We start from the raw sequence: 56,132 nt of genomic DNA on the forward strand, positions 1-56,132 counted from the left end.
CCTGCACACCAGAATCATCAACGACAACACACGACCACACCCGACCGCCACGCCGATTTATTCAGCGGACTCATATCGCATTTGAAAGTGGCCTATCGGTCCGGAGCGCTGAGCGAAGCTGTGGCATCCGATCATTGTGTTGATGTTGGTCGTCGTACTGGCTGACATACACATCGGATATCTTCTGCAGCGATGCATCGAGGGGCTCTTGCCAAGCCTGCCAACGGCCGCCTTTTCGGACATCGCGCCCAACACGACCAAACCTTCGCTCACCAACGAGCGGATTACCGCTAGCGTTTCGTTTTGTACTTCCTGGCGTGATGTGGACGGATTGTGTTGCCTCACATTCCAATCGACGGGATAAAGGTGAATGTAATCGGCAAGACCATCCAAGAGGATTCTTCGCGAACTTTCGCGCGTTGCCGCAATGTTCATCTGGTCGATCGCCTCCCAATAATTCCGCCAGTACTCTCGCCGCCGTCCTGATCATCAGATGGGATTCGGTGGCGATATCGCCTTCCGACATCGCCTAAAGGTCGGCAGCGCTGCGCGGAGTGGTCGGTGACCCGCCTGCCCTCTCCGGTAAACAGCGCATTCTTAGCTGGGGTTTGCGTCCCTTGCTTCCCTTAGTCTTTCGTCCACCTCTTGTGCGAGCTGTTTGCCCCTTTCCGTCGACAGTACGAGGCGCTCACCTTTGTCTGTTTCGTTGAGCCAGCAACACCAAACCCATCCGGGCCTGTTGTTGAAGTGTGTGACGTAGGCGTCGTATAGCTTCTGCATCGACACCTCGAGTGGCTCCTCCCAGGCCGCAAAACATCCGTTCTCGCCGGCGCGATCACCCAATTCGAATAATCCCTCAGTGACGATAGATCTGATCATCTCCAGCGTTTCAGCTTGCACATCGGAGACTGTTGCGGATGGATGTTGCCGCATGACATGGCGATGAACTTGGTTGAAGCTGACAAAGTCTACGAAGCCGTCGAGGAGTATTTCTTCGCGTGCGTTGTCCCGTGCGATCGTCATGCGATTGATCACCTCGTCTTGAGTAGTTGCCATGGCTTACTTTCTGAGGGTGACGGCGTCATTCTGGGTTGAATTCCGGTAGGTCGGCGAGTTCGTCCTTACCTAGTACTGGTGGTCCATGGTGGCTGTGCGGTGCGTGGACAGGGTGTGGGATGGACTCCGGGGGCGGTACCGTCCCGCCGATGGGGAACGGCGGTCGGAGAGTTGGAAGTGGCGCCGTCCGTGCCGGGGGCGGCTTAATGTCTGGAGTTACCGGCGCACCAGCCGGGGGTTCTGGTGCAATTGCTCGCGGAGCCACGGGCCCACCGGCCTGTCCTGGGATATTCAACTCGCCGCCCCGCTTCGCATTGAAATGCAACTTGACGTCCTCGCCGTTCGGAAGGGTGATATCCATTGTCGTTCCCCACTTCTTGCTTTCGCCAATGCGCACGCGAGTGCCGTCGGGCAGCTGACGCTCCGCTCCCAGCCCATCTCGGTAGGGATTTTGCGAAGTGTATTCCTGTCCGTTTTTGCTCAGCCATTCCCAGAGACTGCGGAGCTGATCTTCTGTGCGGACCTCCCTGATATCTGGCCTACTGCCTTGCGGCAGGTTCTTAATCGCTTCCCGAATGTCTTGCGCCGTCGGGCCGGGTGTCGGCTCAGGAGATTGCTTCCAATCGACGAGCTGGATGCCCCAGTGCCGAGTCGGCGTTGTTGCTCCTAGAGCCGGCACCTCGTCGAAGGTGATACTGCCGATCCCGGCTAATGCCATGCTGATTTTGTCAGCGACTTGCCGATCCAATCCGATCAGTTGCGCCGCGCGCTGGCGGATGTCACTCGAGTACGTTTCGGCTTGAACTTGCCGCGGCGCTCGTTGAAAGGTGGTACCGCCGGTAGAGCGATCGATGACCGAAAGGTCTTCTGCCACAACAAATCCAGCGGCATGTGCGTCTTCGACGACGTATTGGAGGCGTGATCGGGCAGCGTGCAGGTTGGATGCGCCGATGCGCGCAACTTTCGCCGCATGCTGCAACTGATCGTCTAGACCGCTGACCTTCAGTCTGTCGGCGCGCGTCCGGGCCCGCAATTGCTCGGCGGCCACTCCCTCCCAGTCGACTGAGGCCGAGTCTTGCCAGACGCCATCGAACGTCTCGTACCATCGCTTGCCTGTAGCTGCCCAAGAGCCGGCCGCGTCGATGAGATGCTCGGTGGGCCAGTCGAGCAGGTCCATGAGTGTCGGAAGAATGGTTATACCTGCTTCACGTGGTCGAGCGTGCCCACCGAGCCGCGTTCATTGCCGACAAATCCCGTATTGGCCGCCGCGACTCGCGTAGCGCCGGTGCGCAGGCGTGCGCTGAGTGCCCCAGCGGCGGCCGCAATGTCGGCATTGCCTGCGGTCACCGCGGCTGCGCTCGCCTGACAGGGCAGTCCGACGTCACAAGCCGCCGAAACGGTCAGTTCGCCAGCCACGGCCTCCCAACGACCGGCCATCGCACGCAAATCATCCGCACCGACCCGCAGCAACATGTGGCGCAGCCTAGGCGCGCAGCCGAAGCGCGCAACTCACCCGGACCAGGCCGTCTTACTAGACCAGCGCAAGCCCGATACGCTGGGGGAATGACTGTGCAAGCACCGACGCTTCCCGACCTGCGTCAACAGGTGCACGACGCCGCGCGCCGCGCGCGGATAGCCGCCCGCCAGCTGGCCACGTTGCCTACCACCGTCAAGGACCGCGCGCTGCACGCCGCCGCCGACGAACTACTGGCCCACGCCGACCAAATCCTGTCCGCCAACACTGAAGACCTCAACGCGGCCAAAGCGGCCGACACACCCTCGGCGATGCTCGATCGACTCGCGCTCAACCCCCAGCGCATCGATGGCATCGCCGCGGGCCTGCGCCAAGTCGCGGGGCTACCCGATCCGGTCGGTGCGGTGCTGCGCGGCTACACCCTGCCCAACGGCCTTCAGCTCCGCCAGCAGCGAGTCCCGCTCGGCGTGGTCGGCATGATCTATGAGGGCCGTCCCAACGTCACCGTCGACGCTTTCGGACTCACCCTGAAGTCCGGAAACGCCGCACTCCTACGTGGCAGCTCTTCGGCCGCACACTCCAACCAAGCGCTCGTCACTGTGTTGCGCGATGCGCTGACCAGCCAGGACCTGCCAGCCGACGCGGTGCAGCTACTCTCGGCGGCCGACCGGTCCACCGTCACCCACCTGATCCAGGCCCGCGGGCTGGTCGATGTGGTGATTCCGCGCGGGGGCGCCGGCCTGATCAATGCCGTAGTGCGGGACGCACAAGTGCCCACCATCGAGACCGGCGTGGGCAACTGCCACGTATTCGTTCACGAAGCCGCCGATCTAGACGTGGCCGAACGCATTCTGCTGAACTCCAAGACCCGACGGCCCAGCGTCTGCAATGCCGCCGAGACGCTGCTGGTCGATGCCAAGATCGCCGAACACGCGATGCCGCGGTTACTGAACGCCCTGCAGGGCGCCGGCGTCACCCTGCACCTGGACCCGGATGAGGACGATCTGCGCCGGGAATACCTGGCGTTGGATATCGCGGTGGCGGTGGTCGACGGCGTGGACGGCGCCATCGCGCACATCAACGAGTACGGCACCGGCCACACCGAGGCCATCGTGACCACTAATTTAGCTGCGGCCCAACGGTTTACCCAACAGGTCGATGCGGCCGCGGTGATGGTCAACGCCTCCACGGCGTTCACCGACGGCGAGCAGTTCGGCTTCGGTGCCGAGATCGGCATCTCCACCCAGAAGCTGCATGCCCGCGGCCCGATGGGACTGCCCGAATTGACCTCAACCAAGTGGATCGTGTGGGGAGACGGTCACATCCGCCCGGCCTGACTTTCCCTTTAAAGGAGTAATTCCTCATGAGTGTGCCCGCACGGCCCGTGCCGCTGTTCGCCGATATTCCGGATGTCTCGCGAAAGCTCGCTGAAACCGGCTACCTACCCGACACCGCCACCGCGACCGCCGTCTTCCTGGCCGACCGGTTGGGCAAGCCACTGCTCGTCGAAGGCCCGGCAGGCGTCGGCAAGACCGAGCTTGCCCGCGCCGTCGCCCAGGCCACCGGCTCCGGCCTGGTCCGGCTGCAGTGCTACGAGGGCGTCGACGAGGCGCGAGCGCTCTACGAGTGGAACCACGCCAAACAGATCCTGCGCATCCAGGCCGGCTCCGGAGACTGGGATGCCACCAAGGACGACGTATTCAGCGAGGAGTTCCTGCTAGAACGCCCGTTACTCACCGCGATCCGGCGCGACGAGCCGACGGTGCTGCTTATCGACGAGACCGATAAGGCAGACATCGAGATCGAGGGTCTGTTGCTGGAGGTGCTCTCCGACTTCGCGGTGACCGTCCCCGAACTGGGCACCCTGACCGCGACCCGGGCTCCGTTCGTCGTGCTCACCTCCAATGCCACCCGCGAGCTGTCCGAGGCACTCAAGCGACGCTGCCTGTTCCTGCATATCGACTTCCCCACCCCCGAGCTGGAGCGCCGAATCCTGTTGTCGCGAGTGCCCGAACTGCCCGAGCACCTGGCCGAGGAGCTGGTCCGCATCATCGGCGTGCTGCGCGGGATGCAACTCAAGAAGGTGCCGTCGATCGCCGAAACCATCGACTGGGGACGCACGCTGCTCGCGCTGGGCCTGGACACCATTGACGACGCGGTGGTTGCCGCGACCCTCGGCGTGGTTCTCAAACACCAATCCGATCAGCAGCGCGCGACCGGCGAACTGAGACTGAATTAAATGGCCACCCGCCGCATCCGACCCACCCGGCCGCTCGCTCCGCACGGGCTGCCCGGCCACTTGGTGGGATTCGTGGAAGCCCTTCGCGGCAGCGGGATTTCGGTGGGCCCATCGGAGACGGTGGACGCCGGACGGGTGATGGCCACGTTGGGCCTGGATGACCGGGAGATTCTGCGCGAGGGTATCGCGTGTGCGGTGTTGCGCCGGCCCGAACACCGCGAAACCTACGACGCCATGTTCGACCTGTGGTTTCCCGCGGCGCTAGGCGCCAGGGCGGTGGTCTCAGAAGGAGAGGCCGACGCCGATTCCGCCGCATTGCCGCCCGACGATGTCGAGGCAATGCGGCAGATGCTGCTCGATCTGCTGACCGACAACCCGGATCTGGCCGACCTGGATGAGCGGCTGGTGGCCATGATCGCCCGGATCGTAGAGGCGTACGGCAAATACAATTCCAGCCGCGGCCCGTCGTTCTCGTCGTATCAGGCGCTCAAGGCGATGGCGCTCGACGAACTGGAAGGCAAGCTGCTGGCCGGCCTGCTCGCTCCCTACGGCGACGAGCCCACTCCGACCCAAGAGCAAATCGCCAAAGCGCTTGCTGCACAGCGAATTACGCAAATCCGCAAGATGGTCGATGCCGAGACCAAACGGCGCACCGCCGAGCAACTCGGTCGTGAGCACGTCCAGATGTACGGCATCCCACAGCTTTCCGAGAACGTGGAGTTCTTGCGCGCCTCCGGAGAACAGCTGCGCCAGATGCGGCGGGTGGTCGCCCCGCTGGCGCGAACGCTGGCCACCCGGCTGGCGGCTCGCCGGCGCCGCGCCCGCGCCGGGTCGATCGACTTGCGCAAGACGTTGCGCAAGTCGATGTCCACCGGCGGCGTACCCATCGACGTGGTGTTGCGCAAGCCGCGCCCGGCCCGTCCGGAACTGGTGGTGCTGTGCGATGTGTCCGGTTCGGTCGCCGGCTTCAGCCACTTCACTTTGCTGTTGGTACATGCACTGCGCCAACAGTTTTCGCGTGTTCGGGTGTTCGCCTTCATCGATACCACCGACGAGGTGACGCACATGTTCGGGCCCGAAGCCGATCTGGCCGTGGCGATCCAGCGGATCACCCGCGAGGCCGGCGTCTACAACCGCGATGGTCATTCCGATTACGGGAACGCGTTCGTCTCGTTCACGCAGGGCTTCCCGAACGTGCTCTCACCGCGCAGTTCGCTGCTGGTGCTCGGCGACGGTCGGACCAACTATCGCAACCCCGAGGTGGATGTGCTGGACGACATGGTCACCGCCAGCCGGCACGCGCACTGGCTCAACCCGGAGCCCAAGCATCTGTGGGGGAGCGGCGACTCGGCGGTGCCGCGCTACCAAGAGGTGATCGCGATGCACGAATGCCGGTCCGCCAAACAACTGGCGACGGTGATCGATCAGCTGCTACCGGTTTAGCGCGTCTTCTGGAACACCAGCCAGCGCAGCTCGACGGGACTGAGCTCCCGCTCGACGGGGAAAAGATCCGTGCCGCTGACCCAACCCTCGTACCAGCTGGTAGGCGGCCACCCGCCCTCGGGCAGGTTCGCTTTCTCGTAGTCGTATACCGAGTCGTCGGCAACGAGCTCGAGGTGTAACCCAGCCGCTGCGGCGGCCACTTCTGGCCGGGTGAAAAAGCTCGTGTACACCTGCTGTCCGAATTCCCGCGCGGCCTGATCAGGTACGTAGTCGCCGCTCGCGAGGAACGCGCTGAATACCAGGCGACCCCCGGGTGCCAGGCAATTGGCGGCGAGTTCGAACAGGCCGCGCAACTGCTGGGTCGTGCGGAAGTCGGACACCACCTCCGACAGCGTGATCAGCTGATAGTCCTGGCGCAGGTCGTCCATCGTCGCGAAGACGTCACGTGTGATCACCCGCACGGCGAGGCCTTCGCGTTGCGCCTCCGCGCGGATCATCTCGGCGAACTTCGGCGTGATCTCCACCACGTCGACCGGGTGCCCGCGCCGGGCCAGGGGAAGTGCGTTGCGTCCGGTGCCGGCCCCGATTTCGAGCACCCGGTGCGCCCTTGGTTCGAACGCTTCATTGGCCAGCGCCCAGACGCGGGCGTCGGGTTCGGTACCGAATAGCGGCGGCTCACGGGTGGCGATCCAGTTTTCGTAGGCCTCCGCTAAACTCCACCACCGGGCGTTGACCTGGTAATTCAGGACGCCGCCGACGGGTGCGTTATATGAAATGACGATGCTGGACCGAGAGGATTTCGAGAACGCTTCGGCCAGCTGCCCCTCGAGCACTCCTCGCACATGAGCGAGTTCCTCGTCGGAGAACTTCCGGCCCAGAGTGGCAAAGAGGTCACCGCACATCTTCACGTATTCGTCGATCATGCCCGGTACGGCCGGCAATGAGATCTCGCCGTTGACCACCGACCGGTGGTAGAACTGCCGGGTCATGGCCTCGCGAATCGGCTGCGTCGACTCTTCGGATGCGAGCGGCAAATTGTCCACAGACCTCTTCTACACGAAGGCCCCGCTGTCGGCGCTGCATTCCAGCAAGACGTTGGTATGTCTTTGCGCGAGCTGAGCTGCATCGGATGCTCAAGTAAGCTGGCAAACCGTGCAAAAGCACCTGCGCAGGCTGGGAGTAATGGGTGGGACGTTCGACCCCATCCATTACGGCCACCTGGTCGCCGCCAGCGAGGTGGCCGACCAGTTCGACCTCGACGAAGTCGTGTTCGTACCCAGCGGCCAGCCATGGCAGAAGGACCGTAACGTTTCCGCGGCTGAGGACCGGTATCTGATGACGGTGATCGCCACGGCCTCCAATCCCCGCTTCTCGGTGAGCCGGGTCGACGTCGACCGTGGCGGACCCACGTATACCAAGGACACGCTGCGCGACCTGCACGCCCTCAACCCGGGCTCCCAGTTGTACTTCATCACCGGCGCCGACGCCCTGGAGTCGATACTGACCTGGCAGGGCTGGGAGGAGCTGTTCGACCTGGCGCGGTTCATCGGCGTCAGCCGGCCCGGGTACGAGCTGCGCCGCGACCACATCACCGGCGCCCTGGGCGAACTCGCCGAAAATGCACTCACCCTGGTCGAGATCCCGGCGCTGGCGATTTCGTCGACCGACTGCCGGCTGCGCGCCGAACAGCGCCGCCCGCTGTGGTATTTGATGCCCGACGGTGTGGTGCAATACGTCTCCAAACGCCGGCTATACCGCACACCGTCGGCCGAAAGCGCCCGTCCCACAACGATTCTGCCCGCGGGGAACAACGCGTGACCGCCAACCAGGAAGCCATCGACATGGCCACGGTTGCCGCCGAAGCGGCGGCCGCCAAGCTCGCCAACGACGTGGTGGTCATCGACGTCTCCGGGCAACTGGTCATCACCGACTGCTTCGTTATCGCCTCGGCGTCCAACGAGCGGCAGGTCAACGCGATCGTCGACGAGGTCGAGGAAAAGATGCGCCGGGCCGGCTACAAGCCGGCTCGCCGCGAGGGCGCCCGCGAGGGCCGCTGGACACTGTTGGACTACCGCGACATCGTGGTGCACATTCAGCACCAGGACGACCGCAACTTCTACGCCCTTGACCGGCTGTGGAGTGATTGCCCGGTGGTGCCGGTGGACCTGTCGGGAACCGCGTCATGACGGTGCGCCGGCTGGTGATGTTGCGACACGGGCAAACCGATTACAACCTCGGCAGCCGGATGCAAGGCCAGCTGGACACCCAGCTGAGCGACCTGGGCCGGGCGCAGGCTGTCGCCGCCGCCGAGGTTTTGGGCAAACTGCAGCCGCTGCTGATTGTGTCGTCGGATCTGCGCCGTGCCTATGACACTGCGATCAAGGTGGGGGAGCGCACCGGGCTGGGGGTCCGGGTGGACAAGCGGTTGCGTGAGACCCACCTCGGCGACTGGCAGGACCTGACCCACGCCGACATCGACGCCGAGTCCCCAGGCGCCCGGCTCGCGTGGCGCGAGGATGCGACCTGGGCGCCGCACGGCGGGGAAAGCAGATTGGACGTGGCCGCCCGCAGCCTGCCGGTGGTTGCTGAGCTGGTGTCCGGTGAGCCGGAATGGGGTGACGCCGCCCAGCCGGAGCGGCCGGTGGTGCTGGTGGCCCACGGCGGCCTGATCGCCGCATTATCGGTCGCACTGCTGAAGCTGCCGGTGGCCAACTGGCCGATTTTGGGCGGTATGGGCAACTGCAGCTGGGTGCAGTTGAGCGGCCACTCGGAGCCTTCTGGGCCCGGCGCCGACTTCGATTCGATCAAGTGGCGGCTGGACGTGTGGAACGCTTCGGCGCAGGTCTCCAACGATGTCCTCTAAGCGCGCGGCCATTTCGAAGCCGACACTGCTGGTCTTCGCAGACTCCCTGGCCTACTATGGGCCCACCGGCGGACTGCCTGCCGACGATCCACGTATCTGGCCCAATATCGTTGCCTCCCAATTGGATTGGGATCTGGAGCTGGTGGGTCGCATCGGCTGGACCTGCCGGGATGTCTGGTGGGCGGCCACTCAGGACCCACGGTCCTGGGCGGCGTTACCGAAAGCCGGCGCGGTGGTCTTCGCCACCAGCGGCATGGATTCGCTGCCGTCGGTGTTGCCGACGGCGCTGCGCGAGCTGATCCGCTACGTACGGCCACCGTGGTTGCGGCGCTGGGTCCGCGACGGCTACGGCTGGGTCCAGCCGCGCCTGTCGCCGATCGCACGGCCCGCGTTGCCGCCCCGGTTGACCGCCGAATACCTCGAACAGACCCGCGGGGCAATCGATTTCAATCGCCCGGGAATCCCGATCGTGGCGTCCCTGCCGTCCGTGCACATCGCCGAGACCTATGGCAAGGCCCACCACGGGCGGGAGGGCACCGTCACGGCTATCACGGAATGGGCTCAGCGCCATGACATTCCATTGGTCGACCTCAAAGCAGCCGTGGCCGAACAGATTATGAGCGGCCAAGGAAACCCGGACGGTATTCACTGGAATTTCGAGGCGCATCAGGCCGTCGCGGAACTGATGCTCAAGGCACTGGCCGAAGCCGGCGTGCCGACCGAGAAGCCGCGCGGCTAAGCCGTGGTCATTGTCGTGACCGATACGTCGGCCCGGCTGCCGGTCGAGTTGCGCGACAGGTGGGGGATCCGCGAAGTTCCCCTGCACATCCTGCTCGACGGCGCTGACCTGCGCGACGGCGTGGACGAGATCCCCGACGACATCTACAAGTGTCATGCCACGACGGCGGCTGCCACGCCGGCTGAATTGGCCGACGCCTACCAGCGTGCGTTGGCCGAGAGCGACGGTGACGGTGTGGTGGCGGTGCACATTTCGTCGGCGTTGTCGGGCACCTTCGGCAACGCCGAACGAACCGCCGCCGACCTCGATCCGGCCATCCGGGTGATCGATTCGAAATCGTCGGCGATGGGCACCGGGTTTATCGCAATCGCGGCTGCTCGGGCCGCGGCTGACGGTGCCGATCTGGACACCGTTGCGCGGGCTGCGAGTTCCGCGATACCGCGCACCCACGCGTTCGTGGTCGTGCACCGATTGGACAATCTGCGCCGCAGCGGCCGCATCGGCGGGCCGAAAGCATGGTTGGGGACCGCGCTCTCACTCAAGCCGCTGCTGCGCGTCGACGACGGCAAACTCGTTCTGGCGCAACGGGTTCGTACTGTCAAGCATGCGACGGCGGCAATGCTCGACCAGGTCTGCGAGGTGGTGGGTGACTGTCCCGCGGCGCTGGCGGTGCATCACGTCGCCAACCCGGAGGGGGCCCATGACGTGGCGGCGACTTTGGCGGCACGGCTACCGGCATGCGAAGCGGCAATCGTCACCCCGTTGGGGCCGGTACTGGCACTGCACGTGGGTGCCGGCGCCGTCGCGGTTTGTCTGCAACTAGCCGAGCAGTGCGCCGGTTAGGTGGTCAGCGTGTCGAAGACCGTTGTTCCGACCGGGGTGTCATTCCAGATGTAGATGGGGCCGACCGAGAACGGATAATTCCCGGTGTTGAACACGTTGCCCGACGCCACGACGACCGGCGAGTGGGCCGCGGTAACCGTCTGCGAGTACAGCTGCACACCATTGATCGTGTAGACCGTGATGGTAGTTCCCTCGGGAAGATGATTGCCGACGGCGATGCCCGGCACCAGCGACTGTGGGATGCTTCCGGCGGCGCCACCGGAATCGATGTATGCCTGCACGGTTTGCACCGGCTGATTGTTGATCTGTACCTGCACGACGGTCCCGGGCGCGCCATTGAGCGGGACATGCGTCGGCAGCGAATTGGGACCGAACTCGACCAAGCCGCGAGGCATGTTCAACAGCACACCCTGATTCATGTTGGTCGGCAATGCTGCGTTGGTGGGGGTGGAGAACGGAAAACCGTTGTTGGGGCCCACGCCCAGGTAGGCGGGTAACGACGAAAGCGCGACCGGGTGGGACGGGTCTCCCAAATATGCCGCGTTCGCGACGCCGACGGTGGTCGGGCCGGTGACAATCCCGTTCCCGAAATTAACTGTCGTCTGGAATGTTTGGTAGTTGACGAAGAGGCGTCCGGAGCTGCCGAGGCCATAACTGACGCTACCGGTCCCGGTGGGCGTACCAAGGGACGCCATATTCACGTATTGCGGCGGTACCACCAGACCGGTGGCGCCGGAGTCGATGATGACGGGCGAACTGGGTCCACCACCGATCGAGATGTTGAGGATCGGGTTGCCGAACTGATCTATGTAGATAAGCGTTTGGTTCGGCGAAAGCAGAGTGCTGAGCCCCGGGGCTCCGGTTTGTCCCCACAGCAACCCGGCATGACCACCGGCGCCGCCGATACCGCCGGGTCCGCTGGCCCCGCCCGTGCCGCCGTCGCCGATCAGAATCGCGGACCCGCCAACACCCCCGGGCGCTCCGCCATAAACGCTCTTGCCGCCGGTGCCGCCGTTGCCCCACAACAATCCGCCGGGCCCGCCGGCACCTCCGGCTACTCCGGCGCGCGTGCTGGTGCCACCGGTACCGCCATTGCCGAACAACCACCCGCCGGCCTCGCCCGGCGTCCCAATACCCTGAGCGTTGGTGTACCCGTTGACCCCGTCACCGAACAGTGGACGGCCGGTCACTTCGCGGAAGGGTTGGTTGACCGCATTGACTCCGAACGGGATCAATTGCCCGATGTTGGCAATCTCGGCGCCCAGATAGGCCTGCACGGCGACCGCAAGATTGTGGGTGAACTCCTCATAGGAGGCCGCGACTTGACTGGCCACGGCCTGATATTGCTGACCGTGCTGGGTGAACAGCTTGGCGATCGCCACCGAAATCTCGTCGAGGCTTGCGGCCTCCAACGCTGTGGTAGGAATGGCGGCGGCGGTATTCACCGACCTCATCGATGCGCCGACATTCTCCAAATCCGTTGTGGCTGTGGCGAAATAGTCTGGGCTCACCAGCAGAACCGACATGTCAGCCCCCTCCCGTCAACATGATCAGCGGGCGCCCCAACCAGCCGCGGATGTTGACAGTGTAGTAAAAAACCGGCCCGGAACAAGCGCTCCGATCAGACTGCTGCGCGCGCGCCGACTCTTCGCGTGTTGTCTTCGCCACGCGGATGCACCACCTGCGGCCACCAGAACCAGCGACCCAGCAGCGTCGCGATAGACGGCATCAAAAGGGTGCGCACGATCAGTGTGTCGAGCAGCAGACCGATGCAGACGGTGGAGCCGAACTGGCCCAGCACCCGCAGCTCGCTGCCCAGCATGGAGGCCATGGTGAACGCGAACACCAGGCCCGCGGCCGTCACCACCCCACCGGTGCCGGCCATAGACCGGATGATTCCCGTTTTGAGTCCGGCGTGGATCTCCTCTTTGAACCGCGACACCAGCAGCAGGTTGTAGTCGGAACCGACGGCCAGCAGGATGATGACCGACAGCGCCATCACGATCCAGTGGATCTTGATGCCGAACAGGTCCTGCCAGATCAGCACCGAAAGACCGAACGACGCGGCTATCGAACTGGCCGCCGTACCCACGATCACCAGCGCCGCGACCACGCTTCGGGTCAGCAGCAGCATGATCATGAAGATCAGGGTCAGCGCCGATACCACCGCGATCATCAGGTCGTATTTGGCGCCGTCGTGCATGTCTTTGAAGGTGGCGGCGGTACCCCCGAGATAAATCTTGGCGTCGGACAGCGAGGACTGCTTCAGCCCCTCCTGTGCGGCGGTTCGCTCGGCGTCGACCCGCGAAATCCCCTCCGGCGTCATGGGATCGCCCTGGTGGGTGATGAAGAACCGGGCGGACTTGCCGTCGGGCGACAGGAACATTCGCAAGCCGGTCTGGAAGTCGGGGTTATCGAACGCCTCGGGCGGCAGGTAGAAGAAATCGTCGTTCTTGGATGCGTCGAAACTCTGCCCCATCACGATGGCCGTGTCGCTCATCGACTCCATCTGGTTGAGCATCGCCAGGAAGGTGGCGTGCATCGTCAGCGTGAGGTTCTTGGTCGTCTGCATCGTCGCGATCATCGGCGGGATCAGGGTCAGCATCTCGTGTGTGGCCGAGGCGGTGCGCCCGATGTCGGTCGTGAGCTCGTGGAACTTCTCGGCGAGCTGGTCGAACCCGTCCAGCGAGTCGAACAGCGACCGGAACGACCAGCACATCGGAATATCGAAGCAATGCTTCTCCCAGTAGAACATGCTGCGGATCGGCCGCCAGAAATCGTCGAAATCCGCGATGTGGTTGCGCAATTCGTCGGTGATGGCCGAGGTTTCCGCGGTGGTTCGCGCGCTGTCGTCGGCGGCGCGCGAAAGGTCTTGCGTCACTTGGTACATGCGCTGCATGGTCTCGATCATGAACTGCATCTGGTCGGCCATCTTGAGGATGTCGTTCATGCGATCCTTGAGGAAAGCCATGTTCTGCATCGTCGTCTGGCTTTGCATGCTGTTCTGAAACGGTATCGAGCTGTGCTGGATGGGAATTCCCAGCGGCCGGGTGATGTCCTGGATCATCGCGATGCCGACGACCCGAAGGACGTTCTTGGCGACTTTGTCCAACACCAGCATGTCGGCCGGGTTGCGCATATCGTGGTCGGCGTCGACCATCAGCATGTCCGGATTCATCCGGGCCTGGGAGAAGTGCCGGTCGGCGGCCGCCTGCCCGACATTGGACGGGGCTGAGGTGGGCAGGTAGTAGCGGTCGTTGTAACTGGTCACATAGCCAGGCAGGGCGATCATGCCGATGAGCACGATGGCGGAGCTGAGCGCCAGAATCGGTGCGGGCCAACGCACTACGGCGGTGCCGACCCGCCGCCACAGCTGCCCCTTGGCTGAGCGCTTGCGTTCGAAGAGTCCGAACTTGCTGCCCGCGAAAATGACGGCCGGGCCCAGGGTGAGACCGGCCAGCACGACCACCAGCATGCCGATCGCCACCGGTGCGCCCATGGTGTTGAACCAGGGCAGCCGCGAGAAGCTCAGGCAGTACGTCGCCCCGGCGATCGTCAGGCCGGACCCCAGCACCACCGGCGCGACCCCACGAAACGTGGTGTAGTACGCCGTTTCTCGATCCTCGCCGGCTTGTAGTGCCTCTTGGTAGCGGCCCACCAGGAAGATGCCGTAGTCGGTTCCGGCGGCGATCGCCAGCATCGTGAGGATGTTCGCGGCGAACGTAGTGAGCCCGAATACGTTGTGGTAACCCAGAACTGCCACGATTCCGCGCGAAGAAGCCAGCGCGATGCCGGTCATGAACAGCTGCACCAGCGTGGTGACGATGGAGCGGTACACCAGCAGCAACATGACGGCGATGGCGCCCAACGTGAACAGCGTGATTTTGGCCAGGCTGGCGTTTCCGATGATGTGCATGTCGTCGGAAAGGGCTGCGGGACCGGTGACGTAGGCCTTCACTCCCGGGGGTGCCTGGTTGCGTTCGATCACCTTGCGAACGGCTTCAACGGATTCGTTCGCCAGCGTCGTGCCCTGGTTGCCGGCCAGGTTCAACATCACGTAAGCACCCTTGGCGTCTGCGCTCTGCGCTCCGGCAGCGGTGAGCCGGTCCCCCCAGAAGTCCTGGATGTGCTGGATGTGCTTGGGATCCTGACGTAGTTGGCGAATCAGGTTGTCGTAGTAGCGATGTGCGTCGTCGCCGAGGGACTGCTGTCCTTCCAGCACGATCATCACCGTGCTGTTGGAATCGAATTCCCGGAAGTTGTGGCCCAGCAGCATCATCGCCTTCATGGACGGCGCGTCCAGCGGCGTCATCGGCGCCGCATGCTCCTCGCTGACCACTTCCAGGCGCGGGACGATGACGTTCACGACGACGGTAAGCAGCACCCAGCCCAGGATGATCGGTACCGCGAACAACCGGATCATGTGCGGGATAACCGGGCGGTGTCCGCGCTCGGGTTTGGCTTCGGAGCTGCCGGCATTGATCGGCCCGGTGTCAGCCGTGTCCTCGGTGCTGACGTGGCTCTTGCTGTTCAGCTCGCTCATGCTGACTTCACCAGGCAGAAGGTCTGGGCGTTGACGCCGTCGGCGTTTTGTTGTTCGCGTAGCACCCCGTCCACGGTGATACGGCAGCTGATCTGGTTACCGTCGCCCTGGGCCATGATGTTGGCGCTTACCGAGGGCAGCGTGGTCGAGATCGTGAACGACCACGGCAGCGGCGCCGAGTTGACCTGGTGGGTGTTGGCGTTCTCATCCCAGAAGTTGATGTTCGCGGTGGTCCCCGGCGGTCCGGAGACGTCGTAGCGAACGACCTTCGGGTTGAATTGCACGATCTCGATTCCGGCGCCGGCATTTGCGTTGAGGTCCTGGGAGCCGAAGATCTTGTGCAGCCGCGACACCACCAGGGCGGAGACAGCGAGCACGACCACCAGGACCAGTGGTATCCAGGCCCGTTTGATCCCGCGGGTAATAGCCGATCCCATTGATCTCACAGCCACCGCCTCTCCGAGTTCGCGGGCACCGATGTTCGGTTGTAACGCCCCATCGGGGAGCTTGCTTCCAGCGCCGCCGCTAGGAAACCGACAGAATATTTGCTCGGCTAAGTATCTTAACCCTTAGTGCACGTAAGCGTTCTCCGGGGTCTTGTCCTGCGCGCATCGGCTCAAACCGCTGCCCGGCCGGTGACCGGCGGCAGGTCGGCGAGCGTGGCGATCCCCGGCTCGGCGGCCACCACCGCCGGGACCGCATTGGTGACCGGCATCGCGGTGTAGATCATGCCCAGACCCATGAACCCGGGCTCGGCCCAATCCTTGGGTGGCAGGCAATGCAACACGGTGCGCATGTTCGGCAAATCGAAGACCTGAATGACGTGACCATGTTCCAGTGGTTTCGGTGGTACCACGTGATCGCCCATGACCCAGTTGAATCCGACGCTGACCACGTTGCGCTCGCCGGCCCAGCCGCGGTGATAGCCGTAGACGCTGCCGACGGTTCCGGCCGGGATCGTCATGAACCCCAGGTCGGTGTCGGCGGTGGCGGCGGTGAAGGTGACGTCGAACGTCATCCGGTCCAGCTTTGCGCCAATGGCATCGGCCATCATCGCCGCCGACTCGGCAAAGACCTCACTTTCGCGCCGTACGCTCTCGGACAGCCCCGGGGTATGGGGGTCCTGCGAGAAGCCCATCGCCTTTTGGGTTTCCGCCGATTCGTACGTCGAGCAATCGACCGACTCGGTGATGCGGATCTCGTCGACCCGCTCACAGGAGGCGCTGAGCACCATGCCGACCATATTGGTCATCCCGGGATGCGCGCCGCTGCCGAAGATGGTCGACCGGCCGCGTTCGCACGCTTGCGCGATGCGCTGGCGATCTTGCGGCGTCTGCTTGCCGCCGGTGATCCAGGCCGCGCTGGTGCACACATTGACACCCGACTCCAGCAGACGCACCAGCTCATCGATGTTGGGCCACAACGGGTTATAGCAACATGCGTCCGCTTTCAATGCCAGTAGCGCGTCGACGTCGTTGGTGGCGTTTATCCCGGTTGGTTCCGGCCAGCCCGCCAGATCGGCGGCGTCCACACCGACCTTGTCCGCCCCGTGCGCGTACACGCCGACGAGTTCGAAGTCGGGCCGGCCGATGATGGCGTGCAGCGATCGTCGCCCGATATTTCCGGTGGTCCACTGGATCACCTTCAGTGGGCGGTCTGGGCTGGTTGTGCTCATCAAGGCTCCTTTGCCGGGGACGGGAGCCATTATCGCCGCAATATTCGGATGCACATAGGTGCGGGTGTGTGCCACAGTCGGATCCCGTGACGGTGACTGTGCGTAGTCCGGCCGAGGACGACTGGCCGGCAATGTATTTCCTGGCCGGGGCCAGCTTCACCGACTTCATCGGCCCCGAGTCGGCCGAGGCGCTGCGGACACTGGTGCCCGCCGACGGCGCGGTGGTGGTCCGGGACGGTCCGGATGTGGTCGGGATGGCGCTGTACATGGACCTGCGGCTGACGGTGCCCGGCGGTGCTGTGCTGCCGGCGGCCGGGCTCAGCTTCGTCGCGGTCGCGCCGACGCACCGACGGCGCGGGGTGCTGCGCGCGATGTGTGCCGAATTGCATTGCCGCATATCTGGTTCCGGGTATCCGGTGGCGGCTTTGCATGCCAGCGAGGGTGGCATATACGGGCGCTTCGGCTATGGGCCGGCCACGGTGTTGCAGGAGCTGACAATCGACCGGCGCTTCGCCGCCTTCCACACCGACGCGCCGCACGGCGGGCGGGTCCGGCTGGTCCGCCCGGATGACTGCCGCGCGGAGCTGGAGGAGATCTACGAGCGCTGGCGCACTCGAGTACCCGGTGGGCTGCTACGTCCGAAGGTGCTCTGGGACGGTCTGCTGACCGAGCGGCAGCCCGGCGAGCGCGACTGTTTTGCGCTGTTGCATCCCGACGGCTACGCGCTGTACCGGGTGGATCGTACCGATGCCAAGCTGGCCCGCGTCAGCGAGCTCAGGTCGCTGACCGCCGGCGCGCATGGCGCGCTGTGGCGGGCGCTGCTCGGGCTTGATTCGATGGAGCGCGTCAGCGTCCTCACCCACCCGCAGGACCCGGTGCCGTTTCTGCTCACCGACACCCGGTTGGCCCGCACCACGTGGCGCCAGGACGGGCTGTGGTTGCGCATCATGGACATACCCGCTGCGCTGGAGGCGCGCAGTTATGCCGGGCAATTGGCAGTCGTGCTGGACGTGTCCGGCGCCGGCCGCTACGCACTGAAGATCCGGGACGGGCGGGCGCGGTGCACTCCGACCCAAGCCGCGGCGGACGTCGAGCTGGGCCCGGACGTCCTGGGCAGTCTTTACCTGGGCGTGCATCCGGCGTCGATGCTGGCCGCGGCGAACCGGTTGCGTACCACCGATTCTGGGCTGATACGCAGGTTGGATGTCGCTTTTGGTACCGAGGTTCCCGCTCAGACGGCGTTCGAGTTCTGAAGTCAGTCGCTGATATCGAATCCGGAGATGACCTTGGTGGGACGCACCCGCACCACGACTTCGCCGGGAACGGCGTTGCGACGGCCGAACTCATCCGCGCGCTCGGCGCCCATGTAGCGCGCCCCCGTTCGGGTTGCGACGTCCAGCACGGTCTGCGGGTCGTCGATCACCGTTGCCACGCCCTGCACCTGAACGAACGAGTAGGGCGGGTGCGGGTCGTCGACGCAGATCACGACCCGCGGATCGCGTTGCACGGCACGGCCTTTGGGTGTATCGCGGTGCGTCGTGAAGACCAGTTCGCCGTTATCGACCACGAACCACACCGGTGTGGCCAGCGGCCGTCCGTCCGAGGCGACGAAGCCGAACATCCCGGTGCGGGTCCCCTCGGAGAGGAATGCGACCACTTTGGTGGACAGTTCGGCCATCGCGCTACAGCCTGGCCAGCTCGTAGTCGGCGATGTGGTCGATGAGGACCTGCAGGTGGTCGTGCGTGGACCCCAGCGTGTGCTCGATCGCGGTGAGCCGCGCCAGGTAGTGACCGACCGGGTATTCGGCCGTCATGCCGATGCCGCCGTGCAGCTGAACCGCCTCCTGCCCGATGTGGCGTCCCGACCGGCCGATCTGCAGCTTGGCGCGCGAGGCGATCACCGGATCGAAGTTGCCGTCGGCGATCGACATCGCGGCGTACAGGCTCATGCTGCGGGCCAGCTCCAGTGACACGTACATGTCGGCGGCGCGCTGGGTAAGCGCCTGAAACTTGTTGAGCGTGACGCCGAACTGCTTGCGCGTCTTGAGGTAATCGGTGGTCAGCCGCAGCGCTTCCTCCATGGCGCCCAGCGCCTCGGCGCACAGCGCCGACTGAATCCGGATGAGGGCATTGCCGATGGCGGCGGATGCGTCGACCGCATCGCCCAGGGGTTCGGCGGGCGCCTCGTTCAGCTCGATCTGAGCGCCGCGCTGGTTGTCGAAGGTGCGGTAGGCAGTTCGGGTGACCGCGGGGTTGGGTTCGGAGCCGTCGACCAGGAACAAGCCGGTGCCGCCGTCGGGCAACGTCGCGCTGACGACCAGCGTATCGGCGCTGTCGCCGGCGAGCACCGGGTTCTTCTGCCCGCTTATGGTCCACGAATCACCTTGCCGCACAGCCTTGGTCGCTGCTTGCGCGGACGGTTTGCGCCGGCCCGGTTCCAGGTGCGCGAAGGCCAGGAGACGTTGGCCGGCCGCTACTTCGTCCAGCAGCTCGTGCTGCGCGTCGGTACCCAGCTCGGCGATGAGCCCCCCGGGTGCCAGTGCGGCGTGTACAACGGGTTCGGGCGCCAACCGTCGACCGACTTCGGTGAGCACCACCATGATCTCGATCTGACCGGACTCGTCGGGGTCGAATCCGAGGCCCAGGATGCCGATGTCGGCAAGCTGGCTCCAGACATCGCGGCTCCAGCCGAGTTCGGTGTCGATCACCTTGTTGCGGCTCTCCGCGTCGTAGCTGCGGGCGAGCACGTCGCGGGTGGTGTCGCGAAGCAGGGCCTGTTCTTCGCTCAACTGAAAGTCCATGTCTGCCTCACAATCCGAGAATGGTGGACGCGATGATGTTGCGCTGCACCTCGTTGCTGCCGCCGTAGATCGAGGTCTTGCGGTAGTTGAGATAGTGCGGCGCGCTGGTCTGCGCCCATTCCTGCGATGCGATCTGGTTCGCATCGACCGGCAGCGCATCGGGTCCGGCCACCTCGACGAGCAACTCGGTGGCGATCTGCTGCAGCTGGCTGCCGCGCAGTTTGAGCACCGAGGACGCCGGGTTGGGCTTGCCACCCGACGAGCCGGAAACCACCCGGGCCTGGGTGAGTTCCAGTGCCAGCACTTCGTTTTCGGCCTCGGCCAGCCGCGCCGCGAACAGCGGATCGTCGAGCAACCCGTTGGCTGCGGCGTGTCGTTTCACTTCGGCGAGACGGACTTTGGTTCGGCCCACCTGGGCGATGCCGGTGCGTTCGTTGCCCAGTAGGAACTTCGCGTACGTCCAGCCCTGATTCTCTTCTCCGACAAGCTGGTCCGCGGGCACCCGGACATCGGAGAAGAACACCTCGTTGACTTCCACGCCGCCGTCGATCGTCTTGATCGGCCGCAGCGTGATGCCCGGCGTCTTCATGTCCATGAGCAGAAACGAGATGCCCGCCTGCCGCTTGGGTGCTTGGGGGTCGGTGCGCACCAAACAGAAGATCCAGTCCGCGTACTGGCCCAGTGTCGTCCACGTCTTTTGACCGTTGACGACGTAACTGTCGCCGTCGCGCACCGCCGCGGTGCGCAGCGAGGCGAGGTCGGAGCCGGCTTCGGGCTCGGAGAAGCCTTGGCACCACCAGATGTCCATGCTGGCCGTCGGCGGCAGGAAACGCTGTTTGATTTCCTGGGATCCGAATTCGGCGATGACGGGGCCCACCATCTTGGTGTTGAAGTTCAGCGGCTCGGGGACGCTGGCCAATTGCATCTCGTCGTTCCAGATCTGGTGCTGGGTGGGAGTCCAGTCTTTGCCGCCCCATTCGACCGGCCAGTTCGGGACGGCGAGCCCGTGTTCGTGCAGGATCTTGTGGTTGGCGATGATCTGGTCGCGGGTCAACGACTCGCCCTGACGGACCCGCTCGCGGATTTCGGCGGGGATCTGCGTGGTGAAAAAGATGCGAAGCTCGTCGCGGAAGTCGGCTTCGTCGGATGTCAGCGCCAGCTTCATTGGCAGCCTCCTTCGTCAGGCGGTCCTGCCTCTGCACGTTAGGCGCCGAACGTCACCAATCGTCAACCGGGGTCGGCCACTGCGCCGCCACCAGACCAGGGCGATCACCGAGACGGGCTACCCGCGCCATCGGTTGCCAAACCTGCCCGGCGCCCGGCCGGTACCCGAGTTGATCCACAGTTGCGGCTCCATCCACAGCCAGCCGTTGCGGCGGTCCGCGGCGTGGCCTTTGTGGCGGCCCGACGGCCTACGGTCGGCGCATGCGAACTGAACTTCCCGCCGAGCGACTGCACCGACGCCTCGGGGCCGATCCGCCTGCCGACGCTGATGCGACTGGATCCCGGGATTGCGGAGAAGAACCCGAGGACGACCCGAACTCCCTGCTACCGCGCTGGCTTCCCGATGCGTCTGGCGGCCAGGGCTGGCTGGCCAAAGTGCGGGCCGATCCCGGCCGGGCCGGTGCCATCGGGCTGGCGGTGATAGCCGCGCTCGCCGTGCTGGTCACCGTATTCACTTTGGTGCGTGATCGTCCTTCGCCGGTGATGTCGGCGAAGTTGCCTGCAGTGGAACGTGTTTCGACTACCGGTGCCAGATCTTCGGCGACTCCGGTGAGTCCGGACCGACCGGTGGTGGTCAGCGTGGTCGGGTTGGTGCACAAGCCCGGACTGGTCACCCTGGCACCGGGCGCGCGGATTGCCGACGCGCTACTGGCCGCCGGTGGTGCAGTCGACGGTGCGGACACCATCGGCCTGAACATGGCCCGCCAGCTCGCTGACGGGGAGCAGATCGTGGTCGGTCTCGCGCCGGTCTCAGGGCAGCCGAGTGCGCTGGGAAGTTCGGTCGGCTCCGGGACGGCCACCTCGGCGGCGTCCGGGCCGCCAAAAACCTCGGGCAGGGCGAAACCAGGTGAAGCACTCGACCTCAATGCCGCCACAGTGGAGCAACTGGACGCCCTGCCCGGGGTCGGTCCGGTCACCGCCGCAGCGATCGTGGCGTGGCGGCAGGCCAATGGCAGGTTCACCAGCGTCGACCAGCTCGGCGACGTCGACGGCATCGGCCCGGCGCGGCTGGACAAGCTTCGTGCGCTGGTCCGTGTCTGACGTCGGTGCGCCAACCGGTTGGCGGCCAGGTCGCCCAGCTCGATGTGCGTCTGGTGCCGGCCGCCGCGACGAGCTGGATCGTCACCGCCGCCGGAATCCTGTGGCCCATCGGGGCCGTGACGGCCGCCTGCTGTGTCGGGCTGGCCGCCGCGTCGGGCGCGCTGTGGTGGTGTGCGGCGCGCAGGCCGGCGTTGGCGGCGATCAGCTCGGCTCTGGTGGCAATCGGCGTGGTCGGTGCGGGGTACGGGCTGGCGATCGCACTGCGCGCCGACGCGATTGTTCACCACCCGATCACCGCGGCGTTCGGCACCTCGGCCCCGGTGACGGTCACGCCCAGCGAAAGCGCGCTGCCGCTGGGCCGGGGCCGGCTGATGTTTCGCGCCACCCTGCAGCGGCTGCGCGACGACGAGATATCCGGTCGCGTAGTGGTTTTCGCGCGCGCCGCCGAATTCAGCGAACTCATGGTGGGCCGGCCGATGCGGTTCACCGCCACCATCACCGGCCCGACTCGTCATGACCTGACAGTCGCGGTGCTCAACGCGACGGGCCGCCCGATCGCCGGTCAGGCCGGCCTGTCGCAGCGGATCGCTTACACCGTCCGGGGCCGCTTCAGCGCGGCTGTTCACCAGGTGTTGCCCGCCGATCAGGCCGCGATGCTGCCCGCCCTGGTGCTCGGTGACACCTCGGCGGTTGCCGTCGAGACCAGCGGTGAGTTCCGCGCGGCCGGAATGACGCATCTGACCGCAGTTTCGGGGGCCAACGTCACGATCGTGTGCGCCGCGGTGCTGTTCTCGGCGCGCTTGATCGGCCCGCGCGCGGCGGCAGCACTGGCGGCCGTCGCACTTGTGGCGTTTGTCATCGTCGTGCAGCCGACGGCCAGCGTGTTGCGGGCGGCGGTGATGGGCGCCATCGCGCTGGCCGGGCTGGTGAGTTCGCGTCGGCGGCAGGCGATTCCGGCGGTGTCGGCGACGGTGTTGCTATTGCTGGCCGTGGCGCCTCAGCTGGCCGTCGACGTGGGCTTTGCGCTGTCGGTCATCGCGACCGCGGCACTGGTTGTCATCGCGCCGCGGTGGTCACACCGCATGGTCGGGCGTGGCTGTCCGAAGCCGCTGGCGGACGCGATCGCCGTGGCCGGGGCGGCGCAGGTGGTCACCGCTCCACTGGTCGCCGCGATATCGGGACGCTTCAGCGTGGTGGCCGTCGTCGCCAATCTCGCCGTGGCCGCCGTCATCGCACCGATCACGGTGCTGGGCAGCGCCGCTGCTGTACTGGTGATCCCGTGGCCGGCCGCGGCGCAGCTGTTGATCCGGTTCACCGGGCCCGAAGTGTGGTGGGTGGTGCACCTTGCGCACTGGGCCGCCGGCTTGCCCGCGGCGACGGTGCCGGTCCCAGCGGGTGTGCCGGGGTTGCTGGTGGTGGGCGGCATCACCGTGTTCGTCGTCGCGATGTGGCGATGGCGGTGGTTTCGCGCGGCGCTGTCTGGGGCGGCGGTCGTTTTCGTTTTGTGCCTGCTGGCCTGGACCCTGTCCGGAGCCGTCGGACCGTCGTGAAACCATCGTTGGCGTGAGCCAAGATTCACCGCTGCACCTGGTCCTGGGCGATGAAGAACTGCTGGTCGAGCGCGCCGTGGCGGAGGTACTGCAGTCAGCCCGCAAGCGCAGCGGCACCGACGACATTCCGGTCAACCGGATGCGCGCGGGCGACGTCAGCACGTACGAGCTGGCCGAACTGCTGAGCCCGTCGCTGTTCGCCGAGGAGCGGATCGTCGTACTGGAAGCCGCCGGGGAGGCTGGAAAAGAGGCGGCTGCGCTGATCGCTTCGGCCGCCGCCGATCTGCCGGCGGGCACGCTGCTGGTGGTGGTGCACTCCGGCGGAGGCCGGGCCAAAGCCCTGGCCGGTCAACTGCAGTCGTTAGGCGCTCGGGTGTACCCATGTGCCCGCATCACCAAGGTCAGCGAACGCATCGACTTCATCCGCAAGGAGTTCCGCTCGTCACGGGTCAAAGTCGACGAGGAGACGGTGACCGCCATGCTGGACGCCGTCGGCTCGGACCTTCGCGAACTCGCTTCGGCCTGTTCTCAATTGGTGGCCGACACCGGCGGTGCGGTCGACGCCGTCGCTGTCCGTCGCTATCACAGCGGCAAAGCCGAGGTGAAGGGCTTCGACATCGCCGATAAGGCTGTGGCGGGCGATGTGGCGGGTGCCGCCGAGGCGCTGCGGTGGGCGATGATGCGCGGCGAGCCGCTGGTGGTGCTGGCCGACGCGCTGGCCGAAGCCGTGCACACCATCGGCCGGGTGGGTCCGCTGTCCGGCGATCCCTATCGTCTGGCGGGGCAGCTGGGCATGCCGCCCTGGCGAGTGCAAAAGGCGCAGAAACAGGCGCGACGCTGGTCGCGCGACTCGGTCGCGATAGCGATGAAGCTGGTGGCCGAACTCAACGCCAATGTAAAAGGAGCGGTAGCCGACGCGGACTACGCGCTGGAAGCGGCCGTGCGGAAAGTCGCCGAGCTGGTAGCTGACTAAACCTGAGTCAGCCGAGCTTGTTCAAGGACCGCGCCAGCGCAGACTTCTTGTTGGCCGCCTGGTTCTTGTGGATCACGCCCTTGCTGGCCGCCTTGTCCAGCTTGCGGTTGGTCGAGACCAGCAATTCGGCGGCCTTTCCCTTGTCGCCGGAGTGGGCAGCTTCACGGAACGCGCGGACCGCGGTACGAAGTGAGGACTTCACCGACTTGTTGCGCAGTCGGGCGCGCTCGTTGGTGCGGTTGCGCTTCTGCTGCGACTTGATGTTGGCCACGCGTTAGTTCCCTCATTTGTTATTGACGTCGATTCTGCTGACAGCGACTGCCCAGGTTAGCAGTCGGTTACGTTTTCGCCCAAAATCCGAACCTCTGGCCTGCCGGAATGTCGGATTGAGGCAGCATGTCACAGGTGAGTCTTTCCAACCCGCTAGAGGCGACCAGACCGGGACCACCCGCCCGTTCGGAACGCATCTTTGACGGCTACAACACGTCGGACGGCTACTCGATGGCTTTCGACGAGATGTTCGACGCTGCGGGCAACGTCCGCGGCCCCTACAAGGGCATTTATGCCGAACTGGCGCCTTCGGAGCCCCCGGAGCTCAAGGCCCGCGCCGACGCGCTGGGCCGGGCGTTCATCGACCAGGGCATCACGTTTTCCCTCTCCGGCCAGGAACGGCCCTTCCCGCTGGACCTGGTACCGCGGGTGATCTCGGCCGCCGAATGGACCCGGCTGGAGCGAGGCATCACACAGCGCGTCAAGGCTCTCGAGATGTATCTCGACGACATCTACGGTGACCAGGAGATTCTGCGCGACGGCGTCATCCCGCGCCGGCTGATCACGTCCTGTGAGCACTTTCACCGCCAAGCCGTGGGCATCGTGCCGCCCAACGGCGTGCGCATCCACGTGGCCGGCATCGACTTGATCCGCGACGATCGCGGCGACTTCCGGGTGCTCGAGGACAATCTGCGCTCGCCGTCAGGCGTCTCATACGTCATGGAGAACCGCCGCACCATGGCGCGGGTCTTCCCGAACCTGTTCGCCACCCACCGGGTGCGGGCGGTGGACGACTACTCATCGCATCTGTTGCGTGCGCTACGCAATTCCGCGGCCACCAACGAGGCCGACCCGACCGTCGTGGTGCTCACCCCGGGCGTCTACAACTCGGCCTACTTCGAGCACTCACTGCTGGCCCGGCAAATGGGCGTCGAATTGGTCGAAGGCCGCGACCTGTTCTGCCGCGACAACCAGGTCTACATGCGCACCACCGAGGGGGAGCGCCAGGTCGACGTCATCTATCGACGCATCGACGACGCGTTCCTGGACCCGCTGCAATTCCGCGCGGACTCGATGCTCGGGGTAGCCGGCCTGGTCAATGCCGCCCGCGCCGGCAATGTCGTGATCTCCAGCTCGATCGGCAACGGAGTGGGCGACGACAAACTCGTCTACACCTATGTGCCGACGATGATCGAGTACTACCTGCGCGAGAAGCCGCTACTGGCCAATGTGGAGACGCTGCGCTGCTGGCTGGACGACGAACGCGAAGAGGTGCTCGACCGGATCCGGGAGTTGGTGCTCAAGCCGGTCGAGGGGTCCGGCGGCTATGGCATCGTGTTCGGCCCGGATGCCTCTGAGAAGGACCTGGATGCCGTCAGCAAGAAGATCCGCGACGATCCCCGCAGCTGGATCGCGCAGCCGATGATGGAACTGTCGACGGTGCCGACCCGGATCGAAGGCACCCTGTCGCCCCGCTACGTCGACCTGAGACCCTTCGCGGTCAACGACGGCCATGACGTGTGGGTGCTGCCGGGGGGCTTGACGCGGGTTGCTCTGGTCGAGGGGTCCCGGGTGGTGAACTCCAGCCAGGGCGGCGGCTCCAAGGACACCTGGGTGTTGGCGCCGCGCACCTCGACGGGCGCGCGCGAGCTGGGCGCCGCCGAAGTCGTGCGGTCGCTGCCGCAGCCGGTGGCCGAACAACAGCCAGACGGCCAGACGGCCCAATCCCAGTTGCTCACTCAGGGCGAACAACCCCAGCAGCAACAACAACAGAGAGCGATCGGCTGATGCTGGCCCGCAATGCCGAAGCCCTGTATTGGATCGGCCGCTACGTCGAGCGCGCCGACGACACCGCGCGGATCCTGGACGTCGCCGTGCACCAACTGCTCGAGGATTCCAGCGTCGACCCCGACCAGGCCTCGCGGCTGCTGCTGCGGGTGCTGGGCATCGAACCGCCCGACCACGACCTGGACGTCTGGTCTTTGACGGATCTGGTGGCCTTCAATCCCAATACCCAGGGTGGCTGCTCGATAGTCGACGCGATCTCTGCGGCGCGCGAAAACGCAAGGTCTGCGCGTGAAGTCACCTCCAGCGAGACGTGGGAGTGCATCAACACCACCTACCACGCTCTTGCCGAACGTGAGCGCGCCGCCAAACGTCTTGGGCCGCATGAGTTTCTGTCGTTCATCGAAGGCCGCGCGGCGATGTTCGCCGGTCTGGCCGACTCGACGCTTTCGCGCGACGACGGATACCGCTTCATGGTGCTGGGCCGCGCGATCGAGCGGGTCGACATGACGGTGCGGCTGCTGCTGTCGCGGGTGGGCGACAGCGCCTCGTCGCCGGCTTGGGTGACACTGCTGCGTTCGGCGGGCGCGCACGACACTTACCTGCGTACCTACCGCGGTGTGCTCGACGCGGGCCGGGTGGTCGAATTCATGATGCTCGACCGGCTTTTCCCGCGTTCGGTCTACTACTCGCTGCGGCTCGCCGAACACAACCTCGACGAGTTGTTGCACAATCCGCAGAGTCGGATCGGGTCCACCACCGAGGCGCAGCGACTGCTTGGTCAGGCTCGCAGCGAACTGGAATTCGTGCAGCCCGGCGTGTTGCTCGAATCGCTGGAGCACCGATTGGCGAGCCTGCAGACAACCTGCCGTGATGTGGGAGATGCGTTGGCGCTGCAGTACTTTCACGCAGCACCGTGGGTCGCGTGGTCTGATGCCGGCCAGCGCGGCCCGCTGGCGGCCAGGCCGGGGGACATCTGATGTGGCGGATGCGGGTGGTGCACACCACCGGCTACGCATACGAGTCGCCGGTCACTGCCTCCTACAACGAAGCGCGGCTGACGCCGCGGTCCAACACCCGGCAGAACGTCATCCTCAACCGGGTCGAGACCATTCCGGCCACCAGGTCGTACCGCTACATCGACTACTGGGGCACCGCCGTGACAGCGTTCGACCTGCATGCGCCGCACACCGAACTGACGGTGACGTCCTCTTCGGTGGTGGAGACCGAGCGCCCGGAGCCGCCGACGGCCACGGCCAGCTGGGCTGACCTGGAGTCGGTGGCGGTGATCGACCGTTTCGACGAAGTGCTGCAACCGACCCCGCACACCCCGGCAAGCAAACGTGTTGCGGCCGTTGGCAAACGGCTCATGAAAACGCACCCGCCCGCCGAAGCCGTCGTCGCGGCGGCGCGCTGGGCGCGCACCGAAATGGATTACTTACCGGGCACCACGGGTGTGCATTCCTCTGGCCTGGATGCGCTGGAAAAAGGCAAGGGCGTGTGCCAGGATTTCGCGCACTTGTCGCTAATGGTGTTGCGCAGCATGGGAATTCCGGGACGCTACGTGTCGGGATATCTCCACCCCAAGCGCGAGGCGGTGGTCGGAAAAACCGTCGATGGGCGCAGCCACGCCTGGATTCAGGCCTGGACCGGAGGCTGGTGGAATTACGATCCCACCAATGAAACCGAGATCAACGAGCAATACATCAGCGTGGGCGTCGGCCGCGACTACACCGATGTGTCGCCGCTGAAAGGCATTTACTCCGGGCGCGGGGCGACCGATCTCGACGTGGACGTGGAGATCACCAGGTTGGCCTAGCCGGAATGACCGGGCTGGCCGAGCAATCCGGCAGCCCCACCGGGGCCGCCCAGACCCTGCGTGCCGCCGGCAACAGCGGCCCCGCCGGGCCCCCCGTTGCCGCCGTTGCCGATGAATCGGGCATCGCCACCCGCGCCGCCGAAACCGCCGTCGTTACTGAAGGAATCACCGGTGCCACCGGCTCCGCCGTTGCCGCCGTTACCCACTATGAACGCGCCTGCTCCTCCTGCGCCGCCGGAGCCGCCGCCCCGTCCGCCAGCGCCGCCGTTACCGCCGACCCCGAATAGCCCAGCGCCATAGCCGTCCCCGCCTTCGCCCCCCGAGGCGAAGCCGCTGGTAAGCGTGCCGTCGCCGCCGTTGCCGCCGTTGCCGCCGAATCCGAACAGCACTCCCGGGCGGCCGCCCTGGCCACCGTCGCCGCCGAACCCCTGCACGGCGAAGTGACCGTTGCCGCCGGTGCCGCCGTTGCCGAGCAGCCAGGCACTGCCGCCTTCGCCGCCGGACCCGCCTCGCGTGTCGCCGACGCCGCCGGCGCCGCCGGTTCCGCCGTTGCCGTAGAGGTATCCGCCGTCACCGCCAGCCCCTCCCAGCCCGCCGGATTGGGCGACAAGGGGGTTCGCCCCGCCCACGCCCCCGTTCCCGCCGGTCCCGAACAACCATGCGTTACCGCCAATGCCGCCAGTGCCGCCATTGGTGCCGCCGACCCCGCCCAGCCCGCCATTGCCGAACAGCCAGCCACCGGTTCCGCCGCCGCCGCCGGTCGCGCCCGACCCGCCTGTGCCGCCGGCTCCGCCGGAGCCGATCAGCCCCGCGGCGCCACCGTTACCGCCGGCGATTCCGGCCAGCGTGCTGTCGCCACCCCGGCCGCCATTGCCCCACAGGATGCCGCCGTCCCCCCCCGGGCTGTCCGACGCCGGCGACGGTTCCGCCGTTGGCGCCGTCGCCGATCAGTGGACGGCCCAGCAATGTCTGGGTGGGTCCGTTGATCAGGTCCAGCAGAGTCTGCTGCACATTGGTGGCCTCGGCACTGGCATAGGCGGCCCCGCTTGCCGACAGGGCTTGCACGATCTGCCCGTGAAACGCCGACATCTGCGTGCTGATGGTCTGGTACCCCTGACCATGTGATCCGAACAACGCCGCCACCGCGGCGGATACCTGGTCGGCGGCGGCGGCCTGCACCGCGGTCGTTTGTGCTGCCGCGGCGGCGTTGGCCTCGCTGATTGTCGAACTGATTCCGGCCAAATTCGCGGCCGCGGCGCTGATCGCCTCGGTCCCCGCAACCACGAACGACATACCCGGCACCTCCACTACGTACGGAACGCTTGCTCCAAGGGAGCGGGAGCGGAGCTTAACGCAATTCGATCAAGATCGTTACGGTGTTCCGTGCTTGCCCGGGCGGCCGAATAGTGTTCCGCCGCTGCCACCGGCGGCGCCGGTTCCACCATCGGTGCCGTCGCCACCGTCGCCACCGTTGCCGATCAGTTGGCTGTGTCCGCCAACTCCGCCGGAACCGCCCGCGCCCGGGGTGGCGGCGGCGCCCCCATTCCCACCGCCGCCGCCGTCTCCGAGCAGCTCACCGGCAGTCCCGCCGGCGCCACCGCCGCCACCTGCGCCGACGCCGATACCGGCGCCGCCTGCGCCCCCGTGCCCGCCGTTGCCGATGAAGTAGGTGTTGCCGCCGTAGCCGCCGAGCCCGCCCGCCGGGTTGCCTGTCACACCGGCGCCGCCGGCGCCGCCGGCACCGCCACTGCCGTAGAAGATCCCGCCCAAGCCGCCGTAGCCGCCGGGGCCTCCGCCCAAGCCGCCGTTGCCGCCGGCTCCGCCGTTGCCGAAGAATCCTGCCGGCCCGCCGCTGTTACCGGGGCCGCCGACGAAGGAACCGTTGATGCCGTTGCCGCCGTTGCCGCCGTTGCCGCCGCCACCGAAGATCCCGCCCGGGCCGCCGAAGCCGCCGCCACCACCAGCTCCGAAATCGGCGCCGACGGGTACGGCGTTGCCGCCGTCGCCACCGATACCGCCGTAGCCGTATATGAACCCGGCTTTTCCGCCGTCACCGCCCGGGCCGGCTGAGAAATAACCCGTGCCGCCGTGACCGCCCGCCCCGCCGTTGCCATGCAGGAGCGCGCCGTTGCCACCTATGCCGCCCGCGCCGCCCACCCCGGAAACGTTCGTGTCGTTTCCGCCGTGGCCGCCGGCCCCGCCGTCGCCGGACAGCCCGAAATTGAGCACTCCGACGCTGCCACCGCGGCCGCCGACACCACCGATACCGCCGCTGCTGCCGCCAAGGCCGCCGTCTCCGCCGGCCCCGCCGTTCCCGATCAGCCCGGTGTTCCCGCCGAGTCCGCCGGCGCCGCCGGCGAAGCTGAGGCCGTTGCCGCCAATGCCACCGGCGCCACCGGCGCCGCCGTTGCCGAAGATCCAGCCGCCCTGGCCGCCGGCTCCGCCAGCGCCCCCATTAGCCGTGACACTGTTGCCGCCCAGGCCCCCGGCGCCGCCGTTGCCGATCAGCCCGGCGCTACCGCCGGCGCCGCCGGCAACTCCGGGGTTGGTGCTGTCGCCGCCGCGGCCGCCGTTGCCCCACAGGATGCCGCCGTCGCCGCCGCGCTGTCCGACTCCATTGACGGTTCCGCCGTTGGCGCCGTCGCCGACCAGCGGGCGGGACAGCAGCGCTTGGACGGGTGCGTTGATCGCGCTGAGCAGCCCCTGCTGCGCGGTGGCCTCGGCGCTGGCATACGCGGCGGCACCCCCGGCCAGGTTCTGCACGATCTGGTCGTGGACGGCCGCCATCTGGGCGCCGATCTTCTGATAGTTCTGCGCGTAAGACCCCAACAGCTCGGCGACCAAAGTGGATACCTGGTCAGCGGCGGCCGCTTGCATGCCGGTGGTCTGGGCGGCCGCGAGCGCATTTGCTTCGGCGATGGCCGTATTGATGCCGGCCAAATCGGTCGCGCGTGCCAGGATCGCCTCCGGCCCCACGACGACATACGACACCGGCACTCCCAATTTGATGAACGACAAACAATCGTATGGCGATCTGGACGACAGGTTGGCGTTTCGGGCAAAGAATTGCTACCAGATGATCAATTTCGTGCGCGGCGCCGACGGACGCGACCGGCTAGCGACGGTCCTGCCGTTGCTGATCTGCCTCGCGCTGCTGTTCGGTGGCCTTGCCGCCGGTGTTGCGCTGGGTGGTGTGATGCCGCTGCCCTACGGGCCCGCGGCCCAGGTCCTGGCCTACGTGCACACCGAACCGATCGCGGTGCAAGTCACCGCCACCTGTGTGTTCGCCTCGTCGGTGCCGCTGGCGGTCTATGCGGCGGTGGCCGCCGCCCGGCTGCGGCGGCTCAACGTGGCCCCGGTTGCGGCAACTGTCGCGTTGGTCGGCGGGACGCTTGCCGCGGGTGCACTCGGTCTGACCGGTCTGCTCGGGTGGACGTTGTCGCGACCTGAAGTCAGTGCGGATGCAGCGCTGGTTAGGGCGATCTACTTCCTGGTGTTTCTGGTCGGCGGCCCGGGACACATCGCGGCGCTGGGAGTGCAGATCGCTGCAATCGCGGTACCGAGCTTGGCTATGCGGCTGTTATCGCGACCGTTGGCCTGGCTCGGCCTGACGATTGCGGGGCTCGCCGAGCTGGCCACGCTGGTCTTGGCCTGGCCGGCGCTGGGCGTGATCTTGCCGATCGCCCGGGTGGCGGGGTTGCTGTGGTTGCTGGCGGCCGGGGCGCTATTGCCGCGGGTGCACCTCGACGCGGTGTAGGTCGTCGCCGAGTTCGATCCGGCCGCTGAATTCAGACGCGGCCAGCGCGCGCCACTGCTCCTCTTGCCCTGGCGCGATCGCCGGCACGTAATGCGTCAGGATCAGCGTGGCCACACCCGCGCGGGCCGCGGTGGCCGCCGCTTCCTGCACCGACGAGTGGTAATCGCAGACGTCCTGCACACGTTGCTGGGGAACGTGAGCCAGGATGTCCTTGCGGATCGCGGTGTGCACCAAGGCGTCTGCGCCGGCGGCCAGCTCATCCAGGGTCTCGCACGGCACGGTGTCACCGGCCAGCACCACCGAGGTGCCGCCGGATTCGATGCGGAATCCGATCGTCGGCGCCACCGGGCGGTGATCGGTGGGGGCCACCCGGATCGTCACTCCGTCGCGGTCCCACACCTGGCCGTCGGTGTATTCGTGGACCTCGATCGGTGGCGGGTCATTGAGGTCGTCGTGGTGTGCGATCCGGTATTCGATGTCGTGGCCGAACGCCTTCAGCGTCGCCGCTACCGTCTCCGCCGTGCCGGGCGGTCCGATCACCTGCAGCGGTGGGGGATCGGGCGCGAAGTTGGTGATCCAACTCGTGATGAGCAGGTCGCCGAGTTCGGCGATGTGGTCGCTGTGCAGGTGAGTGAGCAGCAGCGCCGACAATCCGGCGGCACCCACACCCACGGCCGCCGCGCGTTGCAGCGCGCCGCGTCCGCAATCCACCAAAAACACCTGCCCGCCCACCCGCACCAGCGTCGAGGGGCCGGCCCGGTTCGGGTCGGGGATGGGGCTTCCGGTTCCGAGCAACGTGATCTCGATCATGGCCCTAATGCATACCGGGTTTGTTGCATCGCCATGCGTTCGGGTGTTGGCTTTCCCGTCGCGCGAACTAGCCGTAGCCTGATGTGAGGCAGCTCACGACCGACGGGAGGGCTTCTTAATGCGGATCGCGGACGTCTTGCGAAACAAGGGGGCGGCGGTGGTGACGATCAACCCTGACGCGACGGTCCGGGAACTGCTTGCCGGCCTGGCTGAGCAGAACATCGGCGCCATGGTGGTGGTAGGCGACGAGGGTGTGGTCGGCATCGTCTCGGAACGCGACGTCGTACGCCAGCTACACACGCATGGCGCCAGCGTGCTGTCTCGCCCCATCTCGAAGATCATGACCAGTGCCGTCGCCACCTGCACAAAATCCGACACCGTGGACGCCATCAGTGTGCTGATGACGCAGAACCGGGTGCGTCACGTGCCGGTGCTCGACGGCAAGAAGCTGATCGGGATCGTCAGCATCGGTGACGTGGTGAAGACCCGGATGGGGGAGCTCGAGGCCGAGCAGCAGCAGCTGCAGTCCTACATCACGCAGGGCTGATCGCCTAGGTTCCATCGAGTGTGCGTTCTGGGCGGATAAGTCGAAGAGATCCCGCCGCATGTTCACTTTCGATGCCGTGACGATGCCGTGACCGCACACCCGATCGCGACGGCCACACTCGCGACGCCGTGACCGCACACTAAATCGCGACAACCGCGGCTTAGCGCCAGGAGTATTCGGCGCGCAGCCGCGCGGCCACCACGTCGAAGACCTCGCGATTCAGGATCGCGCCCTCACGGCGAATGCTCTCCTCGGGCACGTCGAGCACCCGGTCCAGGCGCACCCAGCTGGGCCGGCCCTCGTAATCCCAATCGCCAGAACCGATTCCGACCCAGTCGCGGTCACTGGCGTGGCGCTCCTTGCTGGACACCATCAGGCCGAGCAGGACGCTACGGTCCCGGCCGACGACGAGTACCGGACGGTCCTTGCCGCGGGTCGGGTCGTCTTCGTAGACCACCCAGGTCCAGACGATCTCCCCGGGATCGGCGCGGCCGTCGAGATCCGGGGCGTAGACCAGCTTCCGGGCCCGCTGTGCGGTCGGGAAACTGGTGCTGGTCACCGGGCGGCCCGCGGTGATCTCGGCGGGTGGCGGCGGCACCGCCGAGACCATGATGTTGGCGGTGATCTTGACGGCCTGCTGGATGGTCTTCAGCGTGTTCTGGGTGTTCTGTATTTGACGGACGAGCTTGGGCCCCTCGTTGAAGACGAGGTTTTCCGCGAAGCGCTGGAACGTCTTCCACTGAGACTTCCGGGGAGGCGCCATGTTCGCAGCATAACCGCGATCCGCAGAGCGCGATTCGATCGCAAGCGCGGTGCACGGATAGGCTGGACACCCGTAAACCCCCGCTCCAGGAGATTCCCATCAGCAGTTTTGCCGACAAAACCTTCACCCCGCCGGCGCAGATTCGGAATTTCTGCATCATCGCTCACATCGACCACGGCAAGTCGACCCTGGCCGACCGGATGCTGCAGCTGACCGGGGTGGTCGACGAGCGCTCGATGCGGGCCCAGTACCTGGACCGGATGGACATCGAGCGGGAACGCGGCATCACCATCAAGGCCCAGAATGTGCGGCTGCCGTGGCAAGTGAACAACGAAAACTACGTCCTGCACCTGATCGACACTCCGGGCCACGTCGACTTCACCTACGAGGTGTCGCGTGCGCTGGAGGCCTGCGAGGGTGCGGTGCTGCTGGTCGACGCCGCGCAGGGCATCGAGGCGCAGACGCTGGCCAACCTGTACCTGGCACTGGACCGTGACCTACACATCATCCCGGTGCTCAACAAGATCGACCTGCCGGCCGCCGACCCGGACCGCTACGCCGGCGAGATCGCCCACATCATCGGCTGCGAGCCGAGCGACGTGCTGCGGGTATCCGGCAAGACCGGCGAAGGCGTGGCCGATCTGCTCGACCACGTGGTGCAAGAGGTTCCGCCGCCCCAGGGCGACGCCGACGCGCCCACCCGGGCAATGATCTTCGACTCGGTCTACGACATCTACCGCGGCGTGGTGACCTATGTCAGGGTGGTCGACGGCGCCATCAAACCGCGCGAGCGCATCGCGATGATGTCCACCGGCGCCACCCACGAACTGCTCGAAGTCGGCATCGTCTCGCCGGAACCGAAGCCCAGCGAGGGCCTGGGTGTCGGCGAGGTGGGCTACCTGATCACCGGTGTCAAGGACGTCCGTCAGTCCAAGGTCGGCGACACCGTGACGACGGCGCGACACGGCGCCAAAGAGGCGCTCACGGGATACCGCGAGCCCAAGCCGATGGTCTACTCCGGCCTGTATCCGGTTGACGGCTCGGAGTACCCGAACCTGCGCGATGCCCTGGACAAGTTGCAGCTCAACGACGCCGCCCTGACCTACGAGCCGGAAACCTCTGTGGCGCTTGGCTTTGGCTTCCGGTGTGGCTTCCTGGGCCTGCTGCACATGGAGATCACCCGCGAACGCCTGGAGCGCGAATTCGACCTGGACCTGATCTCGACCTCACCCAACGTCGTGTACCGGGTTATCAAGGATGACGGCGCCGAGAGCATCGTGACCAACCCGTCGGACTGGCCGGAGGGCAAGATCGGCACTGTCTACGAACCCGTCGTGAAGACGACCATCATCGCGCCCAGCGAGTTCATCGGCACCATCATGGAACTGTGCCAATCGCGGCGCGGTGAGCTGGGCGGCATGGACTACCTGTCGCCGGAGCGCGTCGAGCTGCGCTACACAATGCCGTTGGGCGAGATCATCTTCGACTTCTTCGACTCGCTGAAATCGCGCACCCGCGGCTATGCCAGCCTCGACTATGAAGAGTCCGGCGAGCAGGAGGCTCAGCTGGTCAAGGTCGACATTCTGCTGCAAGGCGAAGCCGTCGACGCTTTCAGTGCGATCATCCACAAAGACGGCGCTTCGGCCTACGGCAACAAGATGACCACCAAGCTCAAGGAGCTGATTCCGCGCCAGCAGTTCGAGGTGCCCGTGCAGGCTGCCATCGGGTCGAAAATCATTGCACGCGAAAATATCCGGGCAATCCGCAAGGACGTGTTGTCCAAGTGCTACGGCGGCGACATCACCCGCAAACGCAAACTTCTGGAGAAGCAGAAGGAAGGCAAGAAGCGGATGAAGACCATCGGGCGGGTTGAGGTGCCGCAGGAAGCGTTCGTCGCGGCGTTGTCCACCGAGGCGGCCGGGGACAAGGGCAAGAAGTAGCAATGGCCCGAAAAGCCCGCTGGTATGCGGTTTTTCCGCTGTTGACGCTCCTGCTTGCCACTGGCTGCGGCGGCATCGAGGGCAGCGCGCGCCCCGCGCCAGGGCTCAAACCGCGCCCGCTGATGGGCGAGACCATCAAGCAGGTGCTGCTCGATGACGCCGCTTTGGGCAAGATCCTCAACCAGCGATTCAAAGCCGATGCTCACCTGCCGCCGCGGTTCGGCGGACCGGAGAAGTTGCAGACCGGTTTTGGGGTTATCACGCCGGCCGAGTGTGCCGGCGTCACGACAATGACGGCGCGCAGTGCCTACAGCTCCTACGAGGTCAAGAATGTCGCCCGCGAATCATGGTGGATCGACGGGGGTCCCGCGAAGGTGATCAGTGTGGCAGAGGCCGTGGTCGCGTTGCCGACGGCCACCGATGCCGACGCACTGTTCGCCAAGTTCTCCGACCAGTGGGACGGTTGCAACGGCAAGACCGTGACCGTCGAGGGCAGTGGCCTCAATTTCGCCGACGAGATCAGCGACGTCCGGGTGGCCAATTCTGTTCTCGCCGCGACGGTTTCGGTGCAGCTGTCGGGCTCGTCCACCGGCAAGCGACCAGAAGCGCGCGCCATCGGCGTCCGGGGGAATTGCCTCGTCGAAGTCGAGATCACGTTCTTCAGCACCCAGAGCCCGTCGGATCAGGGATCGGGCGATCCGCACACCAGCGCGATCGATATCGCCCACATCATGATGGACAAGATCAGCGCCCTGAGCTGACCCGCTTACACCGGCGCGTTGGCGGGCTGGAACGACCCGGAGCCGTCGGCTTCTTCCTCGGCCCGGATCACGTGCACCAACGCGTTGATCAGGGCCAGATGGGTGAACGCCTGCGGGAAGTTGCCGAGTTGGCGGCCGGTGCGCGGCTCGATCTCCTCGGCGTACAGGTGCAACGGACTGGCGAAGGACAGCAACCGCTCGCACAGTCGCTTGGCGCGTTTCACCTCGCCGATCTCGACCAGCGCCGAAACCAGCCAGAACGAGCAGATGGTGAACGTGCCTTCCTCGCCGCTCAGTCCGTCGTCGGTCTCGTGCACCCGATACCGCAGCACCAGGCCTTCCTCGGTGAGCTCGTCGGCGATGGCCAGCACGGTGTTGCGCACCCGCGGATCGTCCGGCGGCAGGAACCGGGTCAGCACCACCAGCAGCAGCGACGCATCGAGCGCGTCATCGCCGTAGCGCTGGGTGAACACACCGCGGGAGTCGACGCCGTGCTCGAGGATGTCGGCCTTGATCTCCTCGGCGATGGCCCGCCACTGCTGGGCGTAGCTTTTCTCGCCTTGCCGCTCGGCCAGTTTGGCGCCGCGGTCCAGGGCCACCCAGCACATCACCTTCGACGACGTGAAGTGCTGTGGCTCCCCGCGCACCTCCCAGATGCCACGGTCGGGCCCTCGCCAATGCTTGACCGCCTCTTCCACCTGTTTCTTCAGCACCGGCCACAGGTTCTCCGGAATCTGCTCGCGCGACTTCGCGTGCAGGTAGAAGGAGTCCAGAACCGAGCCCCAAATGTCATGCTGCACTTGGTCATAGGCGCCGTTGCCGATCCGCACCGGACGCGCGTGGTCGTAGCCGGAGAGGTGGTGCAGTTCCTCTTCGACCAGGCTGCGCTCGCCACCCACGCCGTACATCACCTGCAGCGGATGGCGTTCATTGCTGTTTGCGCCCGACACGTCGGCGATGAACGCGAAGAAGTCGTCGGCCTCGCGGTCCAGTCCCAGGGTGTACAGGCCCCACAATGCGAAGGTGGAGTCGCGGATCCAGGAGTAGCGGTAGTCCCAGTTGCGTTCTCCCTGTGGAGTTTCCGGAAGTGAGGTGGTGCTGGCGGCCAGCAGCGCACCGGTGGGGGAGTAGGTCAGCCCCTTCAACGTCAGCGCGCTGCGCTGCAGATACGCCCGCCAGGGGTGGTCGGGGAAGTTGCCGATGTTGATCCACTGCCGCCAGCACTCGGTGGTTTGCCACATCTTGTCCGCGGCTTCTTCGTAGGTCTGTGGTGCCGGATGCTTGGTCCAGCTCAGCGCGACGAAGACGTCGTCGCCCTCTTTCATCCGGGTGCGAGCGCGGGCTTCGCGCCCTTCTAAGCCGATGTTGAGGTTGGTGGTCAGCCGCAATGTGGGGTGGGCGTCGGGCTGCTTGCCGGCGCGCGCGATGGCCTCGCCGTACGCATTGGCCGAGTATTCCCACGTCGCTCCGACGCGGTGATAGTCGAACGCCGGCTCGCAACTCATCATCAGCTCGACGGTGCCGCTCACGCATCGCACCGTGCGCAGCAGGATGTGCTCAGCGTCCCAGTCCATCGGGGTGCGACGGTGTGTGCGCGATCGGCGCTCGATGTCGTGCCACGGCCCCATCACCAGCGCGTCGCGCACGATGAGCCAGCCGGTGGGCGTCTGCCAGGTGGTCTCCATGATCAGGCTGCCCGGAAGATAGCGCCGGGCCGAGGGCACCGAGACTCCATAGGGACCCAGCCGGAAATGCCCGGCGCTGCGGTCCAGAATCGCGCCGAACACACTCGGCGAGTCCGGCCTAGGGACGCACAGCCACTCCACCGAACCGGCCGGGGAGATCAGGCACGTGGTCTCCCAGTCGGACAAGAACGCGTAATCGGCAATGGGCGGAAAGGGATTGCGCAGCGGCGACGTGGGGGTGAAGATCGCGGGTGCGCTCAGATCGAAGGGCGCGGCACGGCTTGCCTCGAACGCGTTAATCGCCGTGGTTTCGGGTTCTTTCGGGGGGTCTTCTGCGTGTTGGGCGTCCAGGACCATGCCGCCATCATCATCGTTCGACGTGCCCGGCGTCTACCTCCGTTAACCGAGTGTTACCCGGCGCGCCTGGCGTAGCCGGGCGCATGTTCGGGGAGCGGGCCGATGGCCACCAGGTAGCCGATCATTCGGCGCAATGCTGTTGTTCGGCTGACCAGTTTGATGGCTGGCACCGGCATGTCCTCGGCACCGGTATCGGCACCGGGCACCGCGGCGGTGACCACCCTGGCGTGAATCAGCCGTTGTACCGCCTGCAGCAGCGTCGTGGGCATCCAGCGGCGTGCCTGCACCCGCGCCAGCTGCCGCTTGGAGACTGAGCCACGGCGCAGCGGTTCGGCGAGCAGACGCGCGGCGGCTACCGCGTCGGCCACCGCGAGGTTGATGCCGACACCGCCCACCGGCGACATCGCATGCGCGGCGTCGCCGATGCACAGCGCGCCGTCGGTATACCAGCGCCGCAGCCGATTCACTTGCACGTCAAGCAATTTCACGTCATCGAAGGAACTCAGCGCGTCAACGCGGTCGGCGAGCCAGGGCACCATGTTCACCAGCGCGCGGTGCAACGCTGCGATCCCCTCGGACCGCAAACGTGTGTCGGTTCCCTTGGGAATGATGTAAGCGATCTGGTAGTAATCCCCGCGATCGATCATGATCGCTCCGTGCCCGGCCCGGAAAGTGCCGGCCAACCCGCTCGGATCGCCGGAATAGCGAGGCAGCCGGAACCACCACACGTCCATCGGGGCCCCGAAGACCTGCGGTACCAGCCCCAGCGCCGAGCGCACCGTCGATCCGCGGCCATCACAGGCCACCGTCAGCGCTGCCCGCATCTGTTTGTGGTCGCCGCCCGCGTCGCGATACGTAACGCCGATTACGCGCTCGCGGTCGGGCCCCGAACCGCGCAGCACCCCCGTCGCCTCTGTGCTGCGCAGCAGGCGGAAGGTGGGCTCAGGCTCGGCGCTGGCGGCCAGCAGCTCCAGGAAGTCCCACTGCGGCACCAGCGCGATGTGTTGATGTGCGCCCGGGAGGCGACTCAGGTCGAGGTTTACCGGTTGGCCTTGCAGCTCTATCCGGATGGTGTCGATGAGGCGGTGTGGCAGCTGGGCGAACCGCGAGCCCAGACCGAGTTCGTCCAGCAGGCGCAGCGTGCTCGCGTGCACGGTGTCGCCGCGGAAGTCACGCAGAAAGTCGGCGTGCTTTTCCATCACCGTGACGTCAATCCCGGCGCGGGCTAACAGCAGCCCAAGCATCATGCCCGCCGGTCCGCCCCCGACGATGAGACACGTGGTTTCGTCGCTTCTGCCAGGCACCAGCCGATCTTGGCATATTGGTCTGCCGGTGCCGCGACTAAGCGAGGCTAATAGTGTGAGCCCGGTGAACGGGTTCCTGAATTGGTGGGACAGCGTCGAGCTGTGGCTTTCCGGCCTGCCCTTCGTGCTGCAGGCGCTGGCGGTGATGCCGGTGGTGCTGGCCCTGGCCTACTTCACGGCGGCGCTGCTGGACGCACTGCTGGGTAAGGGAATCCGGCTGATGCGCCGTGCCCGCCACTCCGATGAGGCATCGGGGTAACCCCCAATGACGAAGATGCCTAAATCACGCGTCACGCTGGTTCTCGTCGCGCTCATTGTGCTGGTGATCGTCACCTGGTTTGCGACGCACTGAGACCCCGCTCGAGGTGACAGTGCGGCGAACTCTGTTAGGCTTCGCGCCATGCACGCAGCAGCCCACGCATTGCAGCGCGATGCTGTCGCGCTCGGCTGCGCAATCGAGGTCGCGGTGCTGTGCGCCGTGGCCGACGTGCACTGTTGTCGCTGACTCCAAACCCGTGCGCGGTCTGGCGTGGAGTTGGCGCAATTCCCCAGTTCTCATCGACGCCTTCCGACGCCTCTCCGAAGCCACGGGACAAGCCAAAACCACAAGTCCCGCACTGGAAGGTCGCCAATGTCACCCCCCAGGAGCACACCGCGCTGGCGGCAGATCCTGGCGCTGCCCCTAATCGCTGCCCTGACCGCCGGGGTCATCGCGGCGTGCAGCGGCGGCCCCAGCGACGTCGTCGGCAGCGGCGGTTCCGGCAACGCGCACACGAGCATCACCCTGGTTGCCTACTCAGCTCCCGAACCAGGCTGGAGCAAGGTGATTCCGGCGTTCAGCGCATCCGAAGAGGGCAAGGGCGTCCAGGTGATCACCTCCTATGGCGCCTCCGGTGACCAATCCCGCGGGGTTGCCGACGGCAAGCCGGCCGATCTGGTGAACTTCTCGGTCGAACCCGACGTCACTCGACTGGTCAAGTCCGGCAAGGTCGCCAAGGACTGGGACACCGACGCCACCAAGGGGATCCCGTTCGGATCGGTGGTGACCCTGGTGGTGCGCAAGGGCAACCCGAAGAACATCAAGGACTGGGACGACCTGCTGAGGCCAGGCGTGGAGGTGATCACGCCCAGCCCGCTGAGCTCGGGCTCTGCGAAATGGAATCTGCTGGCCCCGTACGCCGCCAAAAGCGAAGGCGGCAGGAATGGCCAGGCGGGGATCGATTTCGTCAGCCGATTGGTGCGCGAACACGTCAAGATGCGCCCGGCATCAGGACGTGAAGCCACCGATGTCTTCGTACAGGGCAGCGGGGACGTGCTGATCAGCTACGAGAACGAGGCGATCGCCACCGAACGGGCCGGCAAGCCGGTCGAACACATCACGCCGCCACAGACCTTCAAGATCGAAAATCCGCTGGCGGTGATCAACACCAGCGCCCACCTCAGCGTCGCGATCGCATTCAAGAACTTCCAGTACACCGCCCAGGCCCAGTCGTTGTGGGCCCAAGCCGGCTTCCGGCCGGTAGATCCCGCGGTCGCGGCCCAGTTCCGCGATCAGTTCCCGGTGCCGCTCAAACTGTGGACCATCACCGACCTGGGCGGCTGGAGCAAAGTAGACCCGCAGCTGTTCGATAAGAGCACCGGCAGCATTACCAAGATCTACACGCAGGCCACCGGATGACGACGATCAGCCGTGACTCCGAGGTGATCGGGCCCAACGTGGACAAGCCCGGCGAAGGCCGGCCACGCTTCACCCGCACGATCTCCTTGCGCGTCGGCATGGCCACCCTGTGGCTTTCGGTGATCGTGCTGCTGCCGCTGGCCGCCATCGCCTGGCAGTCGGTCGATGGCGGCTGGCAGGCCTTTCGGCTGGCGGTCACATCGCACGCGGCGCTGGATTCGCTGCGGGTCACGTTGACCATTTCCGCCGGAGTCACGGTGATCAACACGGTGTTCGGGCTGCTCATCGCCTGGGTTCTGGTGCGCGACGACTTCGTGGGCAAACGGCTGGTCGATGCCATCATCGACCTGCCGTTCGCGTTGCCCACGATCGTCGCCAGCCTGGTGATGCTGGCCCTGTACGGGACCAACAGCCCGGTCGGACTACATCTGCAGCACACCGAGTGGGGCGTGGGGGTGGCGCTGGCGTTCGTCACGCTGCCGTTCGTGGTCCGTGCCGTGCAACCGGTGCTGCTGGAAATCGATCGGGAGACCGAGGAAGCCGCGGCGTCGCTGGGCGCCAACGGCCCGAAGATCTTCACCTCCGTCGTCTTGCCCTCGGTGACACCGGCCTTGTTGTCCGGCGCCGGGCTGGCATTCTCGCGGGCCATCGGCGAGTTCGGATCGGTCGTGCTGATCGGTGGTGCGGTACCGGGAAAGACCGAAGTCTCCTCGCAGTGGATCCGTACCCTGATCGAGAACGACGACCGTACCGGTGCTGCCGCGATATCGATTGTGCTGCTGTCGATTTCGTTCGTGGTACTGCTGGTGCTGCGCGTCGTAGGCGCGCGGGCGGCCAAGCGTGAGGAGCTGGCCGCGTGACGACGTCGCCCAAAGTTCGCTATCTGCTCCGGTATACCGCGCTTGCGTACGTCTTTGTGCTGCTGATCGTCCCGGTGGCGCTGATCCTGTGGCGCACATTCCAGCCGGGGTTGGGTCAGTTCTATGCCTGGGTGAGCACGCCGGCGGCGATATCCGCGCTGAATCTCTCGCTCTTGGTGGTGGCCATTGTGGTGCCGCTGAATGTGATCTTCGGTATCCCGACCGCGTTGGTGCTGGCGCGCAACAGGTTTCGCGGCAAGGGCATTCTGCAGGCGGTCATCGATCTGCCGTTCGCGGTTTCGCCCGTCATCGTGGGTGTGGCGCTGATCGTCCTGTGGGGGTCGGCCGGGGCGTTGGGATTCGTCGAGAAGGATCTTGGGTTCAAGATCATCTTCGGCCTGCCCGGCATCGTGCTGGCCAGTATCTTCGTCACCCTGCCGTTTGTGGTGCGCGAAGTCGAACCGGTGCTGCACGAGTTGGGAACCGACCAGGAGCAGGCGGCGGCCACGTTGGGCGCCGGCTGGTGGCAGACCTTCTGGCGGATCACGCTGCCGTCCATCCGCTGGGGTTTGACTTACGGAATCGTGCTGACCATCGCGCGTACTCTCGGCGAATACGGGGCAGTCATCATGGTGTCGTCCAACCTGCCGGGGGAATCGCAGACGCTCACATTACTGGTCTCAGACCGCTACAACCGCGGTGCTGAGTATGGCGCGTACGCGCTGTCGACACTGCTCATGGCTGTTGCGGTGGTGGTCCTGATCGTCCAGGTGATCTTGGACGTCCGCCGGGCACGAGCGGCCAACCAGGCCTGAGAAGGAGACCGTGATATGACCGCCGCGACCGAACACCACAATCCTGGCGACCACGCGATCACCGTGCGCGACGCCAACAAGCGTTACGGCGATTTCGTCGCGCTGGACCAGGTGAACTTCGTGGTTCCCGCCGGATCGCTGACCGCTCTGCTGGGCCCGAGTGGTTCGGGCAAGTCGACATTGCTGCGCACCATCGCCGGACTCGACCAGCCCGACACCGGAACCATCACGATCAACGGTCGCGATGTCACCCGGGTGCCACCGCAGCGCCGCGGCATTGGTTTTGTGTTTCAGCACTACGCGGCGTTCAAGCACTTGACCGTGCGCGACAATGTGGCGTTCGGGTTGAAGATCCGCAAGCGGCCCAAGTCCGAGATCAAGCAGAAGGTGGACAACCTACTGGAAGTGGTGGGGCTCAGCGGTTTTCAGAACCGCTATCCCAATCAGCTGTCCGGCGGGCAGCGACAGCGGATGGCGCTGGCCCGGGCACTGGCCGTCGACCCCGAAGTGCTGTTGCTGGACGAGCCATTCGGTGCTCTGGACGCCAAGGTTCGCGAGGACTTGCGGGCCTGGCTGCGCCGCTTGCATGACGAGGTGAACGTCACCACGGTGCTGGTCACCCACGACCAGGCCGAGGCACTGGATGTGGCCGACCGGATCGCGGTGCTCAACAAGGGACGGATCGAGCAGGTCGGGTCGCCAACCGACGTCTACGACACCCCCGCCAACGCCTTTGTGATGTCCTTCCTCGGCGCGGTGTCCACCCTGAACGGTGCCCTGGTGCGTCCACACGACATCCGGGTAGGCCGTAACCCGGCGATGGCTGTTGCCGGCGGTGACGGCTCCGCGGAATCGATCGGGGTGGTACGCGCCACCGTCGACCGGGTGGTGCTGTTGGGTTTCGAAGTGCGGGTGGAACTGACCAGCGCGGCCAGCGGTGCGCCGTTCACCGCCCAGATCACCCGCGGCGACGCTGAGGCGCTGGCCCTGAAAGAGGGCGACACCGTCTACGTTCGTGCTACCCGGGTTCCGTCCGTCACGGACGAGGTTGTGGTGGCCGGTGACAAAAGTACGTTGACACGCGCGTAGTGCGGCTACGGCATGGTGAAGACCAGCGCCACCGCGACGACGACGAACAGCAGCACGAAGATGCCGACGGCGATGAGGCTGGTCACCGCCAGTGGGGTCATTCGCCGCTTGGGGCGTGGCTGCTGCTCGGAGAGGCCGGACGTCTGCGCCGAGTCCGGGGGAGTGGAACCCGGCGGTACGCCGCTACCGGGCTCGAGGCCCGGCGTCCTCGACGGGTCGGGATCCGGGGGCAGTGCGGTCATGGCTCGCGGGTACCCCGTCGGGCGCATGTCACACGGACTCAGGAGTCTCAATTGTCACAAGAAGTCCCGGGTATGCCGCTTTGCCCGCCTCTGCGCGACAAATTCAACTGCCGCCGGAATTGTTTACTGGAAATTGCCGTCAGGCCGCGATCCGCTGCGCGGTCGCCGCATCGAAGCGATCCAGGACTGTCTCGGCCACCAAGCGGTGCGCCCCCAGCGGTGCCGCCATCGGGATGCCGGCGCCGTGGGCGAAGCGCTGCACTCGATCGGGCAGCCGGCCAGGCGCCAGGAACCACGGGGCGATAACCACCCGGCGGGCGCCGCGCCTGCGCAACCGATGCACGGCGTCGGCCAGTGACGGTTCCGGACGGGTGGCGAAAGCCGTCGTCGCGGCCGTCCACCGTGTGCCGTCCAACAGCTTTGGCGCAACCTCTGCGGTGCGAGCGTTAGCGGCGGCGTTGGATGAGCCGATAGCCACCACGAGCACACCTAGCCGGTCATCGAGTCGGGAAATCCCGAGTTCGGTTACCCGCTGACGCAGCACTGATACCAGTCGGTCGTCCTCGCCGAGCACCTCGGCCTGGCACACGTCGACCCCACGTTCAGCGGCGCCACACTCAGCGATCTGGCGGGGGATGTCGATGCGGGCGTGGTAGGCATTGGCCAGCAGGAACGGGGTCACCACCGCAGCGCCGGACAGCCGGGGCAGCACGTCGACCAGGCTCGGAGAGTTATTCTCGCAGAACGCAACTCGCACATCCAGACCCGGCCGCAGGCGTGCCACATGTTGCGCGACGGCCCTTGCGTTGGCCGCCGATCGGGGGTCCGCACTTCCGTGCGCGGTCAGAACCAGGGAGGTCACGAGGCGTGCAACCCACATTCGGTCTTGGCCAGCCCCTGCCAGCGTCCACTGCGCGGATCGGCGCCCTCGACGGGCTTGGCCGTGCACGGGGCACAGCCGATCGACGGATAGCCTTCGTGCACAAGAGGGTTGACCAGCACATCGTGCTCGCTGATGTAGTCCTGCATGTCCTCGTCCGACCATGCCGCCAGTGGATTGACCTTCACCAGCTTGAACGCTTCGTCGAAACTGATCAGCGGGGCGTTGGCGCGGGTGGGCGACTCGACCCGGCGCAACCCGGTCACCCAGGCCGAATACCCGCGCAGTGCCTTGCCCAGCGGGACGACTTTGCGCAGCCGGCAGCATTCGCCCGGGTCGCGGGCGAATAGGTCCTTGCCCAGTAGTTCGTCCTGCTCGGCAACCGTGTTCTCCGGGGTGACGTTGACAATCCTTATGTCGTAGACGGATTCGATCGCGTCCCGGGTGCCGATCGTTTCCACGAAGTGGTAGCCGGTGTCCAGGAACATCACCGGTACACCCGGGCGCACCTTGGCCGCCAGATCGACCAGCACGGCGTCCTGCATGTTGGAGGCCACCACGTAGTTACACGTCGCCCACCCGCGGGGTCCGTTGACGCCGCCGAAGGTTTGCTCGGTCCACTGCATCAGTTCGGTGGCGCTGGCTCCGTCGAGTTCTGCCGCGCCGCGCGCAGCGAGGTCCCGCAGCTCGGCTTCAGTCAGTCTGGTCGCCTCGCTCATCGCAAGTCGTCCTCCTCTGCGCGAATCGCCCACTGCGCAAAGCGTTCACCCTCGTTGCGGTGCTTGAGGAAGTTGCGGGTGACCCGGTCGATGTAGTCGCCGAGCTCGTCGCTGGTGACCTTGTGCTGGCGCAGCTTTCGGCCGAAACCGCTGTCCAGGCCAAGGCTGCCGCCCAGATGTACCTGGAAGCCCTCGACGGACCCGCCTTCGCCGTCGTCGACCATCTGACCTTTGAATCCGATGTCGGCGACCTGAATTCGGGCGCACGAGTTGGGGCAGCCGTTGATGTTGACGGTGACCGGCACGGCGAGCTGAGAGTTGATGTCGTCGAGCCGGCGCTCCAGCTCAGGCACCAAAGACTGTGCCCGCACCCGGGTTTCGGCAAAGGACAGCTTGCAGTACTCGATCCCACTGCAAGCCATCAGGTTTCGGCGCCACTGCGAGGGACGCGCGGTGAGATCCAGTGCCTCCAGCCCGGCAAGCACCTCGTCTAGCTTGTCGTCGGGTACGTCCAGGATGATGAGCTTCTGGTAGGGCGTGAACCGGATCCGGTCCGAGCCGGCGAGTTCGGCCAGCTCTGCGACAGCGGCCAGGGTGGTACCGGAAACCCGCCCGGCGATGGGCGAAACGCCGACGGCATTGAGTCCGTTCTTCAACCGCTGCACTCCGACGTGATCGATGGGATGTGCGAGCGGCGTGGGCGCCGGACCGTCGATCAGCGGTCGGTTGAGGTACTCCTGTTCGAGAACTTCCCTGAACTTGTCTATACCCCAGTCCTTGACCAGGAACTTCAGCCGCGCCTTGGACCGCAGTCGCCGGTAGCCGTAGTCGCGGAAGATCGACGTGACCGCTGCCCACACCTCGGGCACCTCGTCCAGCGGCACCCAGACGCCGAGCCGCTGGGCCAGCATCGGGTTGGTAGACAACCCGCCACCTACCCACAGATCCAGGCCGGGACCGTGCTCGGGGTGGTTGACGCCGATGAACGCGATGTCGTTGATCTCGTGCGCGACGTCCTGCAGCCCCGAGATCGCGGTCTTGTACTTGCGTGGCAGGTCGGAGAACTCGGGCTTGCCGATGTAGCGGCGCACGATCTCGTCGACGGCCCAACTCGCGTCGAGCACCTCGTCGAGCGAGTCGCCGGCCAGCGGCGAGCCCAGCACCACACGCGGGCAGTCGCCGCATGCTTCGGTGGTCTGCAATCCCACCTCGTCGAGCCGGCGCCAGATCTCCGGGACGTCCTCGACCCGAATCCAGTGGTACTGCAGGTTCTCCCGGTCGGAGATGTCGGCGGTGTCGCGGGCGAACTCGATGGAAATCTGGGCCAACGTACGCAGCGCGGTGGTGGACAGCGCGCCGCCGTCGCAGCGCACCCGCATCATGAAGTACTTGGCCTCGAGCAGGTCCATGTTGTCGTCGCCGGTGAATGAGCCGTCGTAGCCCTGCTCGCGCTGGGTATAGAGGCCCCACCAGCGGAAGCGCCCGCGGAGGTCGTCCTTTTCGATGCTGTCGAATCCGTTTTTGGCGTAAATGTTCTCGATGCGCTCACGCACATCGAGCGGGTCGCCGGCCTTCTTCATCTCCTCGTTGGGGTTCAGCGGCTCGCGATTCCCCAGCGCCCACTGGCCCTCATTACGAGGGGCTTTGGCAGGACGTGCGGTGGTCATTCGACGGTTCTCCTTCGCGAACGTCGTCGGCCCTGGACGCGCAGAACACCGGTTCTTACCGGCGGCGCAGATCCGGAGGCCAGTGGAACTACTGGTGGGCTGGGTCTACGACATCAAGGCAGACAGATACAGCTGCAGACACGCTTGAGGTCGATATGCCGCCGGGTAACGAGCGCTGGCCAAAGAGGGCTGCGCAGGCTCGGATTGGCGGCGGTCACGCGCCTATTCTGCCATGGATGGCCGCCAGCCGTGCGACCAGGTCAAATTTCTTCTCATGATGATTAAAACTAACCAGCAATCCTGGGTGCCCGGACAAACCAAACCGGGAATCCCCTGAGAAATGGGCTGAACGGTCCGAAGCGGTGGCATCATTTGGCATGACCGTTCCCCAGGCTCCGCCCGACCTGCCCGACTTGCAGCCGCGGCCTGGAGGGCCGTTCGGGGTGTACGTGCATGTCCCGTTCTGCATCACCCGCTGCGGCTATTGCGACTTCAACACCTACACACCGGCCGAGCTGGGCGGCGTCAACCCCGACGCCTGGCTGGTGGCGTTGCGGGCGGAACTTGAACTGGCCGCCGCGCGGCTCGGCGCACCCACGGTCGACACGGTGTTCGTCGGCGGCGGCACGCCATCGCTGCTCGGGGGTGCGCGCCTGACCACGCTGCTCGACATGGTGCGCGACCACTTCGAGCTGGCGCCCGACGCCGAAATCACCACTGAGGCCAACCCCGAGTCGACCTGGCCGGACTTCTTCGACGCGATCCGGGCGGCCGGCTACACGCGGGTGTCGCTGGGCATGCAATCGGTGGTGCCGCACGTACTCGGGGTGCTCGACCGGGTGCACACGCCCAATCGGTCGGCGGCCGCCGCCCGCGAGGCGTTGGAAGCCGGCTTCGAACACGTCAGCCTCGATTTGATCTACGGAACGCCCGGGGAGTCCGATGATGATCTGCTGCGCTCCGTGGAAACCGCGGTAGCAACCGGGGTGGATCACGTATCCGCGTATGCCTTGGTCGTTGAGCCGGGCACCGCACTGGCCCGACGGGTCCGCAGCGGTGAGTTGGCCGCGCCGGACGACGACGTGCTCGCGCATCGTTACGAGTTGGTCGATGCGCACCTGTCCGCAGCGGGGCTGGGCTGGTACGAGGTGTCCAACTGGTGCCGCCCGGGTGGTGAGTGCCGGCACAACCTGGGTTACTGGGACGGTGGGCAGTGGTGGGGCGCCGGGCCGGGGGCACACGGGTATGTGGGCGCGACTCGTTGGTGGAATGTCAAGCACCCCAACACTTATTCCCAGATACTCGCCGACCGGACGCTGCCGGTTGCCGACTATGAGCAGCTCGGGACCGATGCGCTGCACACCGAAGAGGTGTTGCTGAAAATCCGGCTGCGCCAAGGGCTGCCGGTGGACCGGCTGGGCACCGCAGAACGCGAGCGCGCCGAGCAGGCGGTGACCGACGGTCTGCTGGTATCCGAGGGGGACACGCTGGTCCTCACCGATCGGGGACGGCTGCTGGCCGATGCGGTAGTGCGAAACGTGTTGGGCTGACGCTCTTTTCAGGTGGTATGGAACAAATCGCCGACGATGCGGGCGATCTCGATGTAGAGCGGGATGCCGATCGTGACGTTGTAGGAGAACGTCAAACCCAGTGATGCAGCCAGCGGCAGCGTGGGGCTGGCCTCCGGGATGGCTAGTCGCTGGACAGCCGGCACGGCGATGTAGGACGCCGCGCCACAAAGCACCGCGAACAGCACATAGGTACCCGGCTTGAAGTCGCTATCGGTGAGGTAGGCGTAGCTGTGGGCGACGAAGATCCCCAGCGTCGCAAACAGATTCGGCGCCAACAGGCCAAAGAAGATGAACCCGCCCCCGGCTGACCTCAAATCGCGCAGCTTGCGCGACGCGGTCATTCCCATCTCGAGCAGGAACAGGGCGAGCACGCCCTGGAAGGCCGTGACGAAGAAGGTGTCGTCGTCGTGGACGACCTTCTCGCCCTGCAGCCCGCTGACGAGGCCGATGATGATGCCGCCGAGTAGCAGGACCAGGCCGGGGTTGAGGAAGACCTCCTGAAAGAGCTCGCGGGAGAACAGTGATTCCTTCTTGGCTTTCTCGACCGTCTCGGGGTCCCACTCGGGATGCTCGCGTTTTTCCAGCGAGATCTCCAACTCCTGCTCGATCCCGCGTTCGTGCTGGACCTCCAGGCTCTGGCCCTGAGCGGGCCGGGCGGCAGTGCCCGGCCCGAGCTTCGCGGGCGCGGTGTAGCCCGGCTCGTCGGGCATGAACCCGGACTCGTCCATGCCACGGTGGCGAAGCCGGGCCACCAGGTACAGCGCCACCAGACAGCCGGGGATCTCCATGATGGCCAGCATTACCGGCATGTAGGCGTTGAAGGCGATTCCGACGCTCGTCAGGAAGGCCACGCAGGTGGCGAAGGTGCCCGCGGAGTCCGACCCGTAATAGCCGGCCACGGTTGCCTTATCGACTCGCCGCATTCCACTGAGCCGGCTCAGCAGGAGGTACGCCAGGCCTCCGATCAGGAAGTTGAGCACGAAGCCCAAAACCATGAACCCGACGATGGTGCCGATGCTCGACGGCTTGATCTTGGCCAGCTCTTCGCCCCCGTGCCAGCCGATGGCCAGCAGCAGGTACATGGTGAGGCCCTGATAGATCACATAGGGGAACTCGAACCGCACCTTGAGAATCGGTATGAGAAACCCGAAGTAGAAGAACAACAGCAGGGGTTTGAACAGATTGTGGGTGAAGTTCTCCCAGAACTCGTGCAGCATTTGGCCCCTCCCGAGCAACATGCAGCTATCAAGGAAGCGACCGTCAGCGGGGCGACCGCGAATCATCCAAGACGACCCTGAGAATTTAACGGTGCTGATGCCAAACCGCCACTCGGACGCAGCGCCGAAAAGCCAGGTCTTTGGGATAAAAAGCGCGCAGCGGAAACCGAGCGAGCGGTGAAATGGCCGGTGATCACCACTGTGCTCGATAATGCGCCGTCAATAGGCGCCCAATAGGCGTTTTCTGTGAATGTGCTGTCAGTTTGAGCGCGACGTCACTTCGCGGAGCTGACCAGCGACGGCCGCACACCGATGTCACGCTTGCGGTGGGTCACCGAGCGCCACGCGGAGGGCGAGTAGTGCGTCGTGGTTTCTTCGAAGCCGTCGACCGTGCACACGGTGAGTACGCCGGTTTCTTGATTGATCGTGAGATCGTCGCAATCGCCTTTGATTTCTTCCCCATCAACAAGCCGGATTACGAACATTGTGCTGTCCTTCCTTGTTGCGGTCCCTGTACCGCCCTGATGCGGCGTACCCGGGGGCCACTCCGTTCCGCGTGCGGACGGAGCTTAGCGACCTACCGGGCAAACCGCGCGTCAGGCGGCTACGTCCGGTCCCGGTGATGCTAGGAGCGCTGCTGAGATGACAACAGGCCGCTGCGCGACGTGGCGGTAAACGGTTGGGAAACGTTTGGCGTCTCACATGCGAGACGCCGCTGCCGAGCATCCTTACAAAATCCGGGCCTGCCTGGGGAAACACACCTCAGTGCAGGTGTGCTGGATCGGTGGAACTTATTCATCTGGCCTGAGGTTCACCTGAACGGTACGTCGGCTCCTGACCCATTTTTGACGTGGGTGGCGCGTGCTGAAGTAGGTTAGGCTACATTTACTAGCTGTGACCGATGTCGGGGTGGAGACGAGTCCTGCCAGCACTGCATCGCAGTCGATTCCCCTGCCCGCCGACATCGATCCGGCTGATCTGGCCGCCGAGTTGGTCGCTGCGCTGCCCGAGCCGCTCGGCGAGGAATATCTGCTCTACGAGTACGACGGCCAATGGGTCCTCGCCGAAGGCGCGTACGCGATGGTGGAGCTGGACAACGACGAACTGCGTGTCATCCGTGACGGCGCCGTTCAGCGTCAGCAGTGGTCGGGGCCGCCGGGGCCGGTCCTGGGCGAAGCCATCGACCGGCTGTTGCTGGAAACCGACCATGCCTTTGGCTGGCTTTCATTCGAATTCGGCGTCTACCGCTACGGGCTGCAGCAGCGGCTGGCTCCGCACACGCCCCTGGCCCGGGTGTTTTGGCCGCGTACCCGAATAGTCGTCACCCGCAAGGACATCCGGCTTTATGGGGCGCAGGCTCGTCATCGCGAAGCGGTGCAGCGGTTGCTCGATGCCGGGCTGCGAAGCGTGCCGGTCCCGCGCGCGCTCAACTTGACCGACGATCCGTCGGGCTACCTGGAGCGGGTGTCGAAGGCCGTCGGGGAGATCGCCGGCGGCAGCTATCACAAGGTGATCCTGTCTCGTTGTGTCGACGTGCCTTTCGAGCTCGACTTCCCATCGACCTATCGGCTGGGTCGTCGCCACAACACTCCGGTGCGGTCATTCTTGTTGCAAATCGGCGGAATTCGCGCCCTGGGCTACAGCCCGGAGATCGTCGCGGCGGTGCGCCCTGATGGGACGGTGCTGACCGAGCCGCTGGCCGGTACCCGGGCGCTGGGCCGTGGGCCCGCCACCGACCGGCGGGCGCGCCAAGAGCTGGAATCGGATCCGAAAGAGATTGTCGAGCACGCGATTTCGGTTCGCTCGTCGCTCAAGGAGATCACCGAGGTCGCCGAACCGGGAACGGCGGCGATCGTCGATTTCATGAGGGTGCGCGAGCGCGGCAGTGTGCAGCATCTCGGCTCGACGATCAGTGCGCGCCTGGACGCGTCGCGTGACCGCATGCAGGCTCTGGAGGCACTCTTTCCGGCGGTCACCGCCTCCGGAATCCCGAAAGCGGCCGGGGTGGAAGCCATCCTGCGGCTAGATGACAGTCCGCGAGGCCTGTATTCGGGTGCGGTCGTGATGTTTTCCGCAGACGGCGGACTTGACGCGGCGCTGACGCTACGGGCGGCATATGCCCGGGAGGGGCGGACCTGGCTGCGGGCCGGCGCCGGCATCATCGAAGCCTCCGAACCCGAGCGCGAGTTCGAGGAGACCTGCGAGAAGCTCTCCACGCTGGCCCCGTATCTGGTTGAACGGCAATAGCTTTAGACAACGGCTTGGGGTTGTTCAGCTCGCCCTGCCGGCAGTTGCACCAGCCACGGACAACGAACCCGCGATGAACTGCGAGACGTGTGCCATCGCTTTGGGCGCTTCGGGCGATATGCGGGGCAGCGCCTGGAAGACATGCACCTGGTCCGGCCACACCTGCAATTCGCAGTCACCGCCGGCGGCGCGGATGTCAGTGGCGAGTTGGCGAGCGTCTGCCTCGAGCATTTCGGCGCCGCCGGCCTGGATCAAGGCCCGGGGAAGCGGTGGCCCGCCGGCGACATCGAGCTTCAGGCGATGGTGGGTGGGATCGACGCCGACGTGGTACAAAGCGACCACTCGGGCCGCGGCTGCGGCTCGAACGGCTGGATCGGGGCGCTGCAGTTCACGTGCGGCACACAGTTCGAAGGTCAGATCGATCAGGGGGGAGAACAGCACCAGCCCCGCCGGCGGCTTGTCGGCGACCTCCGGTTGCAGCAGCATGTCCACCGCTAAGTGGCCGCCCGCCGAATCTCCGGCGATCACAATGCGTTCCGGCGGCAAACCGCTCGCGTGTGGCAGCCAGTCCCAGGCCGCGCGCACGTCGTCGGCCGCGGTGGGGAATCGGTAGCGCGGCGCCAGTCGGTAGTCGACGCAGAACACCGGCAGTCCGGTCAGGGACGACAGCCAGGACGTCAGCCGGCGATGCGTTCGGGGCGAACACATGGTGAAACCGCTGCCGTGCACGTAGTAGATCGCTGCGCTGGTGTTGCGGCTGACGCCGGTCGGTATGCGCGGCCCGTAGACCCATTCGCCGATGACGCGGCGCCCGTCCGGGAGAACCGAGTTGACTTGCTCGACGCGGGTGCCCGCCAGCGACCGTCCGAACGTGCCCATCAGCCGGGCGATGAGCTGGCGCGATGCCCAGACGCCCCAGGCCCGGTCCGGCGGAATCGCTCCGGTGATCGGCCGTAGCATCATCGAGCTCACTGCGATTGCGCTGCGGGCTCGCAGTGACCCGCGCACCGGAACGCCGTCGTTCATGAAGGTGCAGTGAATACCAAATGGTGACGTTCGTCAATGGCACATTTGCACAGACGGCATGCGCATCGCTCAGCAGATCATTGAGCGATCCTCAAGTGCGATATCGCATCTGATATGAGTCTGATATCGCATTCTAGAGTCGCCTTTTGGGACGGAGCGCGGCTCAATCCCAATTTGGGAACTATAGCGCCGCCCCGAGTTGGGCCGCGATCGCCCGCTTGTCCACCTTTCCGATCGGCGTCGTCGGCAGCGTCGACATCGCGACCAGCACGTCCGGCCGGGCGTGGGCGGCTACCCCGCGCTGGTCGAGGTAGCTATTCAATTCCGGTAGGCTCAGCTGAGCGCCGGTGAAAACAACTGCGGCACAGATTTTTTCGCCGAGATAAGGGTCGGGCAGCGGAACGGCTGCTGCCGACCAGATCGACGGATGGCTGAGCAACTGCTCTTCGATTTCCTGCGCGGCAATGGTTTCCCCGCACCTGCAGATGACGTCTTTCACCCGCCCGGTCACCACCAGATACCCGTCGGGCCGCAACCGCACCAGGTCGCCGCTGCAATAAAAACCGTAGGGATCAAAGCTGCGCTCGTTATCGCGCTCGGCGCGAAAGTAACCGTTGATCGTGTAGGGCCCGCGCACCAGGAGTTCGCCTTCGTCGCCCGCCGCCACCGGTGCGCCTGCCGCGTCGACGATGCGCACTTCGTCGGCGGGGGATAGCGGCCGGCCCTGGGTGTGGTCGACCAGTTCGGGCGGATCGCCGATACGGGTGAAGTTGAGCAGTCCCTCGGCCATTCCGAATACCTGCTGCAGGCCGGGGGTCAGCGCGCTGCGCACCTGGCGAGCGTCCTCGGGTTCCAGTTTCGACCCGCCAACCTGCAACAGCCGCAGTGACTTCGGCGTCACCGGCTCCCAGTCGCAAGCCTGCGCCCAAAGTTTGGCCAACGCAGGCACTACCGCGGTGACGGTGACGCCGTACCGTTCGATGGTGGCAAAAGCCGCCTCGGGGCTTGGGTCGGCGCTGAAAACGACTGTCGCGCCTACCGACATCGCGCCCAGGATGCCGGGGCAGGCCAGCGGGAAGTTATGCGCGGCCGGTAGCGACACCAGATACACGTCATCGCGTGTCAGCCGGCACAGCTGGGCACTCGCCGTGGCGTTGTAGACATAGTCGTCGTGGGTGCGCGGGATCAGCTTCGGTGTGCCCGTGGTGCCCCCGGAGACCAGCAGCAGCGCGGGCGACGCGGTGTCGCAGTCAATCGTGGGCGGGTCGCCGGCGGGCAGGTCTGACCACGACACAAACGGGCCCGGATCCCCGTCGACGATCACATGACGCAACCGCGGTTGCGCGGCGACCAGCCGCTCGGCCATCGGCCGGTAGTCGAAACCGCCCGCGTTCTCGGCGATGATCAACCCAACCGCGCCACTGACTTGCGCGAAATGGCTCAGTTCGGCGAACCGGTGTCCGGGCAGGCACATCACCGGGATGGCTCCGGCGCGCAGCAGGCCGAACAGCGCCACAGCGAACCGGTTCGAATTCGGCAGTTGTAGCAGCACCCGGTCGCCGGGCGCGATGCCGAGGGTGGCGAACCACGCGGCGGCCCGGTCGCAGAGCTCGTCCAGCTCGGCGTAGGTGTGCGTGGCTGTGACATCTGCAACACCGACACGCTGTGGCCACCTCGCCGCCGCCTGGCGCAAGAGCGACTCGACGGTGCGGCCGGTCCAGTAGCCGTCGGCCCGGTAGGTGGCCTCGCGTTGGGGGGTGAAGCCGATGAACCCGTCCAGCGGCGCGGGCGCCACACCGGATTCAAGGCTGCATCCGCGGCCGGATTCGGGCGGCTGAGCAGGGGTAAGAGGCACTCGG

General features: G+C 65.8%; 52 protein-coding genes and 1 pseudogene. 26 read left to right on the plus strand and 27 right to left on the minus strand.

The features are described 5' to 3' along the window. Positions 1-597: 597 nt before the first annotated feature. From AWC27_RS06065 to AWC27_RS06075, 3 genes are read right to left on the minus strand one after another with little or no spacing between them, the layout of a single operon-like run. A complete protein-coding gene (locus AWC27_RS06065; protein WP_085669666.1) occupies positions 598-1,056 on the minus strand; it encodes a hypothetical protein in 459 nt (152 codons plus the stop codon). Positions 1,057-1,081: 25 nt separating this feature from the next. Further along, positions 1,082-2,233 (minus strand): hypothetical protein, encoded by a 1,152-nt coding sequence (locus tag AWC27_RS06070; protein ID WP_085669667.1) that lies wholly within the window; start codon positions 2,231-2,233, stop codon positions 1,082-1,084. A 17-nt stretch (positions 2,234-2,250) separates the two neighbouring features. Continuing rightward, positions 2,251-2,529 (minus strand): hypothetical protein, encoded by a 279-nt coding sequence (locus tag AWC27_RS06075; protein WP_085669668.1) that lies wholly within the window; start codon positions 2,527-2,529, stop codon positions 2,251-2,253. A 90-nt stretch (positions 2,530-2,619) separates the two neighbouring features. On the opposite strand from AWC27_RS06075, the gene AWC27_RS06080 reads away from it, so the two are divergent. From AWC27_RS06080 to AWC27_RS06090, 3 genes are read left to right on the plus strand one after another with little or no spacing between them, the layout of a single operon-like run. After that, on the plus strand, positions 2,620-3,867 hold the full coding sequence (locus AWC27_RS06080; RefSeq protein WP_085669669.1) for a glutamate-5-semialdehyde dehydrogenase: 1,248 nt from the start codon (positions 2,620-2,622) through the stop codon (positions 3,865-3,867). A 26-nt stretch (positions 3,868-3,893) separates the two neighbouring features. Further along, positions 3,894-4,769: an AAA family ATPase gene (locus tag AWC27_RS06085; protein WP_085669670.1), complete on the plus strand. Its 876-nt coding sequence runs from the start codon at positions 3,894-3,896 to the stop codon at positions 4,767-4,769. Beyond that, positions 4,770-6,212 (plus strand): vWA domain-containing protein, encoded by a 1,443-nt coding sequence (locus AWC27_RS06090; RefSeq protein WP_085669671.1) that lies wholly within the window; start codon positions 4,770-4,772, stop codon positions 6,210-6,212. On the opposite strand, the gene AWC27_RS06095 is transcribed toward AWC27_RS06090, so the two are convergent. Continuing rightward, the gene (locus tag AWC27_RS06095; protein ID WP_085669672.1) at positions 6,209-7,255 is read right to left on the minus strand and encodes a class I SAM-dependent methyltransferase; all 1,047 of its coding nucleotides are present in this window, start codon (positions 7,253-7,255) and stop codon (positions 6,209-6,211) included. The genes AWC27_RS06090 and AWC27_RS06095 overlap by 4 nt on opposite strands. 121 nt (positions 7,256-7,376) lie before the next feature. Here AWC27_RS06095 and nadD point away from each other — a divergent pair, with 121 nt between their 5' ends. Genes nadD through AWC27_RS06120 form a run of 5 tightly spaced genes read left to right on the plus strand, consistent with a single transcriptional unit; the run spans position 7,377 to position 10,657 of the window. After that, positions 7,377-8,030: a nicotinate-nucleotide adenylyltransferase gene (gene nadD / locus AWC27_RS06100; protein ID WP_264079188.1), complete on the plus strand. Its 654-nt coding sequence runs from the start codon at positions 7,377-7,379 to the stop codon at positions 8,028-8,030. Then, a complete protein-coding gene (gene rsfS / locus AWC27_RS06105) occupies positions 8,027-8,398 on the plus strand; it encodes a ribosome silencing factor (protein ID WP_085669674.1) in 372 nt (123 codons plus the stop codon). The genes nadD and rsfS overlap by 4 nt, the downstream gene beginning before the upstream one ends. Beyond that, on the plus strand, positions 8,395-9,075 hold the full coding sequence (gene gpgP, locus AWC27_RS06110; RefSeq protein WP_085669675.1) for a glucosyl-3-phosphoglycerate phosphatase: 681 nt from the start codon (positions 8,395-8,397) through the stop codon (positions 9,073-9,075). Before rsfS ends, gpgP begins: the two co-directional genes overlap by 4 nt. Then, a complete protein-coding gene (gene octT / locus AWC27_RS06115) occupies positions 9,065-9,814 on the plus strand; it encodes a diglucosylglycerate octanoyltransferase (RefSeq protein WP_085669676.1) in 750 nt (249 codons plus the stop codon). Before gpgP ends, octT begins: the two co-directional genes overlap by 11 nt. A 3-nt stretch (positions 9,815-9,817) precedes the next feature. After that, a complete protein-coding gene (locus AWC27_RS06120) occupies positions 9,818-10,657 on the plus strand; it encodes a DegV family protein (RefSeq protein WP_245846875.1) in 840 nt (279 codons plus the stop codon). Here AWC27_RS06120 and AWC27_RS32625 read toward each other — a convergent pair. The 4 genes from AWC27_RS32625 to AWC27_RS06140 form a co-directional block, all read right to left on the minus strand. Further along, the gene (locus AWC27_RS32625) at positions 10,654-12,183 is read right to left on the minus strand and encodes a PecA family PE domain-processing aspartic protease (protein WP_085669677.1); all 1,530 of its coding nucleotides are present in this window, start codon (positions 12,181-12,183) and stop codon (positions 10,654-10,656) included. The genes AWC27_RS06120 and AWC27_RS32625 overlap by 4 nt on opposite strands. 95 nt (positions 12,184-12,278) lie before the next feature. Beyond that, positions 12,279-15,200, minus strand: coding sequence for an MMPL/RND family transporter (locus AWC27_RS06130; RefSeq protein ID WP_085669678.1), 2,922 nt, complete (start codon positions 15,198-15,200; stop codon positions 12,279-12,281). Continuing rightward, positions 15,197-15,637, minus strand: a complete 441-nt coding sequence (locus tag AWC27_RS06135; RefSeq protein ID WP_085669679.1) for an MmpS family transport accessory protein — start codon at positions 15,635-15,637, stop codon at positions 15,197-15,199. The genes AWC27_RS06130 and AWC27_RS06135 overlap by 4 nt, the downstream gene beginning before the upstream one ends. 179 nt (positions 15,638-15,816) lie before the next feature. Further along, positions 15,817-16,875, minus strand: coding sequence for an NAD(P)H-dependent amine dehydrogenase family protein (locus tag AWC27_RS06140; protein WP_085669722.1), 1,059 nt, complete (start codon positions 16,873-16,875; stop codon positions 15,817-15,819). A gap of 68 nt (positions 16,876-16,943) precedes the next feature. On the opposite strand from AWC27_RS06140, the gene AWC27_RS06145 reads away from it, so the two are divergent. Further along, positions 16,944-18,128, plus strand: coding sequence for an enhanced intracellular survival protein Eis (locus tag AWC27_RS06145; RefSeq protein ID WP_085669680.1), 1,185 nt, complete (start codon positions 16,944-16,946; stop codon positions 18,126-18,128). A 2-nt stretch (positions 18,129-18,130) separates the two neighbouring features. On the opposite strand, the gene AWC27_RS06150 is transcribed toward AWC27_RS06145, so the two are convergent. From AWC27_RS06150 to AWC27_RS06160, 3 genes are read right to left on the minus strand one after another with little or no spacing between them, the layout of a single operon-like run. Continuing rightward, positions 18,131-18,553: a PPOX class F420-dependent oxidoreductase gene (locus AWC27_RS06150; RefSeq protein WP_085669681.1), complete on the minus strand. Its 423-nt coding sequence runs from the start codon at positions 18,551-18,553 to the stop codon at positions 18,131-18,133. Positions 18,554-18,557: 4 nt separating this feature from the next. Then, positions 18,558-19,676, minus strand: coding sequence for an acyl-CoA dehydrogenase family protein (locus tag AWC27_RS06155; protein WP_085669682.1), 1,119 nt, complete (start codon positions 19,674-19,676; stop codon positions 18,558-18,560). Positions 19,677-19,683: 7 nt separating this feature from the next. Next, positions 19,684-20,841, minus strand: coding sequence for an acyl-CoA dehydrogenase family protein (locus AWC27_RS06160; protein WP_085669683.1), 1,158 nt, complete (start codon positions 20,839-20,841; stop codon positions 19,684-19,686). 260 nt (positions 20,842-21,101) lie between these two features. On the opposite strand from AWC27_RS06160, the gene AWC27_RS06165 reads away from it, so the two are divergent. Genes AWC27_RS06165 through holA form a run of 3 tightly spaced genes read left to right on the plus strand, consistent with a single transcriptional unit; the run spans position 21,102 to position 24,464 of the window. After that, positions 21,102-21,941 carry a ComEA family DNA-binding protein gene (locus tag AWC27_RS06165; RefSeq protein ID WP_085669684.1) on the plus strand — a complete coding sequence of 280 codons (840 nt, stop codon included), beginning with the start codon at positions 21,102-21,104 and terminating at the stop codon, positions 21,939-21,941. Positions 21,942-21,946: 5 nt separating this feature from the next. Next, positions 21,947-23,491, plus strand: a complete 1,545-nt coding sequence (locus AWC27_RS06170; RefSeq protein ID WP_245846876.1) for a ComEC/Rec2 family competence protein — start codon at positions 21,947-21,949, stop codon at positions 23,489-23,491. Between the two features lie 31 nt (positions 23,492-23,522). Beyond that, positions 23,523-24,464 carry a DNA polymerase III subunit delta gene (gene holA, locus AWC27_RS06175; protein WP_139836802.1) on the plus strand — a complete coding sequence of 314 codons (942 nt, stop codon included), beginning with the start codon at positions 23,523-23,525 and terminating at the stop codon, positions 24,462-24,464. 7 nt (positions 24,465-24,471) lie between these two features. Here holA and rpsT read toward each other — a convergent pair whose 3' ends face one another. After that, a complete protein-coding gene (gene rpsT / locus AWC27_RS06180) occupies positions 24,472-24,735 on the minus strand; it encodes a 30S ribosomal protein S20 (protein ID WP_085669686.1) in 264 nt (87 codons plus the stop codon). A 125-nt stretch (positions 24,736-24,860) separates the two neighbouring features. Here rpsT and AWC27_RS06185 point away from each other — a divergent pair, with 125 nt between their 5' ends. The 3 genes from AWC27_RS06185 to AWC27_RS06195 are packed head-to-tail and all read left to right on the plus strand — an operon-like array spanning position 24,861 to position 28,338. Next, on the plus strand, positions 24,861-26,522 hold the full coding sequence (locus tag AWC27_RS06185; protein ID WP_085669687.1) for a circularly permuted type 2 ATP-grasp protein: 1,662 nt from the start codon (positions 24,861-24,863) through the stop codon (positions 26,520-26,522). After that, the gene (locus AWC27_RS06190; RefSeq protein WP_085669688.1) at positions 26,522-27,499 is read left to right on the plus strand and encodes an alpha-E domain-containing protein; all 978 of its coding nucleotides are present in this window, start codon (positions 26,522-26,524) and stop codon (positions 27,497-27,499) included. The genes AWC27_RS06185 and AWC27_RS06190 overlap by 1 nt, the downstream gene beginning before the upstream one ends. Further along, positions 27,499-28,338 (plus strand): transglutaminase family protein, encoded by an 840-nt coding sequence (locus AWC27_RS06195; RefSeq protein WP_085669689.1) that lies wholly within the window; start codon positions 27,499-27,501, stop codon positions 28,336-28,338. The genes AWC27_RS06190 and AWC27_RS06195 overlap by 1 nt, the downstream gene beginning before the upstream one ends. Here AWC27_RS06195 and AWC27_RS32630 read toward each other — a convergent pair. Both AWC27_RS32630 and AWC27_RS06205 read right to left on the minus strand, forming a co-directional pair. Next, a pseudogene (locus tag AWC27_RS32630) lies at positions 28,335-29,631 on the minus strand (PE family protein). The gene AWC27_RS06195 and the pseudogene AWC27_RS32630 overlap by 4 nt on opposite strands. Positions 29,632-29,709: 78 nt before the next feature. After that, positions 29,710-31,329 (minus strand): PE family protein, encoded by a 1,620-nt coding sequence (locus tag AWC27_RS06205; protein ID WP_085669724.1) that lies wholly within the window; start codon positions 31,327-31,329, stop codon positions 29,710-29,712. A gap of 16 nt (positions 31,330-31,345) precedes the next feature. Here AWC27_RS06205 and AWC27_RS06210 point away from each other — a divergent pair, with 16 nt between their 5' ends. Further along, positions 31,346-32,095 (plus strand): hypothetical protein, encoded by a 750-nt coding sequence (locus AWC27_RS06210; RefSeq protein WP_245846877.1) that lies wholly within the window; start codon positions 31,346-31,348, stop codon positions 32,093-32,095. On the opposite strand, the gene AWC27_RS06215 is transcribed toward AWC27_RS06210, so the two are convergent. Then, complete coding sequence (locus AWC27_RS06215; RefSeq protein WP_085669690.1) at positions 32,063-32,905, minus strand: ribonuclease Z; 843 nt, start codon at positions 32,903-32,905, stop codon at positions 32,063-32,065. The genes AWC27_RS06210 and AWC27_RS06215 overlap by 33 nt on opposite strands. Positions 32,906-33,023: 118 nt before the next feature. Between AWC27_RS06215 and AWC27_RS06220 the strand changes: the two genes are divergently transcribed. After that, a complete protein-coding gene (locus tag AWC27_RS06220) occupies positions 33,024-33,452 on the plus strand; it encodes a CBS domain-containing protein (protein ID WP_083116482.1) in 429 nt (142 codons plus the stop codon). A gap of 160 nt (positions 33,453-33,612) precedes the next feature. Here the strand turns inward: AWC27_RS06220 and AWC27_RS06225 are convergent, their stop codons facing one another. Continuing rightward, positions 33,613-34,215, minus strand: a complete 603-nt coding sequence (locus AWC27_RS06225; protein WP_085669691.1) for a type II toxin-antitoxin system PemK/MazF family toxin — start codon at positions 34,213-34,215, stop codon at positions 33,613-33,615. A gap of 32 nt (positions 34,216-34,247) precedes the next feature. On the opposite strand from AWC27_RS06225, the gene lepA reads away from it, so the two are divergent. Together lepA and AWC27_RS06235 are read left to right on the plus strand one after the other, a co-directional pair. Beyond that, positions 34,248-36,155, plus strand: a complete 1,908-nt coding sequence (gene lepA, locus AWC27_RS06230) for a translation elongation factor 4 (protein ID WP_085669692.1) — start codon at positions 34,248-34,250, stop codon at positions 36,153-36,155. Positions 36,156-36,157: 2 nt separating this feature from the next. Further along, entirely contained in the window at positions 36,158-36,916 is a 759-nt protein-coding gene (locus AWC27_RS06235) for a sensor domain-containing protein (protein WP_085669693.1), read from the plus strand. A gap of 5 nt (positions 36,917-36,921) precedes the next feature. On the opposite strand, the gene AWC27_RS06240 is transcribed toward AWC27_RS06235, so the two are convergent. After that, positions 36,922-38,958, minus strand: a complete 2,037-nt coding sequence (locus AWC27_RS06240; RefSeq protein WP_085669694.1) for a glycoside hydrolase family 15 protein — start codon at positions 38,956-38,958, stop codon at positions 36,922-36,924. A 53-nt stretch (positions 38,959-39,011) separates the two neighbouring features. Then, entirely contained in the window at positions 39,012-40,205 is a 1,194-nt protein-coding gene (locus AWC27_RS06245; protein ID WP_245846886.1) for an FAD-dependent oxidoreductase, read from the minus strand. A 112-nt stretch (positions 40,206-40,317) separates the two neighbouring features. Between AWC27_RS06245 and AWC27_RS06250 the strand changes: the two genes are divergently transcribed. From AWC27_RS06250 to AWC27_RS06270, 5 genes are all read left to right on the plus strand, one after another. Beyond that, positions 40,318-40,521: a hypothetical protein gene (locus AWC27_RS06250; RefSeq protein WP_139836798.1), complete on the plus strand. Its 204-nt coding sequence runs from the start codon at positions 40,318-40,320 to the stop codon at positions 40,519-40,521. A gap of 372 nt (positions 40,522-40,893) precedes the next feature. Next, complete coding sequence (locus tag AWC27_RS06255) at positions 40,894-41,940, plus strand: sulfate ABC transporter substrate-binding protein (protein WP_085669696.1); 1,047 nt, start codon at positions 40,894-40,896, stop codon at positions 41,938-41,940. After that, positions 41,937-42,800 (plus strand): sulfate ABC transporter permease subunit CysT, encoded by an 864-nt coding sequence (gene cysT / locus AWC27_RS06260; protein WP_085669697.1) that lies wholly within the window; start codon positions 41,937-41,939, stop codon positions 42,798-42,800. The genes AWC27_RS06255 and cysT overlap by 4 nt, the downstream gene beginning before the upstream one ends. Further along, a complete protein-coding gene (gene cysW / locus AWC27_RS06265) occupies positions 42,797-43,615 on the plus strand; it encodes a sulfate ABC transporter permease subunit CysW (protein WP_085669698.1) in 819 nt (272 codons plus the stop codon). Before cysT ends, cysW begins: the two co-directional genes overlap by 4 nt. Before the next feature lie 15 nt (positions 43,616-43,630). After that, entirely contained in the window at positions 43,631-44,704 is a 1,074-nt protein-coding gene (locus AWC27_RS06270) for a sulfate/molybdate ABC transporter ATP-binding protein (protein WP_085669699.1), read from the plus strand. A gap of 5 nt (positions 44,705-44,709) precedes the next feature. Here AWC27_RS06270 and AWC27_RS06275 read toward each other — a convergent pair whose 3' ends face one another. The 5 genes from AWC27_RS06275 to AWC27_RS33130 all read right to left on the minus strand — a co-directional run bounded on the left by AWC27_RS06275 (position 44,710) and on the right by AWC27_RS33130 (position 48,430). Continuing rightward, complete coding sequence (locus tag AWC27_RS06275) at positions 44,710-44,946, minus strand: DUF6480 family protein (RefSeq protein WP_085669726.1); 237 nt, start codon at positions 44,944-44,946, stop codon at positions 44,710-44,712. Between the two features lie 139 nt (positions 44,947-45,085). Further along, positions 45,086-45,826: a sirohydrochlorin chelatase gene (locus tag AWC27_RS06280; protein WP_085669700.1), complete on the minus strand. Its 741-nt coding sequence runs from the start codon at positions 45,824-45,826 to the stop codon at positions 45,086-45,088. Continuing rightward, positions 45,805-46,545, minus strand: coding sequence for a phosphoadenylyl-sulfate reductase (locus tag AWC27_RS06285; RefSeq protein WP_085669701.1), 741 nt, complete (start codon positions 46,543-46,545; stop codon positions 45,805-45,807). The genes AWC27_RS06280 and AWC27_RS06285 overlap by 22 nt, the downstream gene beginning before the upstream one ends. Continuing rightward, positions 46,542-48,212, minus strand: coding sequence for a nitrite/sulfite reductase (locus tag AWC27_RS06290; RefSeq protein WP_085669702.1), 1,671 nt, complete (start codon positions 48,210-48,212; stop codon positions 46,542-46,544). Before AWC27_RS06290 ends, AWC27_RS06285 begins: the two co-directional genes overlap by 4 nt. 113 nt (positions 48,213-48,325) lie before the next feature. Beyond that, positions 48,326-48,430 (minus strand): Ms4527A family Cys-rich leader peptide, encoded by a 105-nt coding sequence (locus AWC27_RS33130; protein WP_372516856.1) that lies wholly within the window; start codon positions 48,428-48,430, stop codon positions 48,326-48,328. A gap of 159 nt (positions 48,431-48,589) precedes the next feature. Between AWC27_RS33130 and hemW the strand changes: the two genes are divergently transcribed. Further along, a complete protein-coding gene (gene hemW, locus AWC27_RS06300; RefSeq protein WP_085669704.1) occupies positions 48,590-49,762 on the plus strand; it encodes a radical SAM family heme chaperone HemW in 1,173 nt (390 codons plus the stop codon). An 8-nt stretch (positions 49,763-49,770) separates the two neighbouring features. On the opposite strand, the gene AWC27_RS06305 is transcribed toward hemW, so the two are convergent. Together AWC27_RS06305 and AWC27_RS06310 are read right to left on the minus strand one after the other, a co-directional pair. Beyond that, positions 49,771-51,000, minus strand: a complete 1,230-nt coding sequence (locus tag AWC27_RS06305; RefSeq protein WP_085669705.1) for a sodium-dependent bicarbonate transport family permease — start codon at positions 50,998-51,000, stop codon at positions 49,771-49,773. 275 nt (positions 51,001-51,275) lie between these two features. Beyond that, positions 51,276-51,485 carry a hypothetical protein gene (locus AWC27_RS06310; RefSeq protein ID WP_083114420.1) on the minus strand — a complete coding sequence of 70 codons (210 nt, stop codon included), beginning with the start codon at positions 51,483-51,485 and terminating at the stop codon, positions 51,276-51,278. Between the two features lie 409 nt (positions 51,486-51,894). Between AWC27_RS06310 and AWC27_RS06315 the strand changes: the two genes are divergently transcribed. Beyond that, positions 51,895-53,247, plus strand: coding sequence for a salicylate synthase (locus tag AWC27_RS06315; protein ID WP_085669706.1), 1,353 nt, complete (start codon positions 51,895-51,897; stop codon positions 53,245-53,247). A gap of 24 nt (positions 53,248-53,271) precedes the next feature. Here AWC27_RS06315 and AWC27_RS06320 read toward each other — a convergent pair whose 3' ends face one another. Continuing rightward, positions 53,272-54,273 carry an alpha/beta hydrolase gene (locus tag AWC27_RS06320; protein WP_085669707.1) on the minus strand — a complete coding sequence of 334 codons (1,002 nt, stop codon included), beginning with the start codon at positions 54,271-54,273 and terminating at the stop codon, positions 53,272-53,274. A 181-nt stretch (positions 54,274-54,454) separates the two neighbouring features. Beyond that, positions 54,455-56,068, minus strand: coding sequence for a (2,3-dihydroxybenzoyl)adenylate synthase (locus AWC27_RS06325; RefSeq protein WP_211281576.1), 1,614 nt, complete (start codon positions 56,066-56,068; stop codon positions 54,455-54,457). Between the last annotated feature and the right edge of the window lie 64 nt (positions 56,069-56,132).

The sequence above is a fragment of the Mycobacterium szulgai genome, from assembly GCF_002116635.1.
GTDB classification, from domain to species: Bacteria; Actinomycetota; Actinomycetes; order Mycobacteriales; family Mycobacteriaceae; genus Mycobacterium; species Mycobacterium szulgai.

What these genes read in the sequence shown, in the direction of transcription:
- AWC27_RS06070 (WP_085669667.1), bottom strand. Translation starts at nt 2,233, where the DNA reads ATGGACCTGCTCGACTGGCCCACCGAGCATCTCATCGACGCGGCCGGC.
- AWC27_RS06135 (WP_085669679.1), bottom strand. Translation starts at nt 15,637, where the DNA reads ATGGGATCGGCTATTACCCGCGGGATCAAACGGGCCTGGATACCACTG.
- AWC27_RS06140 (WP_085669722.1), bottom strand. Translation starts at nt 16,875, where the DNA reads ATGAGCACAACCAGCCCAGACCGCCCACTGAAGGTGATCCAGTGGACC.
- AWC27_RS06210 (WP_245846877.1), top strand. Translation starts at nt 31,346, where the DNA reads ATGAACGACAAACAATCGTATGGCGATCTGGACGACAGGTTGGCGTTT.
- AWC27_RS06275 (WP_085669726.1), bottom strand. Translation starts at nt 44,946, where the DNA reads ATGACCGCACTGCCCCCGGATCCCGACCCGTCGAGGACGCCGGGCCTC.
- AWC27_RS06220 (WP_083116482.1), top strand. Translation starts at nt 33,024, where the DNA reads ATGCGGATCGCGGACGTCTTGCGAAACAAGGGGGCGGCGGTGGTGACG.
- AWC27_RS06130 (WP_085669678.1), bottom strand. Translation starts at nt 15,200, where the DNA reads ATGAGCGAGCTGAACAGCAAGAGCCACGTCAGCACCGAGGACACGGCT.
- AWC27_RS06245 (WP_245846886.1), bottom strand. Translation starts at nt 40,205, where the DNA reads ATGATGCTTGGGCTGCTGTTAGCCCGCGCCGGGATTGACGTCACGGTG.
- AWC27_RS06225 (WP_085669691.1), bottom strand. Translation starts at nt 34,215, where the DNA reads ATGGCGCCTCCCCGGAAGTCTCAGTGGAAGACGTTCCAGCGCTTCGCG.
- hemW (WP_085669704.1), top strand. Translation starts at nt 48,590, where the DNA reads ATGACCGTTCCCCAGGCTCCGCCCGACCTGCCCGACTTGCAGCCGCGG.
- gpgP (WP_085669675.1), top strand. Translation starts at nt 8,395, where the DNA reads ATGACGGTGCGCCGGCTGGTGATGTTGCGACACGGGCAAACCGATTAC.
- AWC27_RS06190 (WP_085669688.1), top strand. Translation starts at nt 26,522, where the DNA reads ATGCTGGCCCGCAATGCCGAAGCCCTGTATTGGATCGGCCGCTACGTC.
- AWC27_RS06090 (WP_085669671.1), top strand. Translation starts at nt 4,770, where the DNA reads ATGGCCACCCGCCGCATCCGACCCACCCGGCCGCTCGCTCCGCACGGG.
- AWC27_RS06240 (WP_085669694.1), bottom strand. Translation starts at nt 38,958, where the DNA reads ATGGTCCTGGACGCCCAACACGCAGAAGACCCCCCGAAAGAACCCGAA.
- AWC27_RS06160 (WP_085669683.1), bottom strand. Translation starts at nt 20,841, where the DNA reads ATGAAGCTGGCGCTGACATCCGACGAAGCCGACTTCCGCGACGAGCTT.
- AWC27_RS06155 (WP_085669682.1), bottom strand. Translation starts at nt 19,676, where the DNA reads ATGGACTTTCAGTTGAGCGAAGAACAGGCCCTGCTTCGCGACACCACC.
- AWC27_RS06075 (WP_085669668.1), bottom strand. Translation starts at nt 2,529, where the DNA reads ATGTTGCTGCGGGTCGGTGCGGATGATTTGCGTGCGATGGCCGGTCGT.
- AWC27_RS06290 (WP_085669702.1), bottom strand. Translation starts at nt 48,212, where the DNA reads ATGACCACCGCACGTCCTGCCAAAGCCCCTCGTAATGAGGGCCAGTGG.
- octT (WP_085669676.1), top strand. Translation starts at nt 9,065, where the DNA reads ATGTCCTCTAAGCGCGCGGCCATTTCGAAGCCGACACTGCTGGTCTTC.
- AWC27_RS06195 (WP_085669689.1), top strand. Translation starts at nt 27,499, where the DNA reads ATGTGGCGGATGCGGGTGGTGCACACCACCGGCTACGCATACGAGTCG.
- AWC27_RS06285 (WP_085669701.1), bottom strand. Translation starts at nt 46,545, where the DNA reads ATGAGCGAGGCGACCAGACTGACTGAAGCCGAGCTGCGGGACCTCGCT.
- AWC27_RS06320 (WP_085669707.1), bottom strand. Translation starts at nt 54,273, where the DNA reads ATGAACGACGGCGTTCCGGTGCGCGGGTCACTGCGAGCCCGCAGCGCA.
- AWC27_RS06215 (WP_085669690.1), bottom strand. Translation starts at nt 32,905, where the DNA reads ATGATCGAGATCACGTTGCTCGGAACCGGAAGCCCCATCCCCGACCCG.
- AWC27_RS06065 (WP_085669666.1), bottom strand. Translation starts at nt 1,056, where the DNA reads ATGGCAACTACTCAAGACGAGGTGATCAATCGCATGACGATCGCACGG.
- AWC27_RS32625 (WP_085669677.1), bottom strand. Translation starts at nt 12,183, where the DNA reads ATGTCGGTTCTGCTGGTGAGCCCAGACTATTTCGCCACAGCCACAACG.
- AWC27_RS06305 (WP_085669705.1), bottom strand. Translation starts at nt 51,000, where the DNA reads ATGCTGCACGAGTTCTGGGAGAACTTCACCCACAATCTGTTCAAACCC.
- AWC27_RS06280 (WP_085669700.1), bottom strand. Translation starts at nt 45,826, where the DNA reads ATGTGGGTTGCACGCCTCGTGACCTCCCTGGTTCTGACCGCGCACGGA.
- AWC27_RS06235 (WP_085669693.1), top strand. Translation starts at nt 36,158, where the DNA reads ATGGCCCGAAAAGCCCGCTGGTATGCGGTTTTTCCGCTGTTGACGCTC.
- AWC27_RS06165 (WP_085669684.1), top strand. Translation starts at nt 21,102, where the DNA reads ATGCGAACTGAACTTCCCGCCGAGCGACTGCACCGACGCCTCGGGGCC.
- AWC27_RS06150 (WP_085669681.1), bottom strand. Translation starts at nt 18,553, where the DNA reads ATGGCCGAACTGTCCACCAAAGTGGTCGCATTCCTCTCCGAGGGGACC.
- AWC27_RS06185 (WP_085669687.1), top strand. Translation starts at nt 24,861, where the DNA reads ATGTCACAGGTGAGTCTTTCCAACCCGCTAGAGGCGACCAGACCGGGA.
- AWC27_RS06310 (WP_083114420.1), bottom strand. Translation starts at nt 51,485, where the DNA reads ATGTTCGTAATCCGGCTTGTTGATGGGGAAGAAATCAAAGGCGATTGC.
- AWC27_RS06270 (WP_085669699.1), top strand. Translation starts at nt 43,631, where the DNA reads ATGACCGCCGCGACCGAACACCACAATCCTGGCGACCACGCGATCACC.
- AWC27_RS06080 (WP_085669669.1), top strand. Translation starts at nt 2,620, where the DNA reads ATGACTGTGCAAGCACCGACGCTTCCCGACCTGCGTCAACAGGTGCAC.
- AWC27_RS06255 (WP_085669696.1), top strand. Translation starts at nt 40,894, where the DNA reads ATGTCACCCCCCAGGAGCACACCGCGCTGGCGGCAGATCCTGGCGCTG.
- AWC27_RS06085 (WP_085669670.1), top strand. Translation starts at nt 3,894, where the DNA reads ATGAGTGTGCCCGCACGGCCCGTGCCGCTGTTCGCCGATATTCCGGAT.
- cysT (WP_085669697.1), top strand. Translation starts at nt 41,937, where the DNA reads ATGACGACGATCAGCCGTGACTCCGAGGTGATCGGGCCCAACGTGGAC.